Origin of the sequence: Micromonospora sp. U21 (assembly GCF_018070045.1) — a bacterium.
Lineage (GTDB): Bacteria > Actinomycetota > Actinomycetes > Mycobacteriales > Micromonosporaceae > Micromonospora.
Genome location: NZ_JAGPYK010000016.1, coordinates 57,301 through 114,971 on the forward strand (window position 1 = coordinate 57,301; position 57,671 = coordinate 114,971).

General features: G+C 71.2%; 46 protein-coding genes and 2 pseudogenes (2 of these 48 only partly in view). 30 read left to right on the top strand and 18 right to left on the bottom strand.

Going from position 1 to position 57,671, the window contains the following annotated elements:
- Positions 1-804, top strand: the 3' portion of a protein-coding gene (locus KBX63_RS20950) for a diiron oxygenase (protein ID WP_210913193.1). It extends 93 nt beyond the left edge of the window; the window shows 804 of its 897 coding nt (coding positions 94-897); its start codon lies off the left edge, out of view; its stop codon occupies positions 802-804.
- Between the two features lie 53 nt (positions 805-857).
- Here KBX63_RS20950 and KBX63_RS20955 read toward each other — a convergent pair whose 3' ends face one another.
- The gene (locus tag KBX63_RS20955) at positions 858-1,412 is read right to left on the bottom strand and encodes a winged helix-turn-helix domain-containing protein (protein ID WP_307871777.1); all 555 of its coding nucleotides are present in this window, start codon (positions 1,410-1,412) and stop codon (positions 858-860) included.
- A gap of 324 nt (positions 1,413-1,736) precedes the next feature.
- Between KBX63_RS20955 and KBX63_RS20960 the strand changes: the two genes are divergently transcribed.
- Entirely contained in the window at positions 1,737-6,107 is a 4,371-nt protein-coding gene (locus tag KBX63_RS20960; protein ID WP_307871778.1) for a S8 family serine peptidase, read from the top strand.
- Positions 6,108-6,181: 74 nt separating this feature from the next.
- On the opposite strand, the gene KBX63_RS20965 is transcribed toward KBX63_RS20960, so the two are convergent.
- A complete protein-coding gene (locus tag KBX63_RS20965) occupies positions 6,182-6,697 on the bottom strand; it encodes a winged helix-turn-helix domain-containing protein (RefSeq protein WP_210913197.1) in 516 nt (171 codons plus the stop codon).
- Positions 6,698-7,045: 348 nt separating this feature from the next.
- Between KBX63_RS20965 and KBX63_RS20970 the strand changes: the two genes are divergently transcribed.
- The 4 genes from KBX63_RS20970 to KBX63_RS20985 all read left to right on the top strand — a co-directional run bounded on the left by KBX63_RS20970 (position 7,046) and on the right by KBX63_RS20985 (position 10,782).
- Positions 7,046-8,059 (top strand): phosphatase PAP2 family protein, encoded by a 1,014-nt coding sequence (locus tag KBX63_RS20970; protein ID WP_210913198.1) that lies wholly within the window; start codon positions 7,046-7,048, stop codon positions 8,057-8,059.
- A 61-nt stretch (positions 8,060-8,120) separates the two neighbouring features.
- Positions 8,121-8,816, top strand: a complete 696-nt coding sequence (locus tag KBX63_RS20975; RefSeq protein WP_210913202.1) for a response regulator transcription factor — start codon at positions 8,121-8,123, stop codon at positions 8,814-8,816.
- Positions 8,813-10,279 carry a HAMP domain-containing sensor histidine kinase gene (locus tag KBX63_RS20980; RefSeq protein WP_210913204.1) on the top strand — a complete coding sequence of 489 codons (1,467 nt, stop codon included), beginning with the start codon at positions 8,813-8,815 and terminating at the stop codon, positions 10,277-10,279. The genes KBX63_RS20975 and KBX63_RS20980 overlap by 4 nt, the downstream gene beginning before the upstream one ends.
- The gene (locus tag KBX63_RS20985) at positions 10,276-10,782 is read left to right on the top strand and encodes a hypothetical protein (protein WP_210913206.1); all 507 of its coding nucleotides are present in this window, start codon (positions 10,276-10,278) and stop codon (positions 10,780-10,782) included. Before KBX63_RS20980 ends, KBX63_RS20985 begins: the two co-directional genes overlap by 4 nt.
- 16 nt (positions 10,783-10,798) lie before the next feature.
- On the opposite strand, the gene KBX63_RS20990 is transcribed toward KBX63_RS20985, so the two are convergent.
- From KBX63_RS20990 to KBX63_RS21000, 3 genes are read right to left on the bottom strand one after another with little or no spacing between them, the layout of a single operon-like run.
- Entirely contained in the window at positions 10,799-11,821 is a 1,023-nt protein-coding gene (locus KBX63_RS20990) for a D-alanine--D-alanine ligase family protein (protein ID WP_210913208.1), read from the bottom strand.
- Positions 11,821-12,960, bottom strand: a complete 1,140-nt coding sequence (alr, locus tag KBX63_RS20995) for an alanine racemase (protein WP_210913210.1) — start codon at positions 12,958-12,960, stop codon at positions 11,821-11,823. Before alr ends, KBX63_RS20990 begins: the two co-directional genes overlap by 1 nt.
- Positions 12,957-14,108: an acyltransferase gene (locus tag KBX63_RS21000; protein WP_210913212.1), complete on the bottom strand. Its 1,152-nt coding sequence runs from the start codon at positions 14,106-14,108 to the stop codon at positions 12,957-12,959. The genes alr and KBX63_RS21000 overlap by 4 nt, the downstream gene beginning before the upstream one ends.
- Before the next feature lie 104 nt (positions 14,109-14,212).
- Between KBX63_RS21000 and KBX63_RS21005 the strand changes: the two genes are divergently transcribed.
- Positions 14,213-15,088, top strand: coding sequence for an LLM class F420-dependent oxidoreductase (locus KBX63_RS21005; RefSeq protein WP_210913214.1), 876 nt, complete (start codon positions 14,213-14,215; stop codon positions 15,086-15,088).
- A 524-nt stretch (positions 15,089-15,612) separates the two neighbouring features.
- Here KBX63_RS21005 and KBX63_RS21010 read toward each other — a convergent pair.
- Positions 15,613-17,874: pseudogene (locus KBX63_RS21010) on the bottom strand (catalase).
- Between the two features lie 260 nt (positions 17,875-18,134).
- On the opposite strand from KBX63_RS21010, the gene KBX63_RS21015 reads away from it, so the two are divergent.
- The 11 genes from KBX63_RS21015 to KBX63_RS21065 all read left to right on the top strand — a co-directional run bounded on the left by KBX63_RS21015 (position 18,135) and on the right by KBX63_RS21065 (position 31,097).
- Complete coding sequence (locus KBX63_RS21015; protein ID WP_210913216.1) at positions 18,135-19,034, top strand: alpha/beta hydrolase; 900 nt, start codon at positions 18,135-18,137, stop codon at positions 19,032-19,034.
- A gap of 139 nt (positions 19,035-19,173) precedes the next feature.
- Positions 19,174-19,959 carry an ABC transporter ATP-binding protein gene (locus tag KBX63_RS21020; protein ID WP_210913218.1) on the top strand — a complete coding sequence of 262 codons (786 nt, stop codon included), beginning with the start codon at positions 19,174-19,176 and terminating at the stop codon, positions 19,957-19,959.
- 182 nt (positions 19,960-20,141) lie between these two features.
- Positions 20,142-20,864, top strand: coding sequence for an ABC transporter ATP-binding protein (locus KBX63_RS21025; protein ID WP_210913220.1), 723 nt, complete (start codon positions 20,142-20,144; stop codon positions 20,862-20,864).
- 27 nt (positions 20,865-20,891) lie between these two features.
- Positions 20,892-21,770 (top strand): branched-chain amino acid ABC transporter permease, encoded by an 879-nt coding sequence (locus tag KBX63_RS21030; RefSeq protein ID WP_210913222.1) that lies wholly within the window; start codon positions 20,892-20,894, stop codon positions 21,768-21,770.
- Positions 21,767-22,879 (top strand): branched-chain amino acid ABC transporter permease, encoded by a 1,113-nt coding sequence (locus KBX63_RS21035; protein WP_210913224.1) that lies wholly within the window; start codon positions 21,767-21,769, stop codon positions 22,877-22,879. Before KBX63_RS21030 ends, KBX63_RS21035 begins: the two co-directional genes overlap by 4 nt.
- 85 nt (positions 22,880-22,964) lie before the next feature.
- Complete coding sequence (locus KBX63_RS21040) at positions 22,965-24,251, top strand: ABC transporter substrate-binding protein (protein WP_210913226.1); 1,287 nt, start codon at positions 22,965-22,967, stop codon at positions 24,249-24,251.
- Positions 24,252-24,450: 199 nt separating this feature from the next.
- A complete protein-coding gene (locus KBX63_RS21045; protein ID WP_210913228.1) occupies positions 24,451-25,218 on the top strand; it encodes an SDR family oxidoreductase in 768 nt (255 codons plus the stop codon).
- Positions 25,219-25,303: 85 nt separating this feature from the next.
- Positions 25,304-25,915 carry a TetR/AcrR family transcriptional regulator gene (locus KBX63_RS21050; RefSeq protein ID WP_210913331.1) on the top strand — a complete coding sequence of 204 codons (612 nt, stop codon included), beginning with the start codon at positions 25,304-25,306 and terminating at the stop codon, positions 25,913-25,915.
- An 83-nt stretch (positions 25,916-25,998) separates the two neighbouring features.
- The gene (locus KBX63_RS21055) at positions 25,999-28,767 is read left to right on the top strand and encodes an AAA family ATPase (protein WP_307871779.1); all 2,769 of its coding nucleotides are present in this window, start codon (positions 25,999-26,001) and stop codon (positions 28,765-28,767) included.
- A 60-nt stretch (positions 28,768-28,827) separates the two neighbouring features.
- Positions 28,828-29,976 (top strand): acyl-CoA dehydrogenase family protein, encoded by a 1,149-nt coding sequence (locus KBX63_RS21060; RefSeq protein WP_210913232.1) that lies wholly within the window; start codon positions 28,828-28,830, stop codon positions 29,974-29,976.
- 116 nt (positions 29,977-30,092) lie between these two features.
- Complete coding sequence (locus KBX63_RS21065) at positions 30,093-31,097, top strand: hypothetical protein (protein WP_210913234.1); 1,005 nt, start codon at positions 30,093-30,095, stop codon at positions 31,095-31,097.
- Positions 31,098-31,160: 63 nt separating this feature from the next.
- Here KBX63_RS21065 and KBX63_RS21070 read toward each other — a convergent pair whose 3' ends face one another.
- The gene (locus KBX63_RS21070; RefSeq protein WP_210913235.1) at positions 31,161-32,165 is read right to left on the bottom strand and encodes an acetylxylan esterase; all 1,005 of its coding nucleotides are present in this window, start codon (positions 32,163-32,165) and stop codon (positions 31,161-31,163) included.
- Positions 32,166-32,175: 10 nt separating this feature from the next.
- The gene (locus KBX63_RS21075) at positions 32,176-33,213 is read right to left on the bottom strand and encodes a LacI family DNA-binding transcriptional regulator (RefSeq protein ID WP_210913236.1); all 1,038 of its coding nucleotides are present in this window, start codon (positions 33,211-33,213) and stop codon (positions 32,176-32,178) included.
- A gap of 316 nt (positions 33,214-33,529) precedes the next feature.
- On the opposite strand from KBX63_RS21075, the gene KBX63_RS21080 reads away from it, so the two are divergent.
- The 10 genes from KBX63_RS21080 (at position 33,530) to KBX63_RS21125 (ending at position 47,361) form a co-directional block, all read left to right on the top strand.
- Positions 33,530-34,522: a sugar ABC transporter permease gene (locus KBX63_RS21080; protein WP_210913237.1), complete on the top strand. Its 993-nt coding sequence runs from the start codon at positions 33,530-33,532 to the stop codon at positions 34,520-34,522.
- The gene (locus tag KBX63_RS21085) at positions 34,519-35,427 is read left to right on the top strand and encodes a carbohydrate ABC transporter permease (protein ID WP_307871780.1); all 909 of its coding nucleotides are present in this window, start codon (positions 34,519-34,521) and stop codon (positions 35,425-35,427) included. Before KBX63_RS21080 ends, KBX63_RS21085 begins: the two co-directional genes overlap by 4 nt.
- 52 nt (positions 35,428-35,479) lie before the next feature.
- Positions 35,480-37,117: an extracellular solute-binding protein gene (locus KBX63_RS21090; protein WP_210913239.1), complete on the top strand. Its 1,638-nt coding sequence runs from the start codon at positions 35,480-35,482 to the stop codon at positions 37,115-37,117.
- A gap of 113 nt (positions 37,118-37,230) precedes the next feature.
- Entirely contained in the window at positions 37,231-38,772 is a 1,542-nt protein-coding gene (locus KBX63_RS21095; RefSeq protein WP_210913240.1) for a xylan 1,4-beta-xylosidase, read from the top strand.
- Positions 38,769-39,458 carry a DUF624 domain-containing protein gene (locus KBX63_RS21100; protein WP_210913241.1) on the top strand — a complete coding sequence of 230 codons (690 nt, stop codon included), beginning with the start codon at positions 38,769-38,771 and terminating at the stop codon, positions 39,456-39,458. The genes KBX63_RS21095 and KBX63_RS21100 overlap by 4 nt, the downstream gene beginning before the upstream one ends.
- Positions 39,455-41,488, top strand: a complete 2,034-nt coding sequence (locus KBX63_RS21105) for a beta-galactosidase (protein ID WP_210913243.1) — start codon at positions 39,455-39,457, stop codon at positions 41,486-41,488. Before KBX63_RS21100 ends, KBX63_RS21105 begins: the two co-directional genes overlap by 4 nt.
- Positions 41,485-43,560: an alpha-glucuronidase gene (locus tag KBX63_RS21110; protein ID WP_210913244.1), complete on the top strand. Its 2,076-nt coding sequence runs from the start codon at positions 41,485-41,487 to the stop codon at positions 43,558-43,560. The genes KBX63_RS21105 and KBX63_RS21110 overlap by 4 nt, the downstream gene beginning before the upstream one ends.
- A 245-nt stretch (positions 43,561-43,805) precedes the next feature.
- Complete coding sequence (locus KBX63_RS21115; RefSeq protein ID WP_210913245.1) at positions 43,806-45,110, top strand: PHB depolymerase family esterase; 1,305 nt, start codon at positions 43,806-43,808, stop codon at positions 45,108-45,110.
- A gap of 37 nt (positions 45,111-45,147) precedes the next feature.
- Positions 45,148-46,518: an endo-1,4-beta-xylanase gene (locus KBX63_RS21120; protein WP_210913246.1), complete on the top strand. Its 1,371-nt coding sequence runs from the start codon at positions 45,148-45,150 to the stop codon at positions 46,516-46,518.
- Between the two features lie 138 nt (positions 46,519-46,656).
- Positions 46,657-47,361, top strand: a complete 705-nt coding sequence (locus KBX63_RS21125) for an MOSC domain-containing protein (protein ID WP_210913247.1) — start codon at positions 46,657-46,659, stop codon at positions 47,359-47,361.
- A gap of 411 nt (positions 47,362-47,772) precedes the next feature.
- Here KBX63_RS21125 and KBX63_RS21130 read toward each other — a convergent pair whose 3' ends face one another.
- Positions 47,773-48,294 carry a hypothetical protein gene (locus KBX63_RS21130; RefSeq protein ID WP_210913248.1) on the bottom strand — a complete coding sequence of 174 codons (522 nt, stop codon included), beginning with the start codon at positions 48,292-48,294 and terminating at the stop codon, positions 47,773-47,775.
- A gap of 152 nt (positions 48,295-48,446) precedes the next feature.
- Between KBX63_RS21130 and KBX63_RS21135 the strand changes: the two genes are divergently transcribed.
- The gene (locus tag KBX63_RS21135) at positions 48,447-48,758 is read left to right on the top strand and encodes an NIPSNAP family protein (protein ID WP_210913249.1); all 312 of its coding nucleotides are present in this window, start codon (positions 48,447-48,449) and stop codon (positions 48,756-48,758) included.
- Between the two features lie 64 nt (positions 48,759-48,822).
- Here KBX63_RS21135 and KBX63_RS21140 read toward each other — a convergent pair whose 3' ends face one another.
- The 4 genes and pseudogenes from KBX63_RS21140 to KBX63_RS21155 all read right to left on the bottom strand — a co-directional run bounded on the left by KBX63_RS21140 (position 48,823) and on the right by KBX63_RS21155 (position 52,410).
- A complete protein-coding gene (locus KBX63_RS21140; RefSeq protein ID WP_210913250.1) occupies positions 48,823-49,041 on the bottom strand; it encodes a hypothetical protein in 219 nt (72 codons plus the stop codon).
- A gap of 35 nt (positions 49,042-49,076) precedes the next feature.
- Positions 49,077-50,480 (bottom strand): Si-specific NAD(P)(+) transhydrogenase, encoded by a 1,404-nt coding sequence (gene sthA / locus KBX63_RS21145; protein ID WP_210913251.1) that lies wholly within the window; start codon positions 50,478-50,480, stop codon positions 49,077-49,079.
- A gap of 149 nt (positions 50,481-50,629) precedes the next feature.
- A pseudogene (locus tag KBX63_RS21150) lies at positions 50,630-51,051 on the bottom strand (response regulator); the annotation flags it as partial.
- Between the two features lie 93 nt (positions 51,052-51,144).
- Complete coding sequence (locus KBX63_RS21155; RefSeq protein ID WP_210913252.1) at positions 51,145-52,410, bottom strand: MFS transporter; 1,266 nt, start codon at positions 52,408-52,410, stop codon at positions 51,145-51,147.
- Positions 52,411-52,974: 564 nt separating this feature from the next.
- Here KBX63_RS21155 and KBX63_RS21160 point away from each other — a divergent pair.
- Positions 52,975-53,175: a hypothetical protein gene (locus tag KBX63_RS21160; protein ID WP_210913254.1), complete on the top strand. Its 201-nt coding sequence runs from the start codon at positions 52,975-52,977 to the stop codon at positions 53,173-53,175.
- Here KBX63_RS21160 and KBX63_RS21165 read toward each other — a convergent pair.
- From KBX63_RS21165 to KBX63_RS21185, 5 genes are all read right to left on the bottom strand, one after another.
- Positions 53,153-53,986: a helix-turn-helix transcriptional regulator gene (locus KBX63_RS21165; protein ID WP_210913257.1), complete on the bottom strand. Its 834-nt coding sequence runs from the start codon at positions 53,984-53,986 to the stop codon at positions 53,153-53,155. The two genes, KBX63_RS21160 and KBX63_RS21165, sit on opposite strands and share 23 nt — an antisense overlap.
- Before the next feature lie 277 nt (positions 53,987-54,263).
- Positions 54,264-55,688: an aldehyde dehydrogenase family protein gene (locus tag KBX63_RS21170; RefSeq protein WP_210913265.1), complete on the bottom strand. Its 1,425-nt coding sequence runs from the start codon at positions 55,686-55,688 to the stop codon at positions 54,264-54,266.
- Positions 55,689-55,772: 84 nt separating this feature from the next.
- On the bottom strand, positions 55,773-56,738 hold the full coding sequence (locus tag KBX63_RS21175) for a zinc-binding alcohol dehydrogenase family protein (RefSeq protein WP_210913267.1): 966 nt from the start codon (positions 56,736-56,738) through the stop codon (positions 55,773-55,775).
- The gene (locus KBX63_RS21180) at positions 56,735-57,097 is read right to left on the bottom strand and encodes a hypothetical protein (RefSeq protein WP_210913269.1); all 363 of its coding nucleotides are present in this window, start codon (positions 57,095-57,097) and stop codon (positions 56,735-56,737) included. The genes KBX63_RS21175 and KBX63_RS21180 overlap by 4 nt, the downstream gene beginning before the upstream one ends.
- On the bottom strand, positions 57,094-57,671 hold the 3' portion of the coding sequence (locus tag KBX63_RS21185; protein ID WP_210913271.1) for an extradiol ring-cleavage dioxygenase. The gene runs 289 nt beyond the window's last position; the window shows 578 of its 867 coding nt (coding positions 290-867); its start codon lies beyond the right edge, outside the window; the stop codon is at positions 57,094-57,096. Before KBX63_RS21185 ends, KBX63_RS21180 begins: the two co-directional genes overlap by 4 nt.

Below are 57,671 nucleotides of genomic sequence, written 5' to 3' on the forward strand. Positions count from 1 at the left end.
ATTGACTGGGACGCGCCGCACATCCCGGGCGCCTACTGGCTCCCGCCGCACCGCAGCAGCCTCTACGGCACCCCGCTCTGGGCCCGGCTCAGCGAGGAGCAGCGCGTCGAGCTCACCAAGCACGAGGTGGCCAGCGCGGCCAGCGCCGGGCTGTGGTTCGAGACGATCCTCATGCAGATGCTGATCCGGCAGTACTACGACGCCGACCCGACCAGCCGGCACGCCCAGTACGCACTGACCGAGGTCGCCGACGAGTGCCGGCACTCCATCATGTTCGGTCGGCTGATCGACGCGATGGGCTGCCCGGTCTACCGGGCGAACCCGGTCGACCAGATGCTCGGCCGGTTCCTCAAGGCGACCGCCAGCGGCCCTCGGATGTACGCCGCGATCCTCATCGCCGAGGAGATCCTCGACGCGTTCCAGCGCGAGATCATGGCGGACGAGTCGCTCCAGCCGCTCATCCGGATGGTCTCGCGCATCCACGTGGTGGAGGAGGCACGGCACGTCCGGTTCGCCCGCGACGAGCTGGCCCGCCAGGTCGAAGCCGCCGGTCCGCTGAGCATGTCGTACGCCCGGCTGTTGGTCGGCCGCGCCGCCCACACGATCGCCAACCGCCTGGTCCATTCGGATGCGTACGCGGCGGTGGGCATCCCGCCGGCGGTCGGCCGGGCCGCCGCCCGCGCCAACCCGCACTGGCGTGCCACCCTGCGCTGGTCAGCGGAGCGGGTGCACGCCCACCTGGCGGGCGTGGGCCTGGTGGCCGGGCCGGGGCGCCTGCTGTGGACCCGTGCCGGGCTGATCTGACCGATCGCCGCTCCGGTGGCTTACCGGGGCGCTGCCCACATCAGGCAGCCGCGTCAGGCCCGCCCGATCCTCGGCTCCTGGCGGTCGGTCAGCCGCAACCCGACACCGCGGACGGCCTCGATCGTCGCGCCGGTGCCGAGGTCGTGCAGCTTGCGTCGCAGGCGCTTCACCAGCGACTGCACGTCCGCCTTGCGCTCGCGCCCTTCGTCGCGCCAGACCGATCGGTGCAGCTCGGCGTAGCTCCAGACCCGGATCGGTTCGGTGGTCAGGCAGATCAGCAGGTCGTGTTCGAGTCGGGTCAGGTCGATCTCGCGGTCCTGGCAGCGGGCCACGGAACGGGGTGAGTCGATGACCAGCGCGGAGTCGGTCGCGGCGGTGGCGCGCGCCGGCTGGGACGGTATCCCGGCAGGCCGCTGCGGAGTGGCGATCAGTCGGCGCAGCTCGTCGAGGTCGGCCACCAGCAGCAGCGGCGCGATGCCCTCGAGGCGCTCCGCGAGCCGGATCCGCTCGGTCGGCGACGAGGTCACCGCGATCAGCAGCGGGAACGGCTCGTCAATCGGATCGGACCGGTCCACCGCCGCTTCGTCGTCCTCGGCCACAGCACCCACCCGGGGTCCATGGGCATCATCCTGCCCAGCTCTCGTCATGGTCCTGACAGTTTTTGGCAAGCGTGCCGTCAGCCTGGCAACCGTTAGCGACAAGTTGCTCACGGCAAGTTCTTGATCGTCCTTTCTTCTCGATCATAGTGTCCATTCGGGCAACCGGCGTGACCCGCGCGGTGCATGGGGGGGCATGGAGGGGTTCGTCCGCTCGGTTCCATCGAGACGAATCTCCTGCACCTTCACCATGGCTCATTTTCACCCTGGGTCGTTCTGAGGGAGGCAGCACCGATGTTCAGACGTCCACGATGGAGGCGCACAGCCAGATCACTGGTGAGCGCTGGTGCGGCGATGATCCTCGCCGCGACATGCCTGGCCAGTATCAGCTCGGGCGCACAGGCGGCGCCCGGCGGAACGGGGGCTGGCGCCGCTCCGGGAGACAAGATCCGACCGGAGCTCGCGAAGCAGTTCCAGGCCAAGAGTGAAGGGGACTTCTGGATCCGGTTCAAGGACCGTGCCGACCTGAGCAAGGCCAGTGCCATCAAGGACTGGTCGAAGCGTGGCACGGCGGTCGCGGAGGCACTGCGCAGGACCGCTGCCGACAGCCAGGGCAAGATCCGGGCCGAACTCGACGGCTCGGGCGCGAAGTACCAGACCTTCTGGGCCACCAACGCCATCAAGGTGAGCAGCGGCTCACTGGCGATGGCGCAGAAGTTCGCCGCCCACGCGGAGGTGGAGGGTCTCTACGCCCCGGTCGCCTACAAGGTGCCCGAGGTCACCAAGGGCACCGATGAGAAGACCGTGAACGCTCTCGAGTGGGGCATCGCGAACATCAACGCCGACGACGTCTGGACCCAGTACGGCGCCACGGGCGAGGGCATCACCATCGCGAACATCGACACCGGGGTCCAGTTCGACCACCCGGCGTTGGTGGGCTCCTACCGCGGCAACAACGGCGACGGCACGTTCGACCACAACTACAACTGGTTCAACGCCGCCGGGACCTGCGCGGCCGCGCCCTGTGACAACGATGGCCACGGCACGCACACGATGGGCACCATGGCAGGCTCCGACGGCGCGAACCAGATCGGTGTCGCCCCCGGCGTCAAGTGGATCGCGGCGAACGGCTGCTGCCCCAGCGACGCCGCTCTGGTCGAGTCCGGTCAGTGGATGCTCGAGCCCATGGACCTCAACGGCCAGAACCCGGACGCGAGCAAGCGACCGAACATCATCAACAACTCGTGGGGCAGCCAGAACCCGTCCAATGAACCCTTCATGGAGGACGTGACGCTGGCCTGGGCCGCCTCCGGAATCTTCGGGGTCTGGTCCAACGGCAACAGCGGGCCGGCCTGCCAGAGCAGTGGCTCACCAGGCAGCCTGGTCAGCAACTACTCGACCGGCGCGTACGACGTCAACAACAACGTCGCCGGCTTCTCGGGCCGGGGCGCCGGGCAGAACGGGGAGATCAAGCCCAACATCTCGGCGCCGGGCGTGAACGTCCGGTCGAGCATTCCGGGCAGCTCCTACGGCAGCATCAGCGGTACCTCGATGGCCGCTCCGCATCTCGCGGGCGCGATCGCCCTGCTGTACTCGGCGGCCCCGTCGCTGGTCGGTGACATCAACGCGACCCGTGCGCTGCTCAACGGCGCCGCGATCGACAAGGCCGACGACCAGTGCGGTGGCACTGCGGCGGACAACAACGTCTACGGCGAAGGCCGACTGGACGCCCTCGCCCTGCTCAACGCCGCCCCGACCGGCGACACCGGCACCCTGGCCGGCACCGTCACCGACGCGACCACCGGCAGCCCGATCGCCGGTGCCACCCTGACGCTCACCGGACCGACCGGGCGCGAGGTGACCACCGGCGCCGACGGCAAGTACTCGGCCACGCTCCCGACCGGTGACTACCAGGTCGCCGTGGCGGCGTTCGGATACGCCAGCACGACGAAGCCGGCGACCGTCACGGACGGCGCTACCACGACGCTCAACGTCGCGCTGACGGCGGTGGCGAGCGTCAACGTCACCGGGGCGGTCACTGACGGCTCCGGCCACGGCTGGCCGCTCTACGCCAAGGTCACCGTGACGGGTGTGTCCGGCGTGTACGACTACACCACGCCGGTGAACGGCCGCTACAGCATCAAGCTGCCGGCCGGGCAGACCTACACCCTGAGGTACGAGTCGCAGTACCCCGGCTACCAGAGCGTCACCAAGGAGGTCGTGGTCGGCTCGGGCAACGTGACCGCCAACGTCGCGGTGCCGGTGGACACCACCACCTGCACGACGGCGCCCGGCTACACCTTCGGCTCCGACGGTGAGTACGAGACCTTCGACGGCACCACCGTGCCGGCCGGCTGGTCCGTGGTGGACAACAAGGGCAGCGGCCAGGTCTGGAAGTTCACCGACGACGGCAGCCGCGGCAACCTGACCGGTGGCACCGGCAACTTCGCGATGATCGACAGTGACGCGTACGGTGCCGGCGGGAGCCAGGACAGCTCCCTGGTCAGCCCGGTGGTCAACCTGACCGGTGTCACGGCCCCGGTCATCCGGTTCAACCAGGACTTCAACCAGTTGGCCGACGACACCGGCGATGTCGATCTCAGCATCGACGGCGGTGCCACCTGGACGAACGTCCTCCGGCAGGAGACCGACGTCCGGGGGCCGAAGGTCACCGAGATTCCGATCCCGCAGGCGGCCGGCAAGGCGCAGGTCCAGGTTCGGTTCCACTACTACGACGCCTCGTACGAGTGGTGGTGGGAGGTCGACAACGTCCTGATCGGCAGCCAGGTCACCTGCGTGCCGGTCGACGGCGGTCTGGTCGTCGGCAACGTCCGCGACAGGAACGACAACAGCTACGTCAACGGCGCCACCGTCACCAGTGACGACCGGCCCACCGAGAAGGCCGTCACCGTGGCGACCCCGGACGACCCGGGGCTGGCCGACGGCTTCTACTGGCTCTACTCGACGCTGACCGACACGCACAAGTTCACCGCGAAGGCCGGCAACTACGTCAGCCAGAGCAAGCAGGTCGACGTGCAGGCCGACTGGGCGACCACCGCGAACTTCCAGCTCGCGGCCGGCCGGCTGTCGGTGACGCCGACCCAGGTGAGCGCGACGGTGCAGATGCCCGGCGGCAAGGCCAGCAGGACGTTCACGGTGACCAACACCGGCGGGGCGCCGGTCGACGTCGAGTTCAGTGAGCGTGACAACGGGTTCGAACTCCTGCGGGCGGACGGGTCCCGGATGACCAGTCAGCAGGTGCTCGGAGCCACCGGCGCACCGGAGCAGCGGCTCACCGTTCCGACGTCGTTCGCCGCCAGGGCGTCCGGCAAGTCGGCCATGGCGACCCCCGCCGCGGTCGGCCCGCAGGCCGCCCCGTGGACGGACATCACCGACTATCCGGCCAACATCATGGACAACCGGGTGGTGACCCTGGACGGCAAGGTGTACTCGATCGGCGGTGGCGACGGGTCGAGCTCGACCACGAAGAACTACGCGTACGACCCGGTGGCCCAGACCTGGACGTCGGTCGCCGACCTTCCCGGCGCCCGTAACGCCCTGGCCGTGGGCGTCGTGGACGGGAAGATCATCGCGACCGGCGGCTGGGCGGACGGCGGCCCGGACGCGGCCACCTGGTCGTACGACCCGGCGGCGAACACCTGGACGGAGCTGGCCGACAACCCGGCGCCGAGAGCTGCCGCCGGGCAGGCCGTCGTCGACGGCAAGCTGTACGCCATCGGCGGCTGCACCACGGCGGCCTGTACGCCGATGTCGAACACTGTCGTCCGGTACGACCCGGGCAGTGACAGCTGGGAGACGATGGCCAACTACCCGAAGTCGGTGGCCTTCGCCTCCTGCGGCGGGATCGACGGCACGATCTACTGCACCGGCGGCAACGACGGGGCCGCCTCGCAGAAGTCCAGCTACGCCTTCGACCCGGGTGCCAACACCTGGACCGCCATCGCCGATGCGCCGGCCGACAACTGGGCCAGCTCGTTCGCTGTCGCGAGCGGCAAGCTCCTCGTCGTCGGCGGTTCGCAGGGTGGAGCCATCAGCAACGCCGGCTTCGCCTACGACCCGGCCACCAGCTCGTGGTCCAACCTGCCGAACGCCAACACCGCGCGGTACCGCGGTGGCGCGGCGTGCGGCTTCTACAAGATCGGCGGCTCGTCCGGCAGCTTCAGCGCGGCGCCGGACAGCGAGGTGCTGCCGGGGTTCGAGGGTTGTGCCGAGGCGGCGGCCGATGTCAGCTGGATGACGATCGACAAGTCGGCGGTCACCCTGACGCCGGGTCAGAAGGTCACGGTCACCGTCGGGATGACGGCGAACGTGGACCAGCCGGGCACCTACTCCGGCTCGGTCGGCATCAAGGAGAACACGCCGTACACCGTGGCGCCGGCGGCGGTGACCATGACCGCGACGCCTCCGAAGACCTGGGGCAAGCTGATGGGCACGGTGACCGGGACCAGCTGCGCGGGTGCGACCTCGCCGATTGCCGGCGCGGTGGTCCAGGTCGACTCGTGGGCGATGTCGTGGACCTTCGCCACCGACACCCAGGGCAAGTACGCCTACTGGGTGGACCGTCGGAACAACCCGCTCACGATGATCGTCGCCAAGGACGGCTGGAAGCCGCAGACCCGTCAGACGAAGATCAACACCACCACGCCCACGGTAGAGAACTTCGGGTTGTCGCCCGTCCGGTGCTGAACGCCTGACCGGTAAGTGACAGATCCGGCCCGCCTGGTCACCGACCAGGCGGGCCGGACCCTGTTCGGCGGCGGTCAGACCGGGGCGAGCCGGAAACCGACGCCGCGGACCGCGTGGATCGTCGCCGCGGCGTTGAGCCGGGCGAGTTTGCGGCGTACGCGGCGGACCACGGAGTGCATGTCCGAGCCACGGCCGAGGTGCCTGTTGCCCCAGACCTCGAGGTGCAGACGCTCGTAGGTCCAGACCTGCCCGGGCGCGTCGACCAGGCAGAGCAGGACGTCATGCTCCAACCGGGTCAGGTCGATCTCCCGGTCGCGCCACCGCAGCACCCGGCGGTCGGAGTCGACGGCCAGGTCGGGTGGTGGCGGCGTCTGCGGGCTCTGCGCCGCCTCAGCGATCACGCTCTGGGCGGTGGGAATCACCGTGGCGGCGGCCGGCATCTCCACCACCCCGAGAAACTCCCGCGCCTGGTCGACATTCGAGACGATCAGGAAGGCGTCACTCCCGCCGAGCAGTCGGGCCAACTGCCTGCGCTCGTCCGGCGAGGACGCGATGCCGATGACCAGGGAGGCGACCGGAATCCCCTGCATTTTCCCCAACCCCTTCCGGTTCCCCAACTCACTCCGGATGGTTTTCGTACTGCCGACCGAAATATTGCCTGATCGGCTTCCTGACCTTAGTGGTATTGCGTCTCGGCAGGGTAAAACATAGTTGCATGCAAGCATATGAATGACCTTTCACGCTTCGCATAAGCCATTCGCGGCGACTTGGCCGGGTTTGCCGGAGAATTTGTGGTCACCGACGCGCTGCGACATCCACCGGCCGCGAGCTGCGCCGGCACCGGTCCACCCGTTCTCCTCCGGCCGGCGCCGGAATCTGTGACAGAACCAAGACAATCCGCGGACGGCTTCCGGACCTGGCGGGACGACCATGTCGGTATGTCGCTCGGATCGTCGTACCAGATCGGACGGTCGGCGCCTGGCCCGCGGCCGGCGCAACCGCTGCCACATGTCCGCGCAGCCACGCCGCTGGGCCGGCTGCTGCTCGGGGCGGCCCTGGGCCACCTGCTCGCCCTGGGCCTCACCTGCGCCGTGTTCGTGCGGACCTACCCCGGTCAGTGGCTGGACGGGCTGCTCCTGCCGCGCGCCGAGCGGGGTGGGGGCTACGAACAGCAGACCGTCCTGGTGGGACCGGCCCGCGCCGTGCTGGCCACCTTCGGCAGCCCGACGCTGCTGGCCGCCCTGCTCGGCGCGGTGCTGCTGGTGGGAGTGCTCTACCGGCGGTTGCTGGCGGGAGTGGTGGGCGTCGGCATGGTTCTCTGCGCGGTGGTGGTGGCCGGTGTGGTGAAGTCGGTGCTTCCCCGCCCGGACCTCCAGATCGTCAGTTCCAGCACCCACAACAGCTTCCCCAGTGGTCACGTCGCGGCCGCGACGACCCTGCTGCTGGCGTTCATGCTGGTCCTGCCCGGGTGGGCCCGGCGCTGGCTGGCGGTGCCGGGCGCGGCCGGCGTCTCGGTGATCTCCTCGGCCACCATGATCACTGGCTGGCACCGGTTCAGCGACGCGCTCGGCGGCGTCCTGCTGGGTGTGACGCTGTTCTGCCTGGCCGCGGCCGCGCTGGCGGCGGGTCGGCGCGGTGGCGCCGATCAGGTCGGCGCCGCCGGTTCGCGCCGCGCACCGGACAGCGCCGTGCGGCGCAGGCTGGTCGAGGGGGCTGCGGGGCTGGCCGTGCTGCTCTGGGCACTTCTGGTGGCGATGCCCGGTCTGGCCGCATCGGTGCAGCCCGGGCTGCTGGTCGCCATCGTGGCGGTGACCGGGGCGACGATCCTGGCGGTGGGCTCGGTGGTGTTCCTGGTGCGGTCGGCGGACTTCGTCTCCCCGACCCGCCTGCGGCACCGCGCCCCGCGGCATCCGGGGGCGGACAGCCGGGACGGCGGGACCCTCCAGGGTTGATACCCGACCGCCCGGACATCGACCGAAAGCTGAATCTAATCATGATGGGATACTTGGTGACATGTCCCAGGTCCTGCTGATCGAAGACCACCAGACGGTGCGCGACGGGCTGCAACTGGCGCTCACCCGACAGGGCCACACGGTCGACGCCGTGGCAACCGGTGAGCAGGGGTTGGAACGGTTGCGGGTGGCCTCGTCCGACGTCGTGGTCCTCGATCTCATGCTGCCCGGGATGGACGGGTTCGAGGTCTGTCGCCGGATCCGGCAGCTCGGCGACCTTCCGATCATCATGCTCACCGCCCGCAACGACGACATGGACGTGGTGGCGGGCCTGGAGGCCGGCGCCGACGACTACGTGGTCAAGCCCGTGCAGGCCCGGGTGCTCGAGGCGCGTATCCGTGCGGTGCTGCGGCGGACCGGTGGCGAGTCGCGGCGCAGCGGCGGCGAGCGGTCCGGCCTGGAAGAGCACGGTGCCCTCACCATCGACCGGGCAGCGCTGGTGGTCAGCAAGGGTGGGCTGCCGGTCAGCCTCGCCCCGACGGAGCTGCGCCTGCTGCTCGAACTCGCGCAGACGCCGGGCCAGGTGCTGAGCCGCCAGCAACTGCTGGAGGCCGTGTGGGAGCACGGTTACCTCGGCGACTCGCGGCTGGTGGACGCCTGCGTGCAGAGGCTGCGCGCCAAGATCGAGGATGACTCGTCGGCGCCGGTCTTCATCCAGACGGTCCGCGGGTTCGGGTACCGGTTCGGGCCGCTGTGACGCCGTGGCGCTGGGCCAGTGGCCGGGCGTCCGGCCTGCGGGTCCGGTTGCTGCTGGCCTTCGCGTTGCTGGGCGTGACCACCACCGCGGTGGTGGCCAGCGGAAGCTACTTCCAGGCCCGGACGGTCATCCTCCAGCAGGCGCAGGACGCCGCGGTGGCGTCGCTGACCGATCAGCTCACGAAGGTCTACCCGGTACGCCGGCTCCCGCCGTCCCAGGAGGAACTCGACACGTTGGCCCATCGCCTCTCCGACCGGGAGGGATACGCGGTGGTCCTCTATCGCGACATGCGGGCGCAGGGCGCTCAGTTGCCCGAACCGCTCACCCCGGAGCTGCGGCGGGCGGTCGGGGATGGCGTCATCGCCTGGCAACGCGTCTCACGCGACGGAGAACCGGTGCTGCTCATCGGGACCCAGCTGCAGATTGACCGGCCCGATGGCACGCCTGTGCCGTCCGGCCTGGAGGTCTACTCGGTGCGCAGCCTCGCTTCCGAGCAGCAGAGCATCGACCGGCTCGCCACCCTGGCGTGGCTGACCGGCGGGCTCTCCCTGGTGCTCGCGGTCCTGCTGGCCCTGCTGGCCGCCCGGGGGGTTCTGCGGCCGGTCCGCGAGCTGGGCCGGGCGGCGCGCCAGCTCGGTGAGGGCGACCTGACCACCCGGCTGGCGGTCCGGGGCGCCGACGAGCTGGCCGACGTGGCGCGGACCTTCAACGACACCGCGGGGACGCTGGAGCGGCAGGTCGGTGAGCTGCGGCGGATGGAGGCCGACGCCCGCCGCTTCGTGGCCGACGTGTCGCACGAACTCCGCACGCCCCTGGCCGCGATGACGGCGGTCACCGACGTGCTCGACGAGGAGGCGGACCGGCTGCCCGGAGATGCCGGCCGGGCCGCCCGGCTGGTCAGTCAGGAGACGCAGACCCTCACCCAGCTGGTCAACGATCTCATCGAGGTCAGCAGGTTCGACTCCGGCACGGCGCGGCTCTCCCTCGACGACGTCGACGTGGCCGCGGCCGTGACCGCGACCCTGCGGGTCCGGGGCTGGGCCGATCGGGTGCGGGCGGAGCTGCCGTCCGGAGTCTTCGCCCGGCTGGACCCCCGCCGGCTGGACGTCATCGTCGCCAACCTGGTCGGCAACGCGTTCCGGCACGGCGCCGAGCCGGTGTCCGTGCGTCTGTGCGCCGAGCCGGACTGGATCACCATCGAGGTCCGCGACCAGGGGCCGGGGCTGGACCCGGAGGTGCTGCCGCACGTCTTCGACCGCTTCTACAAGGCGGACACCGCCCGGACCCGCTCGGAGGGCAGCGGCCTCGGCCTCGCCATCGCATGGGAGAACGCGCGCCTGCACCAGCACGCCGGGCAGACCGGGAGTCTCGTCGCGGGCAACGGCCCGACGGGCGGCGCGGTGTTCACGCTCCGGCTGCCCCGGGTGGTCACGGACGCGGCGGACGCCGGAGGCGTACGGTGACCGGCCGCCGGGCGGCCCGGGCGTCGCTCGCCGGCGGGCTCCTGTTCGCGCTGCTCGCGACGGGCTGCGGGGTCCGACCCAGCGACGTCATCACCGGCCGCTCCGCGACGTCCGGCCCGGCCGTGGGCGTCGGTCTCTACCTGCTGTCGCACGGACAACTCGCGCTGGTCATCCGCGAGACCAAGGGGATCACCGCCTCGCCCGAACAGACGCTCGGCATGCTGGCGGCAGGTCCGGACGACTCCGAGCGGAGCCAGGGCCTCGTCAGCGAGGTGCCGGTTGGCCTGGTCCCGGCCACACCGGTGACGGCGACAGCCGACGGACCCGGCGTCACGGTGACCATGACGGGTGCCGTGCTGCCCTTGTCGGCGGCCGCGGCCGACCAGATCATCTGCACCGTGGCCACTGCCGTGACGCTCACCGGCCAGGTGGACAGCTTCGCCCCGGTCACGATCGCCGGGCCGGACGGCGTCCGTGCGCCGCGGTCCTGTCCGATCAAGTGACCGGGGCGACGGCCCCTCAGACCAGGTCGACCGCCCGTGCCGGCCGGGGCAACCCGACGGAGCCGACCCGGCCTTGGTCGGCCAGGGCGCCGGCGATCAGGATGTCGAGCAGGGTGGCGAACCCGATCCCGGCCTGCTGCCAGATCTGCGGGAACTGCGAGGCGGTGGTGAATCCGGGGAAGGTGTTCACCTCGTTCACGATGGGCTCGGCGGACCCCTGCGTGGGCAGGAAGAAATCGACGCGGAGCAGACCGCGGCAGTCGAGGGCGTCGAAGGCGCGGATCGCGCGGTCCTGGAGCACCTCGGTGGTGGCCGGGTCGAGCGCGGCGGGGATCTGGAAGACCGCCCCGCCGTCGTACTTCGCGTCGTAGTCGAAGAAGCCGGCGCCGGTCACCCTGATCTCCAGGGGCGGACCGGCCTGCACCCGGCCGTCGGGATGCTGGAGCACGGCCACGTCGATCTCCCGTCCGCGCGCCCCCTGCTCGACCAGCACCTTCGGGTCGACCTCCCGGGCCTGCTCGAGCGCAGCGGGAAGTCGCGACCAGTCGGTCACCCGGACCACGCCCAGGCTGGATCCCGCGCGGGCGGGCTTGACGAACACCGGCAGGCCCAGCCGTCGCTGGTCGGCCCGGGACAGCTCCTCGCCGGGACGCAGCGTCACCCCGGGGCTGACCCGCAGGCCCTCCGCGGCGAGCAGCCTCTTGGTGACGCCCTTGTCCATGCCGGCCGCGCTGGCGAAGACGCCGTTGCCGACGTACGGCACCCCGAGCCATTCCAGCAGCGACGAGACGGTGCCGTCCTCGCCGTACGGGCCGTGCAGGGCCGGGAACACCACGTCCTGGGCGCGCAACACGCGCAGCGCCAGGGGGAGTGGCACCGAACGGCCGTCGACGTGCCACCCGCCGTCCGGACCGATGAGCACCTCGGTGACCTGGTACCTGCCCCGGTCGAGGCCGGCGAGGATGCTCCCCGCCGAGCGGCGGGACACCTCGTGCTCGCCGCTCTGCCCGCCGTACAGCACTGCCAGTCGGATCGTCATTATGTTTCCGCCCTTTCGTGGAGGTGGTCGCGGGCCACCCGGGCCCCGACACCGGTCAAGATCTCGTGCGGGTTCGTGCCGGCCCACCGCGCCCACTCGGCGACCGTCGGTTGGGCGCGGTCGTCCCGGTGGGGGCCGAACACCACGACGCGATCCCCGATCGCCACGGGAAGATCGCCCGCGTCGACCACGCACTGGTCCATGGCGATGCGTCCGACGATCGGGCGACGCCGGCCGCCCAGCCACACCTCGGCGCGGCCCTCGGCGGCCCGGGTCAGGCCGTCGGCGTAACCGAGCGGCAGCAGGGCCAGGGTGGTCGGCGCGCCGGTCACGTACCCGGGTCCGTAGGAGACACCGGTGCCGGCCGGTACCCGCTTCACGTTGACCACGCTCGTGCGCAGGGTCATGGCGGCGCGTAGCCCGGCTTCGCCGGGCCCGGTCCCGCCGAACGGGTCCACGCCGTACAGCGCGACCCCGATCCGGCAGAGGTCGAAGCGGGTCCGGGGTGCCGCCAGCGCGGCCGCCGAGTTGGCCAGGTGCACCAGGTCCGGGTCGAGGCCGGCGGACCGGGCGACCCGCAGCGCCTCCTCGAAGCGCGTCACCTGCGGGCCGAGCCCGGGGCTGCCCGGTACGTCGGCGTCGGTCAGGTGCGACCACACGCCGCGCACCCGGACCCCGCCCTGCACCTCGTACTTGCGCGCCCAGCCGACCAGCTCGGGCCAGTCGTCGCCGGCGGCCCCGTTGCGGGACAGCCCGGTGTCCGCCTTGAGCTGCACCGTCGCCGGCACGCCGAGCCGGTGGGCGGCGTCGACGACAGCGTGCAGGTGGGTCGTGGTCGACACGCCGATGTCGACGCCGGCGGCGATCAACTGCTCGAAGTCGTCGTCGGGGCGGTGCAACCAGCTCAGTGTGGGTGCGGTGATGCCCGTCGAGCGCAGTGCCAGCGCCTCGGACGCCGAGGTGACCCCCAGCCAGGCGGCGCCGGCACGCAGCGCGGCCCGTGCGACCGGCACCGCGCCATGGCCGAACCCGTCCGCCTTCACCACGGCCATCAGCTCCGTACCGACGACCGACGCGATGGTCCGCACGTTGCTGGCGATCGCGTCGAGGTCGACCACCGCCTCGCCCAGGGCGCTCATCCGGCCGCCTCCGCCCGCCGGGGGCCGGGGACGGCGAACAGCCAGCGTGCGTGGACCGCAAGGAGCCCGCGGTGGACGGCCAGGCTCACGCCGATCACGAGCCCGTTCAGCAGGATCGGGTAGCCGAGCACGAGCAGGCCTTGGCCGACCCGGTCCAGCCCGGAGACCGGCCCGAGCAGCAGCCGGTGCAGCAGCGCCAGCACCGGCATGTGGATGACGTAGACGGGCAGGGTGATGCGGCCGAGCGTGGCGAGCCGGTTGCTGAGAGCGGGCCACCGACCCAGCTGGGCGGCGGCGGTGATGCCGAAGGCGACCGCCACGACGGAGACCACGGGCCACACGCCGAACCATCGCTGCGCGCCGACCGCCGCCATCGCGGCGAGCACGAGGACGTAGGCGCCCGAGGTCACCGCGAGCCGGCGCCCGGTGGCGGTGGCCGCCCACCGCTCGATCCGGGATCGCAGGTACAGGCCGGCGAGAAAGAAGATGAGGTTCTGGTACAGGCCGGCGCGGTTGCCCGGCGTGTCGAGCAGGCCGGCGGCAGCGACGGCGGACAGCGCTGCGGCGGGTACCAGGACCAGCGGGCGACGGGCCCGGCGGACGGCCTTGGCGATCGTGAAGTAGAGCGCCAGGGCGTACAGGTACCAGAGGTTGGAGGGCGTGATGGTGAGCTGCTCCAGCAGCCCGAGGGCGGACCTGGCCCGGTCGGTCGGGAAGTCCGGGGCAGCGGCGAGGACCGCGGTGTGGATCAGCAGCCAGACGGCGTACAGGTAGAGGAACCCCGCGATCCGGCTGCGGGCGACGACCCGCCAGGGCCGCTGGACGGCGTTCGCCGCGAAGACGCCGGAGATGGTGAAGAACAGCGGCATCCGCAGCGGCAGGAACTGCTCACTGACCGTTCCCCACAGGCCCGGCACCGGTACGCCGATGTGCCAGTCGATCTGCAGGTAATCCTTGACGACGACGTGCCACAGGACGACCAGGATGATGCTGACGCCCTTCGCGGCGTCGGCCCACTCCGCTCGGTGTGGTCGTCCCGGGGTGGGGCGGGACAGCGTCAGGTACCGCCGGTGGCGGAGGCGGACGTGCGGCACGTCGGGCTCGTGCTCGGGTGGCCGGGCGTCGGTAGATGTCGGCTGTCGGATCACCCGACCGAAGGTGTCAGTCGGATATCCCGGGGTGATCCGCGAATTGTCATGAACCGGTAATGGATGTCGGCGGGCCACTAGGCTCGGTGCGGAGGTGGCGAGGGATGAAGCTCGGACTGCACTACTGGAGTTACTCGACCCCGGCCGAGCCGGCGGCGATCGCACCGACCCTGACCGAGGCGGCCACCACCGCCGAGCAGGCCGGTGTCGCGTCCTTCACGGTGATGGACCACTTCTTCCAGATGGAGGCGGTGGCGGCGGCCGAGGAGCCGATGCTGGAGGCGTACACCACGCTGGGCTTCGTCGCGGCGAAGACGCAACGGATGACGCTGGGCGTGCTGGTCACCGGAGTGATGTACCGGTACCCGGGCCTGCTCGCCAAGACGGTGACGACGCTCGACGTGCTCTCCGGCGGCCGGGCCCGCCTAGGGATCGGCGCGTCCTGGTACGAGCGGGAGCAGCGCGGGCTCGGCGTGCCCGTGGTGCCGATGACCGAGCGGTTCGAGCGGCTGGAGGAGACGCTGCTCATCGTCCGGCAGATGTGGAGTGACGACAACGGACCGTTCGCCGGGCAGCACTACCAGCTCGCCGAGACGATCAACTCGCCGCAGCCGTTGAGCCGGCCGCATCCGCCCGTCATGATCGGCGGCGGTGGCGAGAAGAAGACCCTGCTCCTGGTCGCCCGGTACGCCGACGCCTGCAACCTGTTCGGCACGGCCGCCGGGGCCGACGACGTGGCGCGAAAGCTGGACGTGCTGCGCGGGCACTGCGCCGCGGAGGGCCGTGACTACGACAGGATCGAGAAGACGGTGGTCGCCCACCGGCCGCCCCTGGCCGACGTCGACGCGTTCCTCGCCGAGGTGTCCTCGTACGCCGCGCTCGGGGTCAGCGAGGTGCAGGTCACGCCGGATCGCCACCCGGTGGAGTTCGCCCGACGGCTCGGCGACGAGGTGCTGCCACGGCTGGCCGACATTGGCTGACTCTGCACTCGTGGTACGCCGTCAAGCGCCCGAAAAGCGAGTCAGTGGCAGTCCGGCGCGTTGACGTCGGGCGCGGTCGACGGGAATTATCCGAGTCACAAAAGGCCGGCGTCATCCGTCGAAAACTGCTGTCACGGCCGGCCAGGTAGCCTCTCCGGCGTGCCGCAGATGTCACCAATTCCTGTTACCGATCGGTGTGAAGTCCTGGAGTTCCTCGGCCAAGACGGAATGGGTCGAGTGTGAAATCCCGCGACCGAATGTTTCAGCGGGACGTGGCAATCGGGGAAATCATTCCACCGCCTGGTTCGACCGCGGATCGTGATGGTGCGCCTGCCATCCAGTTCGCTGCCGCTCCAAGGGCGGCGGCGGACGCAGCATGACCTCTGACGAGCCGCAGGGCGCGGTTGCCCTGAGCTGTTCCAGGTCAGGGACGAGTTCAGGTGAGCCGACAACGCCTGGTGAACCGCGCTGACGAGGGCTGACCTCCGGACGAGCCGGAGGACAGCCCTCGTCAACGGTCGGTCTCAGGCGACCGAGGCGGGGAACCGTTCCCACACCCGGTGTCTGGCCATCAGCTGCCGTACCGCGGTCAGGGCTTCGACGGCGGTGCCGGCCGTGACGACGCCGGGGGTGCCGGTCACCCCCGCCTGGTTCAGCACGGAGCCGCCGGGGCCCCAGGCGCCGATCGCCTTGGCGTGCCGCCAGCATTCCTCGACGAGAAGCAGCACGCGGGGATCCACGGCCGCCGAGGCCGGCGTACCCGCCTTGTCGTCGCGGGCGGGGATGGCGTCCGGTGCGGGCGCCGGCGCCCCGGCCAGCAGGAGCGCGTCGAACTCGACAGATCGACCGGTGGCGAAGGTCCGCTGTACGGGCAGGTCACCCACCACGCCGCCGTGCGGAGCGATCAGGAGGGGAACCATGCCGGCCTCGAACACGGCTTCGCGTACCTCGTTGACGCCGTCAAGGTCGGTGTCGGGGTCGACGACGATCCCGATCGTGCGGCCGTCGGCCGGCCACTCCCCGCCGACCTGCGACAGTGCCGGGCTGGGTGTGGCGTCGGCGAGCGGCACGGTCGGCTCCGGCGCGGGCAGCCCCAGACCGGTGGCGACCTGCGCGCACAGCACCGGGTCGATGTTGGCGAGGCACTGGAGCTGGCGTTCCTTGATCGCCTGGTGGTAGCACTTGCCGAGCTCGAAGGTGTAGGCGCGGATGATGTGCTCCTTCTCGACCGGCGACATGCTCAGCCAGAACAGGCGCGCCTGGCTGAAGTGGTCGTCGAACGAGACCGGGTTCGCGCGGACCTTGGGTGCCTCCGCCACCGTCACCGGCACGTCGAGGAGCGCGTGTTCGTCGTCGCCCGCCGGGAACGGGTTGCCGCCGTCGAGCGAGTTCGGCCGGTACGGCGCGACCCCCGCGTGGACGGCGTGCTGGTGGAATCCATCGCGGAGCATGTCGTTGACCGGGGCGTGCGGTCGATTGATCGGAATCTGGGAGAAGTTGGGCCCGCCGAGCCGGGTCAGCTGCGTGTCGACGTACGAGAACAGCCGGCCCTGCAGCAGCGGGTCGTTGGTGACGTCGATGCCCGGCGGGAGGTGACCGAGGTGGAAGGCGACCTGCTCGGTCTCCGCGAAGAAGTTCGTCGGCGTCCGGTTGAGCGTCAGTGTCCCGACGGGCTGCACCGGTGCCAGCTCCTCCGGCACGATCTTGGTCGGATCCAGCAGGTCGATCCCGGCGAAGGTCTCCTCAGGAGTGTCGGGGAAGACCTGGATGCCGAGTTCCCATTCCGGAAACGCGCCGGCCTCGATGGCGTCGTAGAGGTCCCGGCGGTGGAAGTCCGGGTCCACGCCGCCCAGCATCTGTGCCTCCTCCCAGGTCAGGGAGTGCACACCGAGCCTGGGCTTCCAGTGGAACTTGGCCAGCGCCGTCTCCCCGGCCTCGTTGACGAGACGGAAGGTGTGGACGCCGAAGCCCTCCATCGTCCGGTACGACCGCGGGATGCCACGGTCGGACATGTTCCAGAGCGCGTGGTGCTGCGCCTCGGTGTGCAGCGAGACGAAGTCCCAGAAGGTGTCGTGCGCGCTCTGCGCCTGCGGTATCTCCCGGTCCGGGTGCGGCTTGCCGGCGTGGATGATGTCGGGGAACTTGATGGCGTCCTACATGAAGAAGACCGGGATGTTGTTGCCGACCAGGTCGAACGTGCCCTCGTCGGTGTAGAACTTCATCGCGAAACCGCGCGTGTCGCGGACCGTGTCGGCGGAACCGCGCGAGCCGAGGACGGTGGAGAACCGGACGAAGACCTCGGTCTTCCGTCCCTTCTTGAGGAAGCCCGCTCTCGTGACCGCTTCCGCGGTGCCGTAGGCGGTGAAAACGCCGTGTGCGCCGGCGCCACGGGCGTGCACCACGCGCTCCGGAATGCGTTCGTGGTCGAAGTGCGTGATCTTCTCGCGCAGGTGATGGTCCTGGAGCAGGACCGGGCCGCGTGGTCCGGCCTTGAGCGAGTGGTCGGTGTCGCGGAGCCGCCCTCCCTGCGCGGTGGTGAGGAAGGCGCCCTGCTGACCGTTCGCGATCGTCGGCGCTCCGGTCTCCGCTCCGGTCGGTGTGCGGGTCTGCGGGGCGCCCTGCTCCTTCTTCGGCGGGAGCGGGTCGCGCGGCGTCGTCGGTTCCTCGACGGTTGGCGGCGCGCTGCCCGGTGCGCCAGGGACGTCCGGCGTCAGGATGTCGGCGATCTTCTCTGAGGCTGTCTTGACGGCGTTCTTGACCGCCTCGGCGGGCTTGCTGGAATCCACTGAACGAACCCCTCCATGGAGCGTTTGCGAGCAGGCTCTCGACTCCCTACCCCTGGCCAGAGGGTCAAAACGCATCAAACGTCCCGCCGCGCGATCACCGCGGGCGAGGGGGTCCGAATGTGAGCACCGCGTCGTGGTGGTCGCGCCGGGCTCGTTGCCGGGTCGACCCTCGGGACTGGTGATTTCACCGATGCGGTGACCGGGCGGGGACGCCAAAACTGACGCACGTCGATATCCCTCGACTCTAGGGAGTGCCTGACGTGTCGTCACCAACCACCACCCGTCCCCGTTCCGTGGCCGTCCGAGCCGCCCGGCTCGCGCTGGCCGCCCTGGTCGCCGGCGGCGTCCTGGCCGGTCCCTCCGGCGTCGCCCAGGCGGCGGAGAACCCGTACGAGCGGGGCCCCGCCCCGACCACCGCGATCCTGGAGGCCAGCCGCGGTCCGTTCGCCACGTCCTCGCAGAACGTGTCCTCGCTCAGCGTCACCGGCTTCGGCGGCGGCGTCATCTACTACCCGACCAGCACCAGCGAGGGCACCTTCGGCGCCATCGCCATCTCGCCGGGCTTCACCGCCGCGTGGTCCAGCATCAGCTGGCTCGGGCCGCGGCTCGCCTCGCACGGCTTCGTGGTGATCGGCATCGAGACCAACAGTCGGCTGGACCAGCCGGACAGCAGGGGCCGCCAACTACTCGCCGCGCTGGACTACCTGGTCCAGCGCAGCTCGGTGCGTACCCGGATCGACAGCAGTCGACTCGCGGTGGCCGGCCACTCGATGGGCGGCGGCGGAAGCCTGGAGGCGGCCTCGACGCGGCCGTCGCTGCAGGCCGCGGTGCCGCTCGCGCCGTGGAACACGGACAAGAGCTGGTCCGAGCTCCGGGTGCCCACGCTGATCATCGGTGGCGAGAGCGACACCGTCGCGCCGGTCTCGTCGCACTCGGAACCCTTCTACAACAGCATCCCGGCGTCCGCCGAGAAGGCGTACCTGGAGCTGAACGGGGCGAGCCACTTCTTCCCGCAGACGGTGAACACGCCGACCGCACGGCAGATGGTGGCCTGGCTGAAGAGGTTCGTCGACAACGACACCCGCTACGAGCAGTTCGTCTGCCCCGGCCCGAGCGGCCTGCAGATCCAGGAGTACCGCAACACCTGCCCCAGTTCCTGATCGCGATCCCGGGGCGGTCGCCGGTGGCGGCCGCCCCTTCCGCGCGCAGGCGACAGGGGGCATTGAAGGTCTTGACGCGGTACCCGAGAAACGTACACTGCGAGTGTAAATAACACCCGCCACAACAGAGGGATGGGTGATGGAGGGCGGTCTCGAACTGCACCACATCGGCGTACGTTTCGGCGGCCTCACCGCCCTCGACGACGTTTCGCTGCGGGTGGCACCCAACCAGGTGGTGGGCGTTATCGGGCCCAACGGCGCCGGCAAGACCACGCTGTTCAACGTGATCTGCGGCTTCGTCGCGCCGGAGACGGGTTCGCTCACCCTCGACGGCCGGCCGCTGCGGCCGCGGCCACACCGGCTGACCCGGCTCGGCATCGCCCGGACCCTGCAGGGGACCGGGCTCTTCGCCGGGCTGACCGTGCTGGAGAACGTGATGACCGGCGCCTCGCACACCGCACGGGCCGGCTTCGTCCCGGCGCTGCTCGGTCTGCCCAGCAGCGACCGCGACGAGCGGCGGCTGCGCCAGCACGCCCTGGACATTCTGGACGACCTGGGCATCGCCGGGCACGCCGACGCCGCGCCGACCACGCTGCCCTTCGCCGTACGGCAGCGGGTCGCCCTGGCCCGTGCGCTCGCCGCCCGGCCCCGGCTGCTCCTGCTCGACGAACCCGCCGGCGGCCTCGGTGACGACGACATCACCGAGCTGGCGGAGCTGGTCCGGCAGTTGCCCCGGCGGGACGCCGACCCTTGCGCGGTGCTGCTGGTCGAGCACCACATGGACCTGGTGATGGCTGTCTGCGACGAGATCGTGGTGCTGGACTTCGGCAAGGTGATCGCCGCCGGCACGCCCGACGAGATCCGCGACGACCCGGCGGTCACCGACGCCTATCTGGGAGCCACTGTCGACGAGGTCACCGCGTGAGCGCGAGGAGTGAGCCGGATCTGCGAGCCCCGCAGTCGCGAACGAAAGGCGGTGCGGCGTGAGCGCGAGGAGTGAGCCGGATCTGCGAGCCCCGCAGTCGCGAACGAAAGGCGGTGCGGCGTGAGCGCGAGGAGTGAGCCGGGTCTGCGAGCCCCGCAGTCGCGAACGAAAGGCGGCACCGCGTGAGCGCCACCGACCTGCTCGTGGTGCGCGGGTTGGTGGCCGGCTACGGTGCCGCGCCCGTGCTGCAGGCCATCGATCTCACCGTCCCGGCCGGCACCATCGCCGCGGTCGTCGGCGCGAACGGCGCCGGCAAGACCACCCTGCTGCGCGCGCTCTCCGGCATGATCCGTCCGGCCGCTGGTCAGGTCCTCCTCGCCGGGGAGGACCTGCGCGGCACGCCCGTGGAGCAGCTCGTCCGGCGTGGCATGGCGCACGTGCCGGAGGGGCGGGGTGTGATCAGCGAGCTCACCGTCGACGAGAACCTGCGGCTCGGCGGGCTGTGGCGACGCGACCGGGCCGACGCCGGCCGCGCCCTCGACGAGGTCTACCAGCTCTTCGAGCCGCTGGCCCGGCGCCGTCGGCACCTCGGCCATCAGCTCTCCGGTGGCGAGCGGCAGATGCTCGCGCTCGGCCGGGCGTTGGTCGGCCGGCCCCGGCTGCTCCTGCTCGACGAGCCGTCGCTCGGCCTGGCGCCGCGGGTGGTCGCCCGGACGATGGCTCTGCTCCGCCAACTGCGCGACCAGACCGGCCTGACCGTGCTGCTGGTCGAGCAGAACGTGCGCAGCGCGCTCGCCGTCGCCGACCAGGGCGTGGTGATGGCCCTCGGCCGGGTGGTCACCGCCGCGCCGGCGGCCGAACTGCGCGACGACGTCGAGCTGCGGCACGCCTACCTCGGTTTCTGACCACCTCGTCCCCGGGAGGGAGAACTGTTGGACCGCTTCGTCTTCCTCACCGTCGACGGCCTGTCCCGCGGTGCGGTCTACGCCGCGTTCGCGCTGGCCCTGGTGCTCATCTGGCGGGCGGCGCGGGTCGTCAACTTCGCCCAGGGGGCGATGGCCGTCGCCGCCGCGTACGTCGCCTACACCGTGGCCGCGCAGACCGGCTCGTACTGGCTCGGCTTCGTGGTCGCGATCGTCGTCGGGCTGCTGCTCGGCGCGCTGGTGGACCGCGCGGTGATGCGCTTCGTCGACCACACGTCGCCGCTCAACCCGGTGATCGTCGCGCTCGGGCTGGTGCTGCTGATCCAGGCCGTTCTGGGCATGGTGTACGGCAGCGAGTTCCGGCCCGCCGAGGCGCCGTTCAGCCGGTCCGCGCTCAGCGTGGGCGGGGTCGCCGTGCTGTCGCCGTACGACCTGTTCGTCTTCGCGGCGATCGGGGTGGTGGTCAGTGGGCTGGCCTGGATGTTCGCCCGTACTCCGGTCGGGCTGCGGATGCGGGCGGCGGCCTTCGCCCCCGAGGTCTCCCGCCTGCTCGGGGTCAACGTCGGTGGCATGCTGACCCTCGGCTGGGCGCTCGCCTCGGGCGTGGGCGCGCTGGCCGCCATGCTGGTCATTCCCACCGAGCTGGGCCTGCACCCGCACGCGATGGACCTGGTCTTCGTCTCGGCGTTCACCGTGGCGGTGGTCGGCGGTCTGGACAGTCCCCCAGGGGCGGTCGTCGGCGGCCTCGTGGTGGGTCTGCTGCTCTCCTACGTCAGCGGCTATGCCGGCAGTGACCTCACCCCACTGGCGGTGCTGGTCCTGCTGCTGGCGGTGCTGCTGGTCCGGCCCGGTGGGCTGTTCGCCCCGGTCGCGGCGAGGCGGGTGTGAGCGCCACCCGGGCGGCCCTGCCGCCGACGCGCGAGCCGGCCGGCGCCAGCGAGCGTCCGGTCGACCGGCGACGCGGCTCCACCCTGCTGCGCCACCTCGCCTTCGCGCTCGCCGCCGGGCTGCTGCTGGTCGGGATCAGCTACGCGGTCGAGCCGTTCCGCAACTTCCAGCTCGCCACTGTGGCCGCCTACCTCTGCGCCACCGCCGGGCTGACCGTCCTCACCGGGCTCAACGGTCAACTCTCGCTCGGTCACGGCGCGTTGATGGCGACCGGCGCGTACACCGTGGCCTTCTGCCAGAACGCGTTCGCCGACCGGGGGATGACCGGTGGTTGGCTGCTGCCGCTCTCGCTCGGCGCGGCGATCCTCAGCACGGTCGTGGTCGGCGCGGTGGTCGGCGTCGCCGCGGCCCGGCTGCGCGGCCCCTACCTGGCCGGGGTCACCCTCGCCGTGGCCGTCGTCGTGCCGGCGCTCGCCGTCACCTTCGACGGCGTCTTCAACGGTGAGCAGGGGCTGTCGGTGCCGGTGGAGCCACCGCCGGCTTCGCTCGGCCCCTACTTCCCCTATGAGCGGTGGCAGCTCTGGCTCGCCGGGGCGGCCACCCTGCTCGCCCTGCTGCTGCTGGCGAACCTGATCCGCAGCCGTTTCGGGCGTACCTTCCGGGCGGTCCGTGACGACGAGGTGGCCGCCCGCCTCGCCGGCATCCACGTGGCCCGCACCCAGGTCCTCGCGTTCGTGGTCAGTGCTGCCACCGCCGGCCTAGGCGGCGCCCTGCTCGCGGTGCTGGCGCAGAGCGTCTCGCCCGGCGCGTTCTCGCTGACGCTGTCGCTCTTCCTGCTGATGGCCGTGGTGATCGGCGGTCTGGGTCGTCTCACCGGCGCGCTGTGGGGGGCCGTCCTGCTCGTCGCCCTGCCCGATCTCACCCATTCCGCGACCGAGCTGCTGACGCTCTCGCCCGCGGTGGCGCAGCGGCTGGAGGGCAACCTCCCGCTGGCGATCTTCGGAGTCACCCTGATCGTCGTCATGATCGCCGCACCCGGCGGCGTGCAGGGTCTGCTGTCGCGTGTCGGCCGGGCCCTGCTGGCGCGCTGGCCTGCCCGGCGGTCCTGAGCTGTCCCCTGTCCGGCCTCGGCCGGGCGCCCCACCACCAAACCGTTCGATTTGAGAACCGGACCGAGAAAGGTCGGTGTTTCCGATGCACCGTACGGCACGACGCGGTCTTGCGATCGCCAGCACCATCGCTCTGCTGATCACCACCGTCGGTTGCAGCGGCGACGACGGTTCCGGTCCCGGCGGGGGATCGGTGCCGGGCGTCACCGACACCGAGATCGTCGTCGGCACCCACATGCCGCTCACCGGACCGGCCTCGGCCGGCTACTCCAAGATCGCCCCGGCGACGAAGGCGTACTTCGACTACGTCAACGCCAACGGCGGCGTGCACGGTCGGAAGATCACCTACAAGATCATGGACGACGGCTACAACCCGGCGAACACGCAGCAGGTGGTTCGCCAGCTCGTCCTGCAGGACAAGGTCTTCGCCATCCTCAACGGCCTCGGTACGCCGACGCACACCGGCGTGCTCGACTTCCTCAAGAGCAACCGGGTGCCCGACCTCTTCGTCGCGTCCGGCAGCCGCAGCTGGGACCAGCCGGACAAGTATCCCGGCACGTTCGGCTTCAACCCCGACTACACGGTCGAGGGCAAGATCCTTGCCAACTACGCCAAGGCGAGCCTGGCCGGCCAGAAGGTCTGCTTCCTCGGCCAGGACGACGACTTCGGCCGGGACAGCCTGGCCGGCGTGGAGAAGGTGCTGGGCGCGGGGGGCGTGGCGGTCAAGCAGACCTATGTCACCAGCAACACCAACGTGGCGCCGCAGATCGGCGCGTTCAAGGCGGCCGGTTGCCAGGTCGTCATGCTCGCCACCGTGCCCGGCTTCACCGCGCTCTCCATCGGCACCGCCGCGCGGCTGGGCTTCAAGCCGCAGTGGCTGGTCTCCAACGTCGGCGCCGACCATCCGACGCTGGCCAAGCAGCTCGGCGCCGCCGCCCCACTGCTGGAGGGCGTGGTCGGCACCAACTACCTGCCGATGCAGAACGACACCGCGAACCCGTGGATCCAGCTCTTCACGAGAATCAACAAGTCGCACAACGGGGACGCGCCGTTCGACGGCAACACCGTCTACGGCATGTCGGTCGGGTACCTCTTCGTGCAGGTGCTGCTCGCCGCCGGCAAGGACCTCACCCGCGAGAAGGTGCTCGAGACCGTGCAGAAGGGCGGCTTCCAGGGCCCCGGGCTGGTGCCGCTGCGCTTCTCCGCCGACGACCACTCCGGCTACGGCGGGCAGCGGCTGAGCCGGGTGAGCGGGGGAGTGCAGAGCTACTTCGGCCCGGCGTACGAGACCGACGAGGCGGACGGGCCCGTCAACGAGTACACCGCCGCACCGGTGGCCCCGCCGGCGAACGGGGTGCCGACCGTCTCCTGACGACCCGTACGCCCGGCAGTCGACCGGGCGTGGTCGCGCGGCACACCGCCGTGACCACGCCCGGTCGTACGGCTGCCCGCCGCCCTGACCGCACCTGATCCGGCTGCCGGCGGGCGGTGGGAGAGTGCGGCCTGCCCGAGAGCCGCCGCTGCCGTCCAGGCGTTGACCGACACCGATCGCTGCTCCTACTATCTGCACTGTGAATGCAGATTCAGGTCGGCTCGCGGGTCGGGTCGCCATCGTCACCGGTGCGAGTCGGGGGATCGGTCTGGCCATCGCCCAGCGGCTGGTGGCCGAGGGCGCGCGGGTTGGCCTGACGGCCCGGCGTCCGGAGGCGCTGGCCGAGGCGGTCACCGCGCTCGGCGGCCCGGCGTACGCCGTGGCCGTGCCCGGGCGGGCCGACGACGCCGAGCACCGGGCCGCCGCGGTACGAGAGGTCACCGCGGCGTTCGGGCCGGTGGACCTCCTGGTCAACAACACCGGCATCAACCCGGTGCGCGGCCCGCTGGTGGGGCTGGACCTGGCGGCGGCGCGCAAGATCCTCGACGTCAACCTGGTCGCCGCGCTCGGCTGGGTGCAGGAGGTGTGCGCCGCCGGTATGGCCGACCGGGGTGGCTGCGTCGTCAACATCTCGTCGATCGCCGGCCTCGGCCCGTCGCCCGGCATCGCCTTCTACGGGGTGAGCAAGGCCGCGCTCAACCACCTCACCGCCAGCCTCGCCGCGGAGCTGGGGCCAACGGTCCGGGTCAACGCCGTCGCGCCCGGGGTGGTGAAGACCCGCTTCGCCTCCGCGCTGTACGAGGGCCGGGAGGACGAGGTCGCCGCACGGTACCCGCTCGGGCGGCTCGGCCTGCCGCAGGACGTGGCCGGCGTGGTCGCCTTCCTGGCCTCCGCCGACGCCGCCTGGATCACCGGGCAGACCATCGTCTGCGACGGCGGCGTCACGCTGACCGGCCGCGCCGGGTGACGGCGGCCCGGGTACCGATGATCACCGTTTGTCTAGACTCGGCGGTGCGTCGGGGGACGTCATGGCGGTGAAGGGGCGGGGGCGGATGGACGGGGTCGAGGTCGCGGGCCGGGTCGACGGGCGGACCGCGCGGGCCGAGCGCACCCGTGTGGCCATCGTCGAGGCGCACCTCGCGCTCATCTCCGAGGGTGACCTCCGGCCGACCGGGGAGCGCATCGCCGAGCGGGCCGGCATCTCGCTGCGCACCCTCTGGACCAACTTCAAGGACATGGAGACGCTCTTCGAGGCGAGCGGCGCCGAGGTGCTCCGCCAGCAGGACGCTGCCTACCGGCCGATCTCCTCAGGGCTGCCGCTGGCGAAGCGGATCGACGCGTACTGCCGGCAACGGGCCCGGCTGCTCCAGCTCATCGCGCCGTCGGCGCGGGCCGCACAGATGCGCGAGCCGGTCTCGGACCAGTTGCACCGCAACCGCCTCAAGCACATCGACCGGGTCCGAGATGAGGTCGAGCAGCTCTTCGCCGCCGAGCTGGCGCAGGCCGGGCGGGGCCGGGGGCAGCTGCTCAACGCACTGGTGGCGGCCAGCATGTGGCCTGCCTGGTCGATGTTGCGCGACGGCCTGGAGCTGAGCGTGGACCAGGCCCGCGGCGTCATGGCCCGCACGGTGGGCGCCCTGCTGGCCGAGGTGACGGCCGGCTGAGCGCAGCCCGGTACGAAGGTCGCCCACCTCTTTCCATCCGGTTACCGATAGGTGACACTGAATACATGGTTACTGCATCAAGAGTGCAAATAACCGTGCTGCGCGGCCGGGACGACGAGTGCCGGGCTGTCCGGAACCTGCTCGGCGGTGTGACCGACGGCGGTGGTGCCCTGCTGCTGCACGGCGAGCCCGGGTCGGGCCGGACCGCGCTGGTCGGCTACGCCCACCGGTACGCCGAGGGCTGCACCGTGCTGGCCGCGACCGGCCTGCCCGAGGAGGCCGCGCTGCCGTACGCCGGCCTGCAACGCCTGCTCGACCCGGTGCTCGACCGGGCCAACGCCCTGCCCGAGCAGCAGTGGCACCTACTGCGGCGCGCGCTGGACGGCGAGGGCTGCCCGACCGACCGCCAACTGGCACTGTCGATGTCCGTGCTCGGACTGCTCGCCGCCGCCGCCCGGGACCGCCCGCTGCTCGCCACCATGGACGACGTCGACCGGGGGGACCGGCGGACCGCGAGGGTGCTGGCCTTCGTGGCCCGCCGGTTGCGGCACCTGCCGGTCGCCGTCCTGCTCACCGCCGACGTCACCGCCACGGTCGACGGGATACCGGCGCACCGGCTCCGGCCCCTGGACGAGCGGGAGAGCGTCGCCGTCCTCACCGACCGGCTGCCCGAGCGACCCGCCGCGCCGGTCGTGGCAGCGCTCGCCGCGGTCGGTGGCGGCAATCCGCAGGCCCTGGTGGACCTCGCCGAGGTGCTCACCCCCGCCCAGGGGCGGGGGGAGGAGCCGCCGCCCACCGCCCCACCGGCCGACGGCGTGCTGGGCCGCGCCTACCGGGCCCGGCTGGACCGGTTGCCGCCGGACACCCGACGGATGCTGCTGCTCGCCGCGCTCGACGAGGACGGGCAGCCAGCCACCCTGATCCGGGCGGCGGCGGTCGCCGGCACCGCGGTCGAGGCGCTCGCCCCGGCGGAGGTCGCCGGCCTGGTCCGCGTCGAGCCGCGGAGCGTCACGTTCCCCCAGCCGCTGGCCCGTGCGATGGTCGCGGCCGGCGCACCGCTCGCGGAGCGCCGCGCGGCGCACCGGCTGCTCGCCGGCGTGCTCGATTCCGACGGGCAGCGGCTGCGCCGGGCGATGCATCTCGCCGCCGCGACGGCGGGTGCCAACCCGGCCCTCGCCACCGAGCTGGAAGAGGCGGCGGCCGGTGGGGAAAGCGGCTGGGCCACCGCCTCTGCTGCGCTGTGCCGGGCCGCCGAACTCAGTGACCAGCCGGCCCGCGCCGCCGCCCGCCTGCTGGCCGCTGCCCGGTACGCCTGGGCCGCGGGCCAACCCGGTCGGGCCCGGCTGCTGCTCGACCGCCTCCGCGCCATCCCCGCGGACGGGACCGTCACCGGTCACGCCGAGCTGCTGCGCGGCGAGCTGGAGCTGCGGTGTGACGGCGCCTCGGTCGCATCGGCCACCCTGCTGGCCGCCGCGGGGGCGGTGGCCCACACCGACCGCGCCCTCGCGTTGGCTGCGCTGGCGCGGGCCGGCGAGGCCGTCTGCTTCGCCGGCGACCAGTACCGGTACGCCGAGGTCGGCCGCCGGGCACTGGCGTTGCGGCGCCCGAACGACCCGCCGGCGACAGAGTTGATGAGCTCTCTGGTCGCCGGGGTGGCGGCCACCCTGCGAGGCGACCATGAGCGAGCCGGCCCCGCGCTGCGACGCGCCGTCGTGCTGGGTGGGCGTCTGGCCGGGCCGGCGCTGACCCCGACCGCGCTCACCTGCGCGGCGGCGGCCGGCCTGGTGGTCGCCGTGGACGGCGCGGCGCACCGGCTCGCCGAGCGCGCCGCCGGGTTGGCCCGCGACCGGGGCGAACTGTCCATGCTGTCCCGGGCACTGGAGCTGCGGGCCGTCGCCGAGTACTGGCTGGGCCGGCACGAGGCGGCGGCGGAGACGTCCCGCGACGGCCTGCGGGTCGCGCGTGCCACCGGTCAGGTCAACTGCGCCAACGTCCACCTGGGCATGCTCGCCGTGCTGGCCGCCATCCGGGCCGACCGGGCAACCAGTCTGCGGCGGATCCGGGAGATCGGCGAGGCGCCGACGCCGGGCAGCCGGCCACACGCGTTCGCCGGGTGGGCGCTGGCGGTGCTCGACCTGGTCGACGGCCGGCACGCCGAGGCCGCGGCCCGACTGGCGTCCCTGGCCCGGCTCGGTACCGGCCGGGGTCAGGTCCTCGTTCAGGTGATGGCCACCCCGTACCTGGTGGAGGCGGCCGCCCACCTGGCGCACCGACCGGCGGCGACGGCCGCGCTCGCCGTCTTCGACCGGTGGGCCAGCAGCACGGCGAGCCCGTTGCGCCGGGCGCTCTCCGCCCGCTGTCACGCGCTGCTCGCACCACGGGGCAGCGCCGAGGCCGAGCGGGAGTTTCGGACGGCGCTGCGGCTGCACCCGACGGAGGCCGGCACGTTCGAGCGGGCACGTACCGAGTTGCTCTTCGGTCAGGAGCTGCGCCGCAGGAGACGTCCGCGCGACGCCCGCGCACACCTGCACCAGGCCCGCGAGACGTTCACCCTGCTCGGGGCGAGCTGCTGGGCCGAGCAGGCCACCGCGGAACTGCGCGCGGCCGGCGAGTCGGTGGGCCCGCCGGACCTGCCCGCGGCGCGGCTGCTGACCGGCCAGCAACTACGGATCGCCGAACTTGTCGCGGAGGGTGCCACCAACCGGGAGATCGCCGCCCGGATGTTCCTCTCCACCCGCACGGTGGACCATCACCTGCGCAACGTCTTCCACCGGCTCGGCATCCGCTCCCGCACCGAGCTGGTCCGCGCGTTCGCCGCCGAGCGGCACGCCGGGCTGGCCTCCGACCGGTGATCGCCGGCCGGTCACCGTCCGGCCTGGACGACTTAAACTATCACCGCTAGTTTAAGGGCCATGGAGCTCACCCTCTCCGCCGAGCAGGCGGCGGTCCGCCAGCTCGCCGCCGAGTTCGTCGACCGGGAGCTGGTGCCGCACGCGGCAGCCTGGGACCGCCGCGAGTCGGTCGATCCGGCCGTCGTCGGCATGCTCGGCGACCTGGGCTTCCTCGGGCTCACCATCGCCGAGCCGGACGGCGGCTCCGGCGGTGACCACCTCGCGTACTGCCTGGTCCTGGAGGAACTCGGCCGGGGAGACTCGGCCGTGCGCGGCATCGTGTCCGTCTCGCTCGGTCTGGTCGCCAAGTCGATCGCCGCACACGGGTCGGCCGCACAGCGGTCCGAGTGGCTGCCCCGGCTCTGCTCCGGGGCCGCGCTCGGCTGCTTCGCGCTGACCGAGCCGGACAGCGGCTCGGACGCGGCCGCGCTGCGTACCCGCGCGGTCCGCGACGGCACCGACTGGCTGCTCACCGGCACGAAGACGTTCATCACCAACGGCACCACCGCCGACGTCGCGCTGGTCTTCGCCCGCACCGGTGACCCGGGGCACCGGGGCATCACCGCGTTCCTGGTGCCCACCGGGAGCCCGGGGCTGACCCGGCGGGAGATCCACGGCAAGCTCGGCCTGCGCGGCCAGGCCACCGGTGAACTGCGCTTCGACGAGGTACGGGTGCCCGACGCGGCCCGCCTCGGCGCCGAGGGCGCCGGCTTCCGTCTGGCGTTGGCCACCCTCGCCAAGGGCCGGATGTCGGTCGCCGCCGGCTGCGTCGGCATCGCCCAGGGCTGCCTGGACGCCGCGGTCGGCTACGCCGGGCAGCGGGCCCAGTTCGGCAAGCCGATCGCCGGCCACCAGCTCGTCCAGCAGCTGCTCGCCAGCATCGCGGTGGACACCGCCGCGGCCCGGCTCCTGGTGTGGCAGGTTGCCGACCTGATCGACCGCGGCCAGCCGTTCGCGACCGAGGCGTCGATGGCCAAGCTGTTCGCCAGCGAGGCCGCCGTCCGGGCGGCCAACAACGCGGTCCAGGTGTTTGGGGGGTACGGCTACATTGACGAGTACCCGGTCGGCAAGTACCTTCGTGACGCCCGGGTCGCCACCCTCTACGAGGGCACCAGCCAGATCCAGGAGCTTCTCATCGGGCGCGCGCTCACCGGGGTCAACGCCTTCTGACCCGCGTCCGCAGTGGGCTATCGCGGATCCGATAGCCGGCGTTCGACTGAACGGTGGCGCGGCGGTGGAAGCATCAGGCGCATCCGCTTGTCCCGGCCACCACTGGGGAGACTCCGATGCATCGTCTCGTTCGACGCACCTTGGCGGCCGGCGCCGCCGTCGGCCTGCTGGCCACCGCGGCCGTCGTGGCCGCGTCGCCCGCCACCGCGTTCCCCCGTCCGCCAGCGCCGTCGTGCGCCATTGAGACACTGCCGCAGCCCGCGGACATGTACCGCACCGAGGCCTACGCCATCGACGCCACCGGCCGGTACGTCGCCGGGGGAGCGCTGCGGGTCACCCACGAGAGCCCGACAGAGGCGTTCATGCTGCTCTGGGACCGGGGTCGGCTGACGACCGTGCCCTGGCCGAACGGCGACGGCGTCGTCGACGTCAACGCTCGCGGCGTGGTGATCGGCAACGGAAACGCCGACGGTCGGACCTCGCCGTGGAGCTACCGGAACGGTGTCTTCACCCTCCTGCCGACCCCGTCGGAGCTGGTCTACGTCTCGGCGATCAGCACCGTTGGTGACGTGGTGGGATACCGCTTCGACGACGCGACCGGCGGATTCGTCGCGCTGCGGTGGCCGGCGTCCCGCCCGGGAACGGTCGAGGAGCTGGCCGCCCCGGCGGGAGCGCTGGCGCTGGGCGTCACCCGCGATGGCAGCATCGTGGGCACCGCTTCCGGCCCGGAATACTTCACGGGCTGGGCGCGGCACCCGGACGGCCGGTACTCGGAGCTGACCGTGCCCGGCGCCCGGTCCACCCAGGTCGTCGCGGCCGAGGGGCGCTGGGCGGTCGGCCGGGTCGACCTGGGCGATGATGACCAGTTCCCGGTGCGGTGGAACCTGCGCACCGGCGCGTACACCGAGCTGGACCGGCAGGCATACGTGCTGGACGACGTCAACGCGCGCGGGGTGGCCGTCGGTGGCGACCGGGTGGTCCGTGGTGCCACCTCCCGCCAGTTGCCGGGCGGTGGCGACAGGCTGACCGTGGCCGGCCGGGCGATCGCCGACGACGGGACCATCGTGGGCTTTCGCAACAGTGCCGGCAAGGTGACCGCGGTGCGGTGGACCGCCTGCTGACCTGGACGTGTTCGACCCGGAGCGTCGCTGCGGACCGGCTTCTCGCCGGCCCGGCGTGCCGCGTCAGTCGCGGCCGAGCACCGTACCGAGCCAGCGCAGCTGGCGCCGAACGTGGACGGCCTCCCCGCCCTCGTGGCCGTTGAACGGGTAGACGTGCATCTCCCGCTCGGGCGTCAGCGGCCGGCCGGTCGCGGAGCCGTACTGGTTGTAGGCGGCGAAGCCGGTGCTCGGCGGGCAGACGGTGTCACGCAGGCCGATCCCGAAGTGCGCCGGGGCCGTCGCCCGTCGGGCGAAGGACACCCCGTCGACATAGGACAGGGTGCGTCGGACCGCCTCCTCGGCCTCCCGGTGCACCGCCAGGTACCGGGCGATCTCGCCGTACGGCGAGGCGTCGGTCAGCCCGATGGCCCGCTGGACGTCGCAGAGGAACGGCGCGGTGGTCACCAGCGCCGCGACGTCGCCGACGAGACCGGCCACCGCGAGGGCGAGGCCGCCGCCCTGGCTGTTGCCGGCCACGGCGACCCGGCTCGTGTCGACCCCCGGAAGGGCCCGGGCCGCGTCGACGGCCCGGACCGCGTCGGTGATCAGGCGGCGGTAGTGGTAGTCGCACGGATCGAGGATTCCCCACGTCGCCGGCCAGGGGCCGCCGGGAGCGCCGTGCCGGTCCGGGGTGTCACCGGCCCCGTACTGCCCCGCCTGGCCCCGGTTGTCCATCAGCAGGTGCGCGTACCCGGCCACCGGCCAGGTCAGCCGTTCGTGTGACAGGCCGCGGCCGCGCCCGTAACCGGCGTACTCGACCACGGTCGGCAGTGCCGTCCGCACCCCCGCCGGGCGGGTGTACCAGGCCCGCACCGGGTCGCCGTCGAAGCCGGCGAACGTCACGTCCCAGGAGTCGACCAGCCGCAGGTCGGTGGGTTCCGGACGGACCTCGACGAGCACCGGCCGTTCGGTCGCGGCGGCGAGGGTGTCGCGCCAGAACCGGTCGAAGTCCTCGGGTTCGACGACGGTGGGCGCGTACCGCTGGAGCTGGTCGAGGGACGGGTCGGAGTGGGGCACGTGTCCTCGCATGGTCCGGGTGTCAGCGCAGGTGGGCGGGAGGTGCGGTGCTCTCGCGTACGACCAGCTCGGTCACCAGGTCGATCCGGCTGGTCGCCGGCTCGATGCCCCGCGCCAGCCCGAGCAGCATCTGGGTGGCGATGCCGGCCATGTCATGCAACGGCTGGTTGATCGTGGTGAGGGCCGGATCCGTCCAGGCGGCGACCGGCAGGTTGTCGTACCCGATCACCGACAGGTCCTCGGGCACCCGCAGGCCGCACTGCCGGGCGGCTCGCAGCACTCCCATGGCCTGGATGTCCGAGCCGGCGAAGATCGCCGTCGGGCGATCCGGCCGGCGCAGCAGCCGCAGGCCGTGGTCGTGGCCGGCGGTGGCGGAGAAGCTGCCGTAGCGGACCAGCTCGCGGTCGACCGCGACGCCGGCCTCGTCGTGGGCGGACTGGAAGCCGGCCGCCCGGGCCCGGCTGCAGAGCACGTCGGGTGGTCCGGAGATGAGCGCGATCCGCCGGTGTCCCAGGTCCAGCAGATGCCGGGTGGCGAGCAGGCCGCCGTTCCAGTTGTTCGACCCGACGGTGGGCACCGAGGCCGAGGTCGCGCTGTCGGTGTCGACGACGACGAACGGGATCCCCTGGCGCCGCAGGTGCTGTTGCTGGGCCTCGGCCAGGTGACAGAGGACGAACAGCAGGCCCAGCGGTCGGTCGGTGAGCAGCGCGTCCAGCCACCGTGCCGGCGGGCGGTGCGCGCCGTTGAGCTGGGAGACGGCGAGTCGGACCCCCGCTTCGCTGGTCACCGCCTCGACGCCGCGCAGGATCTCCATGGCCCATCCGGCGTCGAACTCGTGGAACACGAGATCGACGCGGCCGTCGCCGGAGGGCGGCTTCCTGCTCCGGCGCTGATACCGGTGGCGGTCGAGGCTGGCCTCGACCCGGGCCCTGGTGCCGGGGGCGACATCCGTGCGTCCGTTGAGGACCTTGGAGACCGTGGCGACCGACACGCCGACGTCGTTGGCGATCGTCGCGATGGTGGTGGAGGCAGGTGGGTCGAGCGGGTGGTGCTCTGTCATCGCAGCCTCATACAACATCCGAAAGTTTCGGGAGACCCTAACACGATCTGGTGATCTCGCCAGCCGGCGCGGCGGTTGGGATCGCTGTGCACGGACCTGAACGGCTGTCGATGTGGGACGGGGCGCCGGAAGCGCCGCGACGGAGCGCAGGCAGGGATTGCCGAGGGTCGAGATGAGACCCTTGACACGCCCCGACGGTGCACTTAGGTTGCCGAAAAGGTTGCGCGGGTTTCCGGAAAGTTTCGGCTTGCGGACCACTCGCCGTGCAACCGGTCCCGATGAGGGCGCGGGCTGCGGCCCGAGTAGGAGGCCGAGGATGACATCCGAGACGTTACGGCCGTCGCCGCCGTCCCCGGACCCCGCTGCGGCGGTAACCACCATCCCCGCCTCGCTGTCACCGCGCCGTCGCCGGAGCTGGCGGCAGGCGCTGCGCCGGGACTGGCAGCTCTACTCGCTGGCCGTGCTGCCGCTGCTGTTCTTCCTGATCTTCCGGTACCTGCCGATGATCGGGAACATCATCGCGTTCCGGCGGTTCAAGCCGGGCGGCAGCATCTTCGGCGAGTACTGGGTGGGTCTGCGGTACTTCCGGATGTTCTTCACGGACCCGACGTTCTGGGAGGTGTTCACCAACACCCTGGTGCTCGGGACGTTGACCCTGCTGTTCTGCTTCCCGTTGCCGATCGTGCTGGCGCTGCTGCTCAACGAGGTGCGTGCCCGCCGGTTCAAGCGGTTCGTCCAGTCCGTGTCCTACCTGCCGCACTTCCTGTCGATCGTGATCGTGGCGGCGATGGTCATGCAGCTGACCGCGATCGACGGCACGGCCAACCAACTCGTTCGGCTGTTCGGCGGTGACGCGGTGGCGTTCCTGCAACAACCGGAGTGGTTCCGCACCATCTACGTCTCGTCCGAGGTCTGGCAGACCGTCGGCTGGGGCACGATCCTCTACCTCGCCGCCCTCACCACCATCGACGAGGACCTGTACGAGGCCGCCCGGATCGACGGCGCCAACCGGCTTCGGCAGACCTGGCACGTGACGTTGCCCGGTATCCGGCCGACGATGGTGACGCTGCTGATCCTCAACATCGGCAGCTTCATGGCGGTCGGGTTCGAGAAGATCCTGCTGCTCTACAACCCCCTGACGTACCCGACCGCGGACGTGATCTCCACCTACCTGTTCCGGATGGGCTTCCAGTCCAGCAACTTCAGCTACGCGGCCGCCATCGGCCTCTTCGAGGCGGTGATCGGACTGGTTCTGGTCCTGTCGGCGAACCTCATCTCCCGTCGCACGGTAGGGACGAGCCTGTGGTGATCCTCGGTACGAGGAGAGACGCCCCGCAGACCCGTGGGCCGGTGGACAGCCGGGGTTACCGGATCTTCCGGGTGGTCAACACGGTCGTCCTGATCGGCGTCGTGGTCGTGACGCTGTACCCGTTCCTCAACATCGTGGCCCGCTCGCTCAGCGAGGAGGCGTACATCATCGCGGGGAAGGTGAACCTGGTCCCGCGCGGGTTCGACCTGACCGCGTACAAGCTGCTGATGTCCGACCCGATGTTCTGGACGAACTACCGCAACACCGTCGTGTACACAGTGGTCGCCACGCTCATCTCGATCGTGCTGACCACCTGTTACGCGTACGTGTTGTCGAAGCCGCAGCTCAAGGGGCGCGGCGTCCTCGTCGGCATCGCGCTGTTCACGATGTTCTTCTCCGGCGGCCTGATCCCCAACTACGTGCTGGTCACCAGCCTGGGGATGAAGAACACCATCTGGGCCGTGGTGATCCCCAACGCCATCAGCGTGTTCAACCTGCTGGTCATGAAGGCGTTCTTCGAGAGCCTGCCGACCGAGTTGGAGGAGGCGGCGGCGGTCGACGGGCTGAACACGTACGGCATCCTGCTGCGGATCGTGCTGCCGTTGTCGAAGGCGATCATCGCGACGATGGTGCTCTTTTACGCGGTCTCCTTCTGGAACTCGTGGTTCACCGCGTTCCTCTATTTCGACCGGCAGGACCTGCTCCCGGTCACCGTGTACCTGCGCAACCTCATCGCGGGCGCCACCAGCGCGGAGTCGGCCGCCGCCGACGCCGACAAGGTCCAGGCGGCGGCCACCCTCCAGGCCGTGACGATCGTGCTCACCACCCTGCCCATCCTGGCGGTCTACCCCTTCGTCCAGCGGTACTTCGTCCGCGGCGTGATGCTCGGCGCGGTCAAGGGCTGACGCCGGTGGCGCGCCGCTCCACCTCCAAACCCCACCACCGAAAGGACGAGCCATGCTCCACAAGACGTGGCGCCGCGTGGCGATCGCCACCGCGGGTCTGCTCGCGCTCACCCTCACCACAGCCTGTTCCGAGGACCCCGGCGAGTCGACGGACCTCTCGGAGAACCGGGCCGGCGCAATGGCCGACTACGGCGTCGGCGACCAGTTCAAGGCCACCGAGGCACTCTCCTTCTCCACCCTCTACAACAACCACACGTTCTACCCGCTGAAGGACGACTGGCTGTTCTGGTCGGAACTCACCAAGCGGACCAACGTCAAGATCGAGCCGGTCGCCGTCCCGTTGAGCGACTACGAGCAGAAGCGCAGCCTGCTGATCGGCGCCGGGGACGCCCCGCTGATCATTCCGAAGACGTACCACCCGCAGGAGAACGCGTTCGTGTCCTCGGGGGCGATCCTCCCGGTGAGCGACTACCTGGATCTGATGCCCAACCTCAAGGACAAGATCGCCAAGTGGAACCTCAAGCCGGAGATCGACGACCTGCGGCAGTCCGACGGCAAGTTCTACCTGCTGCCCGGCGTCCACGAGAAGCCCACGCAGGACTACACGGTGCTGGTGCGCTCCGACATCCTCCAGGAGCTGAACCTCGCGGTTCCGAAGACCTGGGACGAGCTGTACACCGTGCTCAAGGCGATGAAGGCGAAGTATCCGAGCGTCTACCCGTACTCCGACCTCTTCAGTAAGCCCACGCCGACCGGCGCCCTGCTGAACATCCTCAGCGCCTCCTTCGGCACCCGCGCCGGCTGGGACTACCAGCACGCCAACTGGGACCCGGCGGCGGAGAAGTTCACCTACACCGGCGCGTCCGAGCAGTACAAGCAGATGCTCACCTATCTGCACAAGCTCGTGGCCGAGGGCCTGCTCGACCCGGAGAGCTTCACCCAGACCGACGACCAGGCACGCCAGAAGCTGGCCAACGGAAAGTCCTTCGTGGTCACCGGAAACGCGCAGACCCTGGTCAACAATCACCGGCCCGACCTGGCCAAGACCCTGCCGAACGCGAAGATGACCAAGATTCCGCTGCCGGTGGGTCCGGCCGGCGAGATCAATCCCTTTCCCCGGCTGGAGAACGGCATCATGATCTCCGCGAAGGCCCGGGAGAGCAAGAACTTCGTAGCGATGATGCAGTTCATCGACTGGCTGTGGTATTCGGACGCCGGCCAGGAGTTCGCACGGTGGGGCGTGGAGGGGACGACCTTCACCAAGGACGCGTCCGGCAAGCGCTCGGTCACCGCCGACGTCGACGTCCTCGGGCTCAACCCGAAGGCCCCCAAGCACCTGCAGAAGGATTTCGGCTTCTACAACGGCGTCTTCGCCTACGGCGGCAGCCCCGACCTGGTCCGTGGGTTCTTCTCCCCGGAGGAGCTGGAGTTCCAGAAGGTGATGGACGCCCGTACGCCGAGGCTGGTGGCCCCGCCCTACCCGTTCACCGATGAGGAACGCGAGCAGGTGTCGCTCTGGGAGACCCCGCTGAAGGACTTCGTCGCCCAGAACACCCTGAAGTTCGCCCTCGGCCAGCGGCCCCTCAGCGAGTGGGACGCGTACGTGGCCGAGCTGAAGGCCAAGAACTCCGAGCAGTACATCGAGATGGTCAACAAGGCGTACGAGCGCTTCCAGAAGAACAACGGCTGATCGGCGGAGGTCCGGGCGGGCAGCGCACCCGCGGCCCGGCCGGGTCTCCGGCCCTCCGGCCGGCGCGGCCAGCCCGACCGCCCGGCACCGGGTAGGACGACCAGAGGACAGCAATGCGCATCACCGTTCCCGATCAGGCCACCGGCCGCCTCACCGACGCCTGGCGTCGCTGCGTCGGCACCGGCCGTTTCGAGTTGGCCCTGCGGCGTGACTACCAGGACTCGCTGGCCCTCATCCAACGCGACATCGGTTTCCGGCACATCCGAGGGCACGGGCTGCTCAGCGACGGCGTCGGTGTGCACCGCCCGTACGAGCACCGGGGTGAGCGCCGGGTGCACCACTCGTTCACCTACGTCGACCAGGTCGTCGACGCCTACCTCGACCTCGGTGTCCGGCCGTTCGTCGAGCTGGGGTTCATGCCCTCGGGCCTGGCCTCCGGCGACCAGACGGTGTTCTGGTGGCGGGGCAACGTCACGCCACCCCGCTCCTTCACGGAGTGGGCGGACCTGGTCCGCGGCACGGTCGCCCACCTGGTCGACCGGTACGGCCTCGACGAGGTACGCGGCTGGCCGATCGAGGTGTGGAACGAGCCCAACCTCGTGCCCTTTTGGCAGGGCGCCGACCGAGACGCGTACCACCGCCTGTACGAGGTGAGCGCGCACGCGGTCAAGGAGGTCGACGCGACGTTGCAGGTCGGCGGCCCGGCGATCTCGCCCGGGGCGGACGAGTGGCTGATGCCCTTCGCCGAGTTCGTCGCCGACCGCGACGTGCCGGTCGACTTCGTCAGCCGCCACGCGTACACCTCCGGGCCCGCCCAGCACGTGCCGTTCGGTACCCACCAGACCCTCGCCCCGGCGGCGGAGCTGCTGACCCAGTTCGCCGCACCGCGCCGGCACCTGGCCGGCACCGCGTTGGCGGAGCTGCCGGTGCACATCACCGAGTTCAACTCCTCCTACCGGCCGGACAACCCGGTCCACGACACGGCGTTCCACGCCGCGTACCTCGGGCCGGTGCTGGCCGCCGGCGGCGACCTGGTCGACTCCTTCTCGTACTGGACCTTCAGCGACATGTTCGAGGAGGTGGGGGTGCCGACCGCGTTGTTCCACGGCGGGTTCGGTCTGCTCACCCACGGCCAGATCAAGAAACCCACCTACCACCTGTACGCCTTCATGGCGCGCCTCGGCGACGAGGTGCTGGCGCGTGGCGACGACCACCTGGTCACCCGGCACCCCGACGGGCGGGTCGCCGTGCTGGCCTGGGCCCCGGTGGACGTCACCGGCCGGTCGCCGGTGCCCGACCGGCACCCGCTGGCCCTGTCGATCCCGCTCGGCCCGCCCGGTACGACGTCGGCGTTCCTGCTCCGGTCGTCGGTGAGCGAGGAGGCGGGCAACGCCTGGGCGGCCTGGGCCGAGATGGGCCGCCCCCGCTCACCCCGGGCCCGGCAGCTCGACGCCCTGCGGGAGGCCGCCGAGCCGGCCCGTACCCACCGTGCCCTGCCGGTCGCCGCCGGGCGGGTCGAGGTGGACCTCACCCTCACCCGGCACGAGGTCACCCTCCTCGATCTGAGCCCGGTGGTGGACGAGACCCCGCCGTGGTGGGACGACGACCGCCTGCTCGGCCTGCCGGCCGGGGCCGACCGGAAGGAGCAGCCGTGAGCGGTGCCGCGCACGCCTGGCGACAGTTCGGCGACGGGCCTCTGTCGCGCGCCGCCGCCCGCGTCTACACCCTGCTCGTGGTCGAGCTGCTGTTCCTGCTGACCACCCTGCCCGGCCTGCTCCCGCTGCTCCTGCTGAGCCGTGACCCGAGCAACCTGCCGCTGGCGGCGGCCCTGCTGGTGCCGGTCGGCCCGGCGGTCTCCGCCGCCCTGTACGCCCTGCGCCACCAGCGCCCCGACGTGACGGATCTGCGGCCCGCCGCCGTCTTCTGCCGTGGCTACCGCGCCAACCTGCCCGGTGTGCTGCGGGTCTGGGTGCCGACGCTGCTGTGGCTGACCATGCTCGCCGTGAACCTCGCCCACCTCGGCGCGGCGGCCGTCCCGGGCTGGTGGGCGGTGCCGCTGGTCCTGGTCGGGGCGGGGGTGACCCTCTGCGCGGCCAACGCGTTGGTGATCACCTCGCTGTTCGACTTCCGCACCCGGGACGTGCTCCGGCTGGCCGTGCACTTCCTGGTGCGTACCCCCGGTGTCACCGTCGGCAACGCCCTGCTGCTGGCCGCGGCGGCCGGGATCACCGCGGTCTTCTCCGAGGCGGTGCCGGTGCTGTTCGGCTCGGTCGTGATCCTGGCGTTCCTGCGCACCGGCGACCCGATGATCCACCTGATCCGGAAGGAGTTCACCGCATGAGCCTGCCCGTCACAGCCAAGGTGCCCTTCGGCGGCGACTACAACCCGGAACAGTGGCCCGAGGACGTGTGGAAGCAGGACCACCAGCTCTTCGACGCCGCGCACATCGACCTGGTCACGGTGGGGGTCTTCGGCTGGGCGCTCACCCAGCCGGCCGAGGACGTGTACGACTTCTCGCTGCTGGACCGGATCGTGGAGCGGGCCGGTGCCCAGGGGCGTGGGATCTGCCTGGCGACCGGCACGGCCGCCCACCCGCCGTGGCTGGCCCGGGCCTACCCGGAGGTGACCCGGACCGACTTCGAGGGCCGCAGGCACCGTTTCGGGCAACGGCACAACTCGTGCCCCAGCTCTCCGGTGTTCCGCCGGCTCTCCACCGAACTCGCCCGCCGGGTCGCGAGCCGCTACGCCGACCACTCGGCGGTCGTCGCCTGGCACGTCGGCAACGAGTACGGCGGCGCCTGTTACTGCGAGCTCTGCGCGGCCGGGTTCCGCGACTGGCTGCGCCACCGGTACGGCACCCTCGACGCGCTGAACGCGGCCTGGTACACCACATTCTGGTCGCACACCTTCAGCGACTGGGCGCAGATCGAGCCGCCGTCGGCGCTGACCGAGCACTGGCGCGGGCCGGACCACACCGCCTTCCAGGGCGTCACCCTGGACTACCTGCGGTTCTGCTCCGACGCCATGCTGACCAACTTCCGCGACGAGAAGGCCGCCATCCGGGAGTCCAGCCCGGACCTGCCGGTGACCACCAACTTCATGGGCATGTACCGGCCGATCGACTACCACCGCTGGGCCCCACACCTGGACTTCGCCTCCTGGGACAACTACCCGCCGGACGACGAGTCGGCGGCCCGGATGGCGCTGACCCACGACCTGATGCGCGGGCTCAAGGACGGCCAGCCGTTCTGGCTGATGGAACAGACCCCGAGCGTCACCGCCTGCCGGGACGTCAACCCGCTGAAACGGCCCGGCCTGATGCGGCTGTGGAGCTGGCAGGCGGTGGCGCACGGCGCGGACGCGGTGCTCTTCTTCCAGTTGCGCGCCTCCCGGGGGGCCAGCGAGAAGTACCACGGCGCCGTCATCGGCCACGCCGGCCGCGCCGACACCCGGGTCTTCCGGGAGGTCGCCGAGCTGGGGGCGGAGCTGGCCCGGCTCGGCCCGGCGTCGCTGGGCGCGCGGACGCCGGCCCGGGTGGCGCTGCTGTTCGACTGGGACAGCTGGTGGGCGTTGGAGATCTCCGACGGCCCGTCGCGCCTGGTCCGGTACCAGCAGGTCGTGCTGGCGTACCACCGGGCGCTCTGGGAGGCCGGGGTCGACCTGGACGTTGTCGCGGTGACCGCCGACCTGTCCGGCTACGACGTGGTCGTCGCGCCGGCCCTGCACATGCTCAAGGGGGACCTGCCGGAGCGCCTGGAGGCGGTGGCCGCGCGCGGCGGTTCGGTGCTGACCACGTACCTGTCGGGTCGTGTGGACGAGAACGACCAGGCCTTCCTGATGGACGTGCCGGGCCCGCTCGGGCAGCTGATGGGAATCCGGGTCGACGAGTGGGACGCCCGCGGCCCCGAGGTGGTCAACCCGGTCCGCCTCGGCGCCGGCGTCGACCAGTTCGACGTCGAGGCGCGACTGCTCTTCGAGCTGGTGATTCCGCAGGGCGCGGAGGTGCTGGGCACCTACCAGGCCGACTTCTACGCCGGCACCCCGGCGGTGACCCGCAACGCCCACGGCGACGGGCACGGCTGGTACGTCGCCGCCGGGCTGGACCGGACCGGAGTCTCCTGGGTGGTCCGGCAGGTGCTGGCGCGGCACGACCTGCTCGGGCCCTACCCGGACGTGCCGGACCTGGAGTCCGCGCTCCGGGTCGCGCCGGACGAGACGCGGCTGCTGTTCCTGCTCAACCACCGCCCTGAGCCGGTCGAGGTCACCGCCCGGACCGGCGGCGTCGACCTGCTCACCGGTGACCGGGTGGAGGCCGGGCAACCGCTGCGGTTGCCGGCGTACGGGGTCGTGATGCTGCGGGAGGACCGGTGAGCGCCGAGGAAGCGCGGGTGCACGCCGCCTGGCTGCCACCGGAGGCGTTCCGGGCGCTCGGCTCGCGCCGCGTGCTGGTGCACGGCGACGGGATGCTCGTCGACACCGTCCTCGACGAGGTCGCCCGCGCCTGCGCGCGGTACGGCGGGCGGGTGTGGCATTCCCCGTCCTGGGACGTGGACGCCGATCTGGTGCTCGCGCTCCGCGGCGCCGACGAGTTGTCGAGCGCGGCGGTGGAGGCGGCCCGGGCGGCGGGTGAGGCGGCGCTGGCGAAGGTCGGCGCCGGCGCGGTGCTCGGTGACGAGGGGTTCGTGCTGGCGCGGGCAGGCGACGTGACCGCCGTGCTGGCCGACGCGCCCGCCGGCCTGTTGTACGGCCTGTTCCACCTGGTCCGACTCGGTCCGGCGGCGTTCGACAGCACCCGTCCGACGGAACGGCACCGTCCCGCGCTGCGCCAGCGGATGCTCAACCACTGGGACAACGTGGCCGTGCACCCGGTGATGGGCCAGGTGGAGCGGGGGTACGCCGGCGGCTCGATCTTCTGGCGGGACGGCCGGCCGCGCGGCGACCTGGCCCGGGTCCGGGAGTACGCGCGGCTGCTGGCCGCCTGTGGCATCAACGCGATCTCGGTGAACAACGTCAACGTCGCCCGGACGGAGGCGCGGCTGCTCACCAACCGACTCGGCGACGTGGCCGAGATCGCGGACGTGCTGCGCCCATACGGCATCCGGGTGCACCTGTCGGTCACCTTCGCCGCACCGGTGGTCCTCGGCGGCCTGCCGACCGCCGACCCGGCGGACGAGGCGGTGCGGGCGTGGTGGGCCGCGACGACCCGGCAGGTGTACGAGCGCATCCCGGACTTCGGCGGCTACGTGGTGAAGGCCGACTCCGAGGGGCAACCGGGCCCGTTCACCTACGGGCGCGACCACGCCGACGGCGCGAACCTGCTCGCCGACGCCCTCGCCCCGCACGGGGGAGTGGTGCACTGGCGGGCGTTCGTCTACAACCATCACCAGGACTGGCGGGACCGGTCCACCGACCGGGCGCGGGCCGCGTACGACCACTTCGTCCCGCTCGACGGGCGGTTCCGCGCCAACGTGGTGCTGCAGGTGAAGTTCGGCCCGGTGGACTTCCAGGTACGCGAGCCCGTGTCCCCGGTGCTCGCCGCGATGCCGGCCACCCGGCTGGCGGTCGAGGTGCAGGTCACCCAGGAGTACACCGGCCAGCAGCGACACGTCTGCCACCTCGGTCCGTGGTGGAGTGAGGTGTTGCGGTTCGCGCCGTGGGGTCCGGGTGGACGGACGGTTGCCGACGTGGCCGCGGGGGAGGGCGGTGGACTGGTCGCCGTCGCCAACGTGGGCGACGACCTCTTCTGGACCGGGCACCCGCTGGCGCAGGCCAACCTGTACACCGTCGGCCGGCTTGCCTGGGATCCGCGGCTGGATCCCCGGGCGGTCCTCGACGAGTGGATCGCGCTGACCTTTCCGCCGTCGGCGATGGCCGACCCGGAACTGGTCGGGCGGACGCTGCACGAGATCATGGATGATTCCTGGCGTACCTATGAGCGGTACACCGCCCCGCTGGGTGTCGGCTTCATGGTTCATCCCGGTGACCACTACGGCCCGGACGTGGACGGGTACGAGTACACCCGGTGGGGCACGTACCACTTCGCGGATCGCGACGGCGTCGGTGTGGACCGCAGCCGCGCGTCCGGCACCGGCTTCGCCGGTCAGTACCCGCCGTACTGGTCCCAGGTGTACGAGTCGCCCGAGCGGTGCCCGGACGAGCTGCTGCTCTTCTTCCACCACGTCCCGTACGGACACGTCCTGCACAGCGGTTCCACGGTCATCCAGCACATCTACGACACCCACTTCGCCGGCGTCGAGGAGGTGGCGGCGATGCGGGGGCGGTGGCGGACGCTGAAGGGTCTGATCGATCCCGCCGTGTACGAGCGGGTGGAGCAGCGCCTCGACGAGCAGGTGCGCAGCGCCACCGAGTGGCGGGATCAGATCAACACCTACTTCTTCCGCAAGTCCGGGGTGCCGGACGCGCGCGGACGTCGCATCCACTGACCCGGCCGCTTCCGGAAGCGTCCCGGTAACACCGTGCTCGGTCGGTCCCGCTGACGGCTCCGTCGGCGTCCGTCGATGCGCTGGTCGCGGCCCGATCCCGGGCGCCGGAAACTTCCGGAAGTCTTGACAATCGAGGTCGCTCGATTGAAGCTGACAAGGTCACGCGAGCCGCGGTCAGGGTCGGGCGAAGGGCAGTCCTCGACTTACTCCCCTTCCATGCGTCCACTCTCCCTCAGGAATCGCGAATGAGATTGACGACAAGAATGCTGGGCGCCGTCCTGGCGACCGTGACCCTGGCCGCCGCCGCCGCCGCGACGACGTTCGCCGCGCCGGCCTCGGCGGCCACGTTGACCGAGGTGACAGGGTTCGGCACCAACCCCACCAACCTGCGGATGCACCTGTACGTCCCGGACCGGGTGGTCGCCCGGCCGGCGATCCTGCTCGCCCTGCACTACTGCACCGGATCGGGTCCGGCGTACCACTCCGGCACGCAGTACGCGTCCCTCGCCGACCGGTACGGGTTCGTCGTGATCTACCCGTCGGTGACCCGCGGCAGCCTGTGCTGGGACGTCTCCTCGCCGCAGGCGCTGCGCCGTGGCGGCGGCAGCGACCCCGTCGGGCTCATGTCGATGGTCGACCACGTGCGGCAGCGGTACGCCGCCGACCCCGAGCGGATCTTCGCCACTGGCACCTCGTCCGGCGCCATGATGACGAACGTCCTGCTCGGCGACTACCCGGACGTGTTCGCGGCGGGTGCGTCCTTCGCCGGGGTGCCGTTCGGCTGCTTCGCCACCGGGGGCAGCTCGGAGTGGAACAGCCAGTGCGCCAACGGCCAGCTCATCAGGACCCCACAGCAGTGGGGGGACCTGGTCCGGGATGCCCACCCCGGCTACGCCGGCCGCCGTCCACGGATGCAGATCTGGCACGGCACCAACGATGAGACGCTGCGCTACCCGAACTTCGGCGAGCAGGTCAAGCAGTGGACCAACGTGCACGGGTTGAGCCAGACCCCGACGTACACCGACACGCCACAGTCCGGCCACACCCGTACCCGCTACGGGAGCAGCGGCCCGACGGCCCCGGTCGAGGCGATCAGCATGCAGGGCGTGTCGCACAACCTGCCGGTCGACGCCGCGCAGGTGATCCGCTTCTTCGGGCTGGACGGCGCCACCCCGCCGCCGACGACCCCGCCCCCGACCACTACGCCGCCGACGACCCCGCCGCCGACCGACGGTGGTTGCCGGATCGGGTACGCGGTCAACGCCTGGAACGCCGGCCTCGCCGCCAGCGTGACCATCACCAACACCGGTACGGCGGCGGTGAACGGCTGGACGCTGACGTTCGCCCTGCCCGCCGGCCAGCGCCTCACCAACGGCTGGAACGCGCAGTACTCCACGACGAGCGGCACGGTGACCGCCCGCAACGTCTCCTACAACGCCGCCATCGCCCCGAACGCCTCGGTCGACATCAGCTTCCAGGCCACCCACGAGGGCGGCACCGGGAAACCCTCGACCTTCGCCCTGAACGGAATCGCCTGCTCGGTGGCCTGATCACGCCGACACCACCACCACGGATTGGAGTTCCACGATGAGAAACGCGCAATGGAAGGCGGCATCGAGAGCCGCCCTCGCACTGACCGGGGCGAGCGCCCTCGCCGCCGGCATGGCGATGGTTCTGGCTGCTCCTGCCGCCGCCGGCACCACGCTCGGCGCGTCCGCCGCCGAGCAGGGTCGGTACTTCGGCGCCGCGGTGGCCGCCAACAAGCTGAGCGACAGCGCCTACACCACGATCCTGAACCGCGAGTTCAACTCGGTGACGCCCGAGAACGAGATGAAGATCGACGCCACCGAGCCGCAGCAGGGCCAGTTCAGCTACGGCGCCGCGGACCAGATCGTCAACCACGCGCGGAGTCGCGGGATGCAGGTGCGTGGGCACACCCTGGCCTGGCACTCGCAGCAGCCGGGCTGGATGCAGAACATGAGCGGCACCGCGCTGCGCCAGGCGATGCTCAACCACGTCACGCAGGTGGCGACGCATTTCCGGGGTCAGGTCGTGGCGTGGGACGTGGTGAACGAGGCGTTCGCCGACGGCAGCTCCGGCGCCCGGCGCGACTCCAACCTCCAGCGCACCGGCAACGACTGGATCGAGGCCGCATTCCGGGCCGCCCGGGCGGCCGACCCCGGCGCGAAGCTCTGCTACAACGACTACAACACCGACGACTGGACGCACGCCAAGACCCAGGCCGTGTACACGATGGTGCGCGACTTCAAGCAGCGTGGCGTACCCATCGACTGCGTCGGTCTCCAGTCGCACTTCAACAGCGGCTCGCCGTACCCCGGCAACTACCGCACCACGCTGTCCAGCTTCGCGGCCCTCGGCGTGGACGTGCAGATCACCGAGCTGGACATCGAGGGGGCGTCGGCGGCCACGTACCGCAGCGTCGTGCAGGACTGCCTCGCCGTGGCGCGCTGCAACGGCATCACCGTCTGGGGCATCCGGGACAGCGACTCGTGGCGGGCCTCGCAGACCCCGCTGCTGTTCACCAGCGGCGGCGCCAAGAAGCCGGCGTACGACGCGGTCCTCGCCGCGCTGAACAACGGGACGACCCCGCCTCCGACCACCCCGCCGCCGACCACTCCGCCGCCCACGACCCCGCCTCCGGGGCCGGGTGGCTGCACCGCGACCGTGTCGGTGAACCAGTGGACGGGTGGCTTCGTGGCGACGGTGAAGGTGACGGCCGGATCATCGGCCATCAGTTCCTGGGCGGTGACGATCACGTTGCCCTCGGGCGCGACGGTCACCAACGCCTGGAACGCCAACCGCAGCGCCGACGCCGGCACGACGCGCTGGACGAACGTGGCCTACAACGGCCAGGTCGGCGCCGGCCAGTCCGCTGAGTTCGGATTCCAGGCCAACGGCACGGCCGGCGGCCTGACCCCGGCCTGCGCCGCGGGCTGACGCACACCGGCCGGTGTGGAGGAGGGTCTCGAATCCTCCACACCGGCCGATCCGGCGCCAGCGCCGCGGACACCGGGCCCCGGCTGGGCGGACGAGCTCAGACCTCTCGGAACTCCCGGGACCTCCTACTCTCGACTCGTGAGAGTCGCTGAGATCCGCCGCTACCCGATCAAGTCGATGCTCGGGGAGGCGGTGCCGCTTGCCGAAGTAGGTGAGCGGGGCTTGGCCGGCGACCGGCTGTGGGCGGTGCGCGACCTGGACGGCAAGCTCGGCAGCGGCAAGAACACCCGCCGGTTCCGGCGGATGCCGGGCCTGTTCCGGCTTCGGGCGTACGTGGCGGACCCGGCTCCGATCGTGGAGTTTCCCGACGGTCGTCGCTTCGCGGCTAACGATCCGGTCGGGCACCGCGCCGTCGGTGAGGTGCTCGGCCGGACGGTGACGCTCGCCGCGGAGGAAGCGGTCTTGCACCATGATGAGGGGCCGGTCAGCCTTATCACGACGGCTGCGCTGCGCCGGCTGACGGAGCTCAGCGGCGGCGAACCCGGCGGCATGGGCGTCGACCCGCTGCGGTTCCGGGCCAACCTCCTGATCGACATTCCCGGCAGCGGCTTCCCGGAGGATGGCTGGCCGGGGCGCCGGCTGCAGGTTGGCCCGGACGTCGTCCTGCGGCCGGTCCGGCCGCTCACTCGGTGCGTGATGATCGACATGGCACAGGATCGGGCGGGCGAGCGGAACGATCTGCTCAAGACCCTCGCTGAGTACCACGAACTGACCTTCGGGGTTTTCGCCACGGTCGAGCGGCCAGGCCGGGTCGCCGCTGGCCATGTGTGCTCCTGGGCGTAGGTCGAGAAGGAGCGCCGCGACATCCGCAACTGCCGCTGATGGCGCGAGTCGCGCCGCGTCGGCACGGCCGTCCGCGCAGCCCGCGAACTGGCGTTTGGGACTCAGGCTCCGATCCGGATACTCAGCTGAGCGCCAAGCTGACGGAATCCCAGCGCCCGCGCCACTCGGCGTGACGGGTCCGGTCGAGCCCGCCACTGCGGCAGCACGACGAACGCCTGGGAGGTGATGTCGACCAACCCGCATTCGTCGGCGTCGTCCGCCGGTACAGAGGCCAGAAGCGTGGCGAGATCGGCATGTTCGCCAGGGACCACATCCACGGAATCGAGTCCGGCCGGCTGGAAGTCGCACTCGGCGAGATAGGCCAGCCTCGCCGCACCGGCAGCACCTGTCCCGCTCCGATGACTGGGACGACTACGCCGTTGTGGCTCCGGCACCGGCTGCGTGCTGGCTTTCTGCGGTGCGCCGGACGACCTGAATACCGGCGGTCGTGGTGATCACGAGTGCCACGGACGCGGCGACCAGCAGCAGGGTGGTCTCGCCCTGGACGGTGCGCATGTACGCGCCCCCGTTCGCGGTGGCGTACAGGTACTGCACAGCTGCGATCAGGTTGAGGGGTACGGCGACGATGGCGCTCATCCGCCATCGGGCCACTGGCGCTGCGGGCGCGACCGGTGGCTCGGTGCCACGGGTCCGGGTGAACCAGTTGGCGACGCCGGCCCAGGCGGTAAGCAGGGTGAGAAGCAGCAGACAGAACATCGCTGCGGACAGCTCGCGAAGCGGCACGATGATGTCGAGCATTTCCACCGTACCGGACCCGTCGTGGGTCACTACGCCGATCCGATGCTCGTACAGCGCGAGGGCGACCATGGTGTGGAGGACGTCAACGATCGTGAGGGCGACAAGGGCCGTCACGGCAGTGCGGGCAGCGGGCACCTGGCGACGATAGCTGAAGGTGAACCCATCGCTGGAGGGCTGATCCTTGCTTCGCGGGTTGCCTTCGTGGAGTCCACGATCGGGTGCACGGATCTGCCGCTGACCGCGCGGTTGTATCGAGATGTACGAGCACGGGCCCGTATGGTGGCGCCATGATCACCTGCGTCGTGCACTACACCATCAACCCCGCTCAGATCGAGGCGTTTGAACGCTTCGCCCGCGCGTGGATGCGGCTGGTGGCCAAGCACGGTGGTGTGCACCACGGCTACTTCCTACCCGCCGAGGGAGCCAGCGACCAGGCCGAGGCGCTGTTCAGCTTCGAGAGTCTGGCAGCCTACGAGCGTTACCGCGCGCGGTTCGGTAATGACCCGGAGTTCGTCGCGGCTGACAGCATCCGCGACGACTCGGGTTGTGTCGTGCGGTACGAGCGAACGTTCATGCGCCCGATCCTTCCGACTGATTGAGCACGCACTCTTTTGGCACTGAGGACGTTTGAGCTGCTCGCCGCCGTCGACGCAGGGTCAGCGGTCAGCGGCGGCCGGTGGCCAGGGCGACGAGGTACTGTCCGCCGCCAGCGTCGACGCTTGCGGTCACCGGCAGTCCGGGCACCAGCCGGGCGAACCGGTCGACCAGCCAGTCCGCCGCCTCCTGGGCGTCCTTCTTGCTCGGACAGCGGGCGACCAGCTCGCGGCCACCCTTGCGTTCGAGTCGCTCGGCGACGGTGATCAGCGGCGCGGGCTCCACCACGTGCAGATGGTCCGGTCAGGCGTCGGCTGGGCAGCTCAGCCGTCGATGCGGGTGATGTTACGGATCTTGTTGGACGCGTCCAGGGCGGCCACCTTGTACGCCTCGGCCAGCGTCGGGTAGTTGAACACCGCGTCGACCAGATAGTCGATGGTGCCGCCGCAGCCGATCACCGCCTGCCCGATGTGGACGATCTCCGTCGCGGCCGTCCCGAACACGTGCACGCCGAGCAGCCGGCCGTCGTCGGGGGAGACGAGCAGTTTCAGCATGCCGTACGAGTCACCCACGATCTGACCACGGGCAAGCTCGCGGTAGCGCGCGATGCCCACCTCGAACGGCGTCGAGGTGTCGGTCAGCTGCGCCTCGGTCCGCCCGACGAAGCTGATCTCCGGAATCGTGTAGATGCCGATCGGCTGGAGGCCGTGCATCTCCCGGATCGGCTCGCCACAGGCGTGCTGCGCGGCCAGCCGGCCCTGCTCCATCGACGTGGACGCGAGAGCCGGGAAGCCGATCACGTCACCGACCGCGTAGATGTTGTCAACCGAGGTGCGGTAGTTGGCGTCGACCGTGATCCGGCCGCGCCTGTCCGCCTCCAGCCCGGCTGCTTCCAGAGCCAGGTCGTCGGTCTGGCCCTGCCGGCCGGCCGAGTACATGACCGTGTCCGCGACGATCTTCTTGCCGCTCTTCAGGATGCACAGCGCCGCCGTCTGGTGCTTTTCGACGGCGGCGACCTCCTCACCGAAGCGGAACGCCACGGACAGGTCACGCAGGTGGTACTTGAGCGACTCGACGATCTCCTCGTCGCAGAAATCGAGCATCCGGTCCCGGCGTTCCACCACGGTCACCTTGGTGCCGAGCGCGGCGAACATGGACGCGTACTCCATCCCGATCACACCGGCGCCGACCACGACCATGCTGCGGGGCACGGCCTGGAGGTTGATGACGCCGTCGGAGTCCACGATGGTCCGGTCGTCGAAGTCGACGCTGTCCGGACGGGCCGGGCGGGTGCCGGCGGCGATGATGATTTTGTCGAAGGTGACCCTGGACTCGCGCCCGGAGCCGCCGTCGACCCAGATCGTGTGCGCATCGGCGAACCTGCCCGTGCCGGTGATCATCGCGACCCGGTTGCGGGCGAGCTGGTTGCGGATGACGTCGGTCTGCCGGGTGATCACATGCTGGGTCCGGGCGGCCAGGTCGCTGACCGTGATCTCCTCCTTGACCCGGTAGCTGCTGCCGTAGAGGTCCCGCTGGCTCAGCCCGGTCAGATAGAGCACGGCCTCGCGCAGCGTCTTGGACGGGACGGTGCCGGTGTTGATGCACACGCCACCGATCATGTCGCGGCGGTCCACGATGCCGACCCGCCTGCCCAGCTTGGCGGCGGCGATCGCGGCCTTCTGCCCACTGGGTCCGGAGCCGAGCACCACCAGGTCGTAGTCATACACAACCGCTAGCGTCGCAAGATGCCGCGACGTGCGCCAGACCCGGGCGGCGAGCGACGGCCCGAGACTGCCGGCCGCCGCCTCTGGCGCTGAATCGTCCACGACATCAGCTCCAAAGGCACCACACCCAACATCCCCATCCCGCCGGGTGAAAAGAGCTGGGCGGCGATCTCGGCGTTGGTCAGGCCCCGGGCGACGAGCTTCACGACGTCGAGTTCCCGCGGCGACAATCCGGCGTCGTCGCGCGCCGGAGCGGGCGAGCTGAGGTGTTCCAGCAGTCGTACCGTGATGGACGGGCTGATCAGCGCGTCACCGGAGACGGCGGCGCGGACCGCTTCCACGAGCAGCGCCGGGCCGGAGTCCTTGAGCAGGAAACCGCAGGCGCCGTTGGAGAGCGCGGTGTGCACGTACTCGTCGAGGTCGAAGGCCGTCACCACGACCACTCGGATGGCGTCGGCGACGCCCGGCCCGGCGAGCAGCCGCAGCGCTTCGAGGACGTCGAGGCTGGGCATCCGGATGTCCAGCAGCACCACGTCCGGCGTAGCCGCCGGGCCAGCTCGACGGCGACGACGCCGGGGTGCTGCCGGCCCGGCGGGCGTCGCGGGTCAGCCCCGTGGTGGCACGGTCAGTTGGGAGCCGATGTGAACGGTGTTCGTCGTGCGCGTCGCTACGGCTGGACCGGCCGGCGGAGCACCATCTTCGAGGTGTCGACCAGGCCGAGCCCGGCGATGCCGACGACCGGTAGGACGGTCAGCTGCCACAGTCCGGCGCCGTCCCAGCCGAGACCGGCCACCAGCCGCGCGAAGAGCAGCCCGGAGAACGCCGCGGCCACGTAGTGGGAGAGCATGAACAGGCCCGCGCCCCGCCCGACGTGTTCGGGTCGGACGGCTCGTTGCATGGCGGTCGTGCAGTTGGTGAAGAGGAAGCCGCTGGCGAAGGCGCCCATCAGGAAGGCGAGCACGTACTGGGCCGGTGCCGACGTGGCGAGCTGGTAGGTGACGTACGCGGTGGCGGACGTGGCGACGAAGGCGAAGGCGAGCAGGTAGCGCTGGTTGACCCGGTCACCCAGCCAGCCGGCCGGCAGGGCCATCATCGCGCCGAAGCCCGAGACGGACACGGCCAGTGCCGCCTGCTCCGGGGTGAACCCGAGCTGCTCGCGCAGGAACGTGGGGTACAGGCCGAGGAAGCCGTAGAACACCAGCCCGGACACCGCGCAGGCGATGCCCAGGCCCAGGGTGTTGCGGTTGTACGGGCTCGCGGGCACGTGGTCGAAGCTGCCCTGCGGCCCGGCGTTGGCGCCCGTGACGGCCTCGGTCAGTCGCTTGTTGACGATCACAGCGATGAGCAGGCACATCACCAGGCCGGCCGCGGCGAAGACGAAGAACGGCGCCCGCCAGGTGTCCCACACGTTGGCGAGCCTGGTCCCGACGAGGGGGCCGAGGAAGATGCCGGCGCCGAACGCGACGCCCACCACGCCGGCGGCGACCGCCCTGCGGTGGAAGAAGAAGGCGCCGATGACGGCGTAGAGCGCGGTGGCCTGCACGCCCTCGCCGACGCCGGAGATCAGGCGGTACACGCTCATGTCGACGAAGCCGGAGGCGAGCGGGATCGCCAGCGTCCCGATCGAGTAGACCAGGACACTGATCAGGATGATGGTCTTGCGGGAGACCCGGTCGACCAGGTACCCGGCGGGCAGCCCGGCCAGGGCGAGGCCGAGCGTGAAGCCGGTCGCCAGCAGCCCGCCCTGACCCAGGGAGAAGCCGAACTCGCTGCGGATCTCGGGCAGCAGCGGGTAGAAGATCTGCCGGTCCATCGCGTTGAGCATGTACGAGGCGCACAGCACCGCGAATCCGACGGCGATCGACACCCGGGTCAGGCCCGTGGCCGTTCGAGTGGGCGCGGGCTCGGTCGGGCCCTTCAGTGTCTCGGTCATGGTGGTGTCTCCCCTTCAGTCGACGGCGGCGCGCGACGTCCCGCGGTGAGGATCTGGTGGGGTGGGGCGGTCGAGTGCTTCGCGCTGCTGATCCGGACGGTTGTCCGTATGACGATCCGCGAGAACGTTGGCGTAACGATGGAGCCTCTCTATCGGCCTGTCAAGAGGCGGTTGTTGACGTAGCTGTTACGCGGATTTCACGGCTGTCCGTCACGCGGACAACGGCTTGGTCAAGGCTTTTCCCGGCCTGCCGGGCGATGTTGCCCGTCGACCTGGGGCCACCAACGTGACTGCGGATGAGCAGGGCGTTCGCATGCCTTTTCGCCGCGCCGACCCTGCGGAGGTTCGGCCCGGTCGGCGGTCGCGCCATCCACGCGGTGCCGTCTCGCGGTTGATCGTCCGTACAGCGGACAGGACGCAAACAAACGACGGCTCCCGGCGCACCCGCGCCGGGAGCCGTCGTTGCGTCGGGGCCTATCGCAGCCGGGCACGTCGATGACGATCAGCTCGGTGTCGTCCGCGCGCCCCGGGATGCGCCCGTCGTTGCTTGGGAAGTTGTTGTCGTTGGCGACGAGCACCCGGTCACCGCCGAACGGCAACACCGACTCGACCGACAAGACCGCGCAGCTCGTCGCGAACGCCAATGAGATCTACTACCCGGGCGCACCGCACGGCATGACGGCGACGATGCAGGACCAGGTCAACAAGGACCTGCTGGCGTTCCTGAAGGAGCTGATCGGGGTCAGACGCGCTGAGCGCCGATGACGGTGAGCAGCCGCAGCTTCTCGTCGCTCTCCGAGCCGGGCACGGCGGTGAAGACCAGCAGCGTCTGGGACTGGTCGGGATCAACCAGGGTCTGGCAGTGCAGCTCCAGCGGCCCGACCTCGGGGTGGACGAAGTGCTTCGGCGGGCAGTAGCCGCCCGGCACCGGGTGCTCCCGCCACAGCTCGCCGAACTCCGGGCTCGCCGCGAGCAGGGCATCGACGATCGCCGCCGCCCGCGATCCCCGGCCGTCGCGGGTGTACGCCGCGTGCAGGTGCGCCACGAGGAGCCGGCTCTGCGTGGCGTGGTCCTCCGCCGGGTGCAATCGCCGGGTCTGCGGGTCGGTGAACCAGCGGTGGTGCAGGCTGCGGGCCAGCCCGGTGTGCCTTGTCTCGTCGCCGAGCAGTGCGATCGCCGGCGCGGTCTGCGCCAGGGTCTCGCCGAGGTGGTTCACCACCTGGGCGGGAGTGTCGTGCAGTCGGTCGAGGATCCGCATCATGCCCGGGTTGACGTGGTCGGCGCGGACCGTGCGGTGCGGGACGGCGTGACCGGCGAGCTGGAAGAGGTGGTCCCGCTCGGCCAGGGAGAGTCGCAGGCCACGGGCCAGGGCGGCGAGCATCTGCTCCGAGGGGTGCGGCCCCCGCTGCTGCTCCAGCCGGCTGTAGTAGTCGGTGGACATTCCGCTCAGCGCGGCCACCTCCTCGCGTCGCAGCCCTCCGGTCCGGCGGCGTTGACCCCGGGGCAGCCCCACGTCCTCGGGCTGGAGCGCCTCGCGTCGGGTGCGCAGAAAGCTGGCGAGCTGGGCGCGGTCCACGGTGACTCCTCGATCGGTTGGTGCCGACGGTCAACGGGCACGTGGGATGTAACAGGCGGGCAGGGGCGCGCTGTTCCGCACCGGCGCTGGGAACCTGGACGTGGCGGCCCCGCACTGCGTCCTTTGCTCTGCTTCAACCTACGCAACACCACACGTCGGCTATCCGGACAACCGGCGTTGCGCCGGTTGAAGCAGAGCAAAGGACGCACCGAGGGCGGACGGGACCGGACGGCCCGGCCCGAGGGCCCGACGGTGCGAGCCGGGCCGTCCGGCGCGGTCAGCGCTGAATGGACTTGATCTCCAGGAACTCCTCCAGGCCGAAGCGGCCGAACTCGCGGCCGTTGCCGGACTGCTTGTAGCCGCCGAAGGGGGCGAGCGGGTTCCAGTGACCGGCGTTCACGTCGACCTGGCCCACCCGCAGCCGCTTCGCGACCGCGAGGGCGTGCTCCGGTTCGCCGAAGACCCCGCTGGTCAGGCCGTACAGCGTACCGTTGGCGATGGCCACGGCCTCGTCCTCGTCGGCGTACGGGATGATCGTGAGCACCGGGCCGAAGACCTCCTCCTGGGCGATCGCGGAGGTCGGGGCGACGTCGGCGAAGATCGTCGGCTGCACATAGGCGCCCTTTGCCAGGCCCTCGGGTCGGCCCGGGCCACCGAACACGAGCCGGGCGCCGTCGGCGACGCCCCGCTCGATGTACCCGACGACCTTCTGCCGGTGGGCCTCCGAGGCCATCGGACCGATTCGGGTCGCCTCGTCGGTGGGGTCGCCGACGGCGAACTGCCTCGCCGCCTCGACGGCCAGCGCCACGATCTCGTCCTGCCGGGAGGCGGGCACCAACATCCGTGGCCACGCGCCACAGACCTGGCCGCCGTTGGCGAAAGACATCAGCACGCCGGTGGTGACCGCCTTCGGCAGGTCGGCGTCGTCGAGGATGATGTTCGCGCCCTTGCCGCCCAGCTCCAGCGCGACCCGCTTGACGGTCGCCGCCGCCACCGCCCCGATCCGCCGCCCGGCCCGGGTGGAGCCGGTGAAGGAGATCATGTCGATGTCCGGGTGGGCGGAGATGGCCTCGCCGACGACCGCGCCGGTGCCGTACACCACGTTGAACACTCCCGCCGGTACGCCAGCCTCGGCGGCGACCTCGGCGAGGATCCGCGCGGTCAGCGGGGCGTTCTCGGACGGCTTGAAGACCATCGTGTTGCCGGCGAGCAGCGCCGGCGCCAGCTTGGAAACGATCTGCTGCAATGGAAAGTTCCACGGCGTGATCGCACCGACCACGCCGATCGGCTCACGGACGATCAGCGAGTTGCCGACCTCCTCGGTCCAGGCGAAGTCGTCGGCGAGGCCGGCGACGGATTCGAGCACGGCGGCCGGGAAACCGACCTGGGCGGTACGGGACATGCCGATGGGGGAGCCCATCTCGGCGGTGATCGCCCCGGCGATCTCCTCCTGCCTGGCGGCGAGGCCGGCGCCGAGTCGGCGCAGCACGTCCGCCCGGTGCTGCGGGGTGGTCGCCGCCCAGGCCGGGAAGGCGGCCCGGGCGACGGCGACGGCCCGGTCGACGTCGGCGGCGGTGCCGGCCGGTGTCTCGGCGACGATGTCGCCGGTCGCCGGGTTCACGACGGGAAGGGTGCCGGCCGAGCCGGCGACGATCCCGCCACCGATCCAGTGGCCGGTGACGGTGTAGGTGGAAGGTGTCATGCACCGACCGTGGCACCGGAGCCGAGCCCCAACCAGGTGCGGTCTATCCAGGGTTTCGCGATCCCTGGCTGCGGCCGGGGCCGGTCAGAGCGCGAGGACGACGCGGCCGGCCGCGGTGCCGTTGTCCTGTCGGGACCAGGCGTCGGCGACCGAGGCGAACGGCACGATCTCGTGGTCGACGGTGAGCCGGCCGGCGGCCGCGTGCCCGGCCACCACGGCCAGCGACGCAGCCCGCTGCTCGGTCGACAACCCGTTGTTGGTGTAGCCGATCATCCGCAACGAGCCGCTGCGCAACACGGCGGACTCGATCGGCGCAGTCGCTCCCGCGGCGCTGCCCAGGTTGACCAGGCGGCCACCGGGGCGCAGCACCCGTAGCGCCGCCGCGGCCGGGACGCCGAAGACCGGATCGAGAACGAGGTCGACCGGACCGTCGGCGGCGTCGCGCAGCCTGTCGGCCATCGACGCGACGTCGTCATCCGGGAGCAGCGGGACGGCGACCGCGGCACCGAGCTCCTCGGCGCGGGCCCGCGCCGAGGCGGAGCGGGCCACGGCGATCACGCGCCGCGCCCCGCCGAGCAGGGCCAGCTGGACGGCCGCCTGGCCGACCACGCCGCCGGCGCCCAGCACGATGACCTGCTCACCGGCCACCAGCTCGCCGGAGCGGGTCAGGGCCGCGTGCGCGGCGACCGCGGAGAGGCCCAGAGCGGCGAGCAGGGTCAGCGGTACGTCGGGCGGCAGCGTCACCACGTCGGCGGTGGGCACCGCGACCGTGGTCGCCATGCTGCCGTCGACCCCCGGCCGCATGCCGGCCGAGGTGCCGAACCAGACGGGGGTGCCGTCGGCGAGCCGGCCGACGCCCTGCACGCCCGGCACGTACGGTGTCGCCGGCGTGCCGAAGTAGCTGGTGCCGGTGGCGCACAGCACGTCGAGCGGGGTGATCGGCACCGCCTCGACGGTGATCGCCACCTCGCCGCCGGCCGGCACCGGGGCCGGCCGCTCGGCAATGGCCGGCGGAGTGCCGCAGGCGGTGAGCAGGGCCGCGCGGATCACGTCGCGATGTCCGGGTAGGGCATCGCGAAGTGCGCCAGCCGTGCGCCGTAGGACTTCTGGTACTCCAGCGGCTCGGTGTTGTCCCGCTCGAAGAGGGCGATGAAGAGGGTCAGCGTCAGGAACGGGTGCGCGCCCAGCTCGAACAGCTTCACGTGGTCGTGGGTGGCAAGCGCCTCCCGCTCCACCTCGTCGAAGCGCAGCCAGGTGCTCGCCTCACCGCCGTGGCAGTTCAGCACCGTGTTGGCGCACTCGGCCTCCCACCAGGCGACCAGCTCGCGCGGCTCGCTGCGGTAGCGCTCGACCAGCTCGGGGTCCCGGTCGACCATGAAGAGGAACTTGTTCAGCAGGTATTTGCTCATGCCGCCGGCGCTCCATTCGGGTACCAGGTGAAGTACGCCTCCATGGTGTGGAACAGGTCGAGGGTGTCGACGTAGTCGGCCTTCACGCCGGCCCCGGCCACGCCCATCATGAGCATGAAGTCCATGAAGCCGTGGGTGGCGTTGCCGGGCGAGTGCAGGCTGTCCAGGGTGACCTCGCGCAGGCACCCGTCGAGGTCGCCGTTGGCGATCCACTCGACGGCCCGTTGGTCGAACTCAGGATCCGGGCCGTGCGGGCCGAACTGACGGGGACCACCCAGTTCCAGCGAGAGATGACCGGTGCCGATGACGGCCACCCGCAGGTGCGACGGCCACGACTCGACGATCTCCCGGATCGCCGCGCCGAGCTGGACGAAGCGTTTCGGCTGTGGCAGGGGCGGCGCGAAGATGTTCGTGTAGATCGGCACGATCGGCAGGTCCGCCTCGGGCCGAAGCGTGATGATCGGGCAGGTGATGCTGTGGTCGATCCGCAGCTCGTTGCTGAACGCGAGGTCGAAGCCGGCGTCGAGACCGGCCCGCAGGATGTGCCCAGACAGGTCCTCCTGGCCCTTGAGCA

Bases quoted from the DNA above. Each gene is read 5' to 3' on its own strand.
- KBX63_RS20965 (WP_210913197.1), bottom strand. From the start codon at position 6,697: ATGCAGGGGATTCCGGTCGCCTCCCTGGTCATCGGCATCGCGTCCTCG.
- KBX63_RS20970 (WP_210913198.1), top strand. From the start codon at position 7,046: ATGTCGCTCGGATCGTCGTACCAGATCGGACGGTCGGCGCCTGGCCCG.
- KBX63_RS20975 (WP_210913202.1), top strand. From the start codon at position 8,121: ATGTCCCAGGTCCTGCTGATCGAAGACCACCAGACGGTGCGCGACGGG.
- KBX63_RS20990 (WP_210913208.1), bottom strand. From the start codon at position 11,821: ATGACGATCCGACTGGCAGTGCTGTACGGCGGGCAGAGCGGCGAGCAC.
- alr (WP_210913210.1), bottom strand. From the start codon at position 12,960: ATGAGCGCCCTGGGCGAGGCGGTGGTCGACCTCGACGCGATCGCCAGC.
- KBX63_RS21005 (WP_210913214.1), top strand. From the start codon at position 14,213: ATGAAGCTCGGACTGCACTACTGGAGTTACTCGACCCCGGCCGAGCCG.
- KBX63_RS21020 (WP_210913218.1), top strand. From the start codon at position 19,174: ATGGAGGGCGGTCTCGAACTGCACCACATCGGCGTACGTTTCGGCGGC.
- KBX63_RS21040 (WP_210913226.1), top strand. From the start codon at position 22,965: ATGCACCGTACGGCACGACGCGGTCTTGCGATCGCCAGCACCATCGCT.
- KBX63_RS21050 (WP_210913331.1), top strand. From the start codon at position 25,304: ATGGACGGGGTCGAGGTCGCGGGCCGGGTCGACGGGCGGACCGCGCGG.
- KBX63_RS21060 (WP_210913232.1), top strand. From the start codon at position 28,828: ATGGAGCTCACCCTCTCCGCCGAGCAGGCGGCGGTCCGCCAGCTCGCC.
- KBX63_RS21065 (WP_210913234.1), top strand. From the start codon at position 30,093: ATGCATCGTCTCGTTCGACGCACCTTGGCGGCCGGCGCCGCCGTCGGC.
- KBX63_RS21070 (WP_210913235.1), bottom strand. From the start codon at position 32,165: ATGCGAGGACACGTGCCCCACTCCGACCCGTCCCTCGACCAGCTCCAG.
- KBX63_RS21075 (WP_210913236.1), bottom strand. From the start codon at position 33,213: ATGACAGAGCACCACCCGCTCGACCCACCTGCCTCCACCACCATCGCG.
- KBX63_RS21080 (WP_210913237.1), top strand. From the start codon at position 33,530: ATGACATCCGAGACGTTACGGCCGTCGCCGCCGTCCCCGGACCCCGCT.
- KBX63_RS21090 (WP_210913239.1), top strand. From the start codon at position 35,480: ATGCTCCACAAGACGTGGCGCCGCGTGGCGATCGCCACCGCGGGTCTG.
- KBX63_RS21095 (WP_210913240.1), top strand. From the start codon at position 37,231: ATGCGCATCACCGTTCCCGATCAGGCCACCGGCCGCCTCACCGACGCC.
- KBX63_RS21105 (WP_210913243.1), top strand. From the start codon at position 39,455: ATGAGCCTGCCCGTCACAGCCAAGGTGCCCTTCGGCGGCGACTACAAC.
- KBX63_RS21115 (WP_210913245.1), top strand. From the start codon at position 43,806: ATGAGATTGACGACAAGAATGCTGGGCGCCGTCCTGGCGACCGTGACC.
- KBX63_RS21120 (WP_210913246.1), top strand. From the start codon at position 45,148: ATGAGAAACGCGCAATGGAAGGCGGCATCGAGAGCCGCCCTCGCACTG.
- KBX63_RS21135 (WP_210913249.1), top strand. From the start codon at position 48,447: ATGATCACCTGCGTCGTGCACTACACCATCAACCCCGCTCAGATCGAG.
- KBX63_RS21155 (WP_210913252.1), bottom strand. From the start codon at position 52,410: ATGACCGAGACACTGAAGGGCCCGACCGAGCCCGCGCCCACTCGAACG.
- KBX63_RS21170 (WP_210913265.1), bottom strand. From the start codon at position 55,688: ATGACACCTTCCACCTACACCGTCACCGGCCACTGGATCGGTGGCGGG.
- KBX63_RS21180 (WP_210913269.1), bottom strand. From the start codon at position 57,097: ATGAGCAAATACCTGCTGAACAAGTTCCTCTTCATGGTCGACCGGGAC.